Source organism: candidate division WOR-3 bacterium (genome assembly GCA_026418155.1).
In the GTDB taxonomy this organism is placed as follows: Bacteria; Hydrothermota; Tepidihabitantia; order Tepidihabitantales; family CAIPLT01; genus JAOABV01.
The window spans coordinates 1-57,671 of record JAOABV010000004.1; the positions used below are offsets into that span (position 1 = coordinate 1).

At 34.7% G+C, this 57,671-nt stretch carries 45 protein-coding genes (1 of these 45 running past the window's edge); 18 read left to right on the plus strand and 27 right to left on the minus strand.

The window, feature by feature from the left end:
• Positions 1–228: 228 nt before the first annotated feature.
• The 7 genes from leuS to N2201_00940 all read right to left on the minus strand — a co-directional run bounded on the left by leuS (position 229) and on the right by N2201_00940 (position 10,107).
• The gene (gene leuS / locus N2201_00910) at positions 229–2,691 is read right to left on the minus strand and encodes a leucine--tRNA ligase (protein ID MCX7784779.1); all 2,463 of its coding nucleotides are present in this window, start codon (positions 2,689–2,691) and stop codon (positions 229–231) included.
• 9 nt (positions 2,692–2,700) lie between these two features.
• Positions 2,701–3,747 carry a DNA polymerase III subunit delta gene (gene holA, locus N2201_00915; protein ID MCX7784780.1) on the minus strand — a complete coding sequence of 349 codons (1,047 nt, stop codon included), beginning with the start codon at positions 3,745–3,747 and terminating at the stop codon, positions 2,701–2,703.
• A gap of 492 nt (positions 3,748–4,239) precedes the next feature.
• Complete coding sequence (mltG, locus tag N2201_00920) at positions 4,240–5,208, minus strand: endolytic transglycosylase MltG (GenBank protein ID MCX7784781.1); 969 nt, start codon at positions 5,206–5,208, stop codon at positions 4,240–4,242.
• Entirely contained in the window at positions 5,205–5,621 is a 417-nt protein-coding gene (gene ruvX, locus N2201_00925; GenBank protein ID MCX7784782.1) for a Holliday junction resolvase RuvX, read from the minus strand. Before ruvX ends, mltG begins: the two co-directional genes overlap by 4 nt.
• Before the next feature lie 67 nt (positions 5,622–5,688).
• The gene (locus tag N2201_00930) at positions 5,689–6,759 is read right to left on the minus strand and encodes a DUF1464 family protein (GenBank protein MCX7784783.1); all 1,071 of its coding nucleotides are present in this window, start codon (positions 6,757–6,759) and stop codon (positions 5,689–5,691) included.
• Positions 6,760–6,993: 234 nt separating this feature from the next.
• Positions 6,994–7,998, minus strand: a complete 1,005-nt coding sequence (locus tag N2201_00935; protein MCX7784784.1) for a radical SAM protein — start codon at positions 7,996–7,998, stop codon at positions 6,994–6,996.
• A gap of 561 nt (positions 7,999–8,559) precedes the next feature.
• A complete protein-coding gene (locus N2201_00940) occupies positions 8,560–10,107 on the minus strand; it encodes a YncE family protein (GenBank protein MCX7784785.1) in 1,548 nt (515 codons plus the stop codon).
• Between the two features lie 147 nt (positions 10,108–10,254).
• Here N2201_00940 and N2201_00945 point away from each other — a divergent pair, with 147 nt between their 5' ends.
• The 7 genes from N2201_00945 (at position 10,255) to N2201_00975 (ending at position 18,514) form a co-directional block, all read left to right on the plus strand.
• Positions 10,255–10,455 (plus strand): hypothetical protein, encoded by a 201-nt coding sequence (locus N2201_00945; GenBank protein MCX7784786.1) that lies wholly within the window; start codon positions 10,255–10,257, stop codon positions 10,453–10,455.
• Between the two features lie 223 nt (positions 10,456–10,678).
• The gene (locus N2201_00950) at positions 10,679–11,107 is read left to right on the plus strand and encodes a transcriptional repressor (protein MCX7784787.1); all 429 of its coding nucleotides are present in this window, start codon (positions 10,679–10,681) and stop codon (positions 11,105–11,107) included.
• Positions 11,092–11,352 (plus strand): ferrous iron transport protein A, encoded by a 261-nt coding sequence (locus tag N2201_00955; protein ID MCX7784788.1) that lies wholly within the window; start codon positions 11,092–11,094, stop codon positions 11,350–11,352. Before N2201_00950 ends, N2201_00955 begins: the two co-directional genes overlap by 16 nt.
• 65 nt (positions 11,353–11,417) lie before the next feature.
• Positions 11,418–11,633 carry a VOC family protein gene (locus N2201_00960; GenBank protein ID MCX7784789.1) on the plus strand — a complete coding sequence of 72 codons (216 nt, stop codon included), beginning with the start codon at positions 11,418–11,420 and terminating at the stop codon, positions 11,631–11,633.
• A gap of 181 nt (positions 11,634–11,814) precedes the next feature.
• Positions 11,815–13,521: a ferrous iron transporter B gene (locus N2201_00965; protein ID MCX7784790.1), complete on the plus strand. Its 1,707-nt coding sequence runs from the start codon at positions 11,815–11,817 to the stop codon at positions 13,519–13,521.
• A gap of 1,392 nt (positions 13,522–14,913) precedes the next feature.
• Entirely contained in the window at positions 14,914–17,193 is a 2,280-nt protein-coding gene (locus tag N2201_00970) for a hypothetical protein (GenBank protein ID MCX7784791.1), read from the plus strand.
• 55 nt (positions 17,194–17,248) lie between these two features.
• The gene (locus N2201_00975; GenBank protein MCX7784792.1) at positions 17,249–18,514 is read left to right on the plus strand and encodes an SLBB domain-containing protein; all 1,266 of its coding nucleotides are present in this window, start codon (positions 17,249–17,251) and stop codon (positions 18,512–18,514) included.
• 75 nt (positions 18,515–18,589) lie between these two features.
• Here N2201_00975 and N2201_00980 read toward each other — a convergent pair whose 3' ends face one another.
• From N2201_00980 to N2201_01020, 9 genes are all read right to left on the minus strand, one after another.
• A complete protein-coding gene (locus N2201_00980; protein ID MCX7784793.1) occupies positions 18,590–19,474 on the minus strand; it encodes a hypothetical protein in 885 nt (294 codons plus the stop codon).
• A gap of 803 nt (positions 19,475–20,277) precedes the next feature.
• Positions 20,278–24,414 carry a T9SS type A sorting domain-containing protein gene (locus tag N2201_00985; protein ID MCX7784794.1) on the minus strand — a complete coding sequence of 1,379 codons (4,137 nt, stop codon included), beginning with the start codon at positions 24,412–24,414 and terminating at the stop codon, positions 20,278–20,280.
• A 323-nt stretch (positions 24,415–24,737) separates the two neighbouring features.
• Positions 24,738–25,763, minus strand: a complete 1,026-nt coding sequence (locus N2201_00990; GenBank protein ID MCX7784795.1) for a T9SS type A sorting domain-containing protein — start codon at positions 25,761–25,763, stop codon at positions 24,738–24,740.
• A 346-nt stretch (positions 25,764–26,109) separates the two neighbouring features.
• On the minus strand, positions 26,110–27,231 hold the full coding sequence (locus N2201_00995; GenBank protein MCX7784796.1) for a protein arginine kinase: 1,122 nt from the start codon (positions 27,229–27,231) through the stop codon (positions 26,110–26,112).
• A gap of 149 nt (positions 27,232–27,380) precedes the next feature.
• Positions 27,381–27,887 carry a UvrB/UvrC motif-containing protein gene (locus N2201_01000; GenBank protein MCX7784797.1) on the minus strand — a complete coding sequence of 169 codons (507 nt, stop codon included), beginning with the start codon at positions 27,885–27,887 and terminating at the stop codon, positions 27,381–27,383.
• Between the two features lie 62 nt (positions 27,888–27,949).
• On the minus strand, positions 27,950–28,636 hold the full coding sequence (locus N2201_01005) for an ABC transporter ATP-binding protein (protein MCX7784798.1): 687 nt from the start codon (positions 28,634–28,636) through the stop codon (positions 27,950–27,952).
• Between the two features lie 163 nt (positions 28,637–28,799).
• Positions 28,800–30,008 carry an ABC transporter permease gene (locus N2201_01010; GenBank protein MCX7784799.1) on the minus strand — a complete coding sequence of 403 codons (1,209 nt, stop codon included), beginning with the start codon at positions 30,006–30,008 and terminating at the stop codon, positions 28,800–28,802.
• Positions 30,009–30,137: 129 nt separating this feature from the next.
• Positions 30,138–31,601: a lysine--tRNA ligase gene (gene lysS / locus N2201_01015; protein MCX7784800.1), complete on the minus strand. Its 1,464-nt coding sequence runs from the start codon at positions 31,599–31,601 to the stop codon at positions 30,138–30,140.
• Positions 31,602–31,871: 270 nt separating this feature from the next.
• Positions 31,872–32,588, minus strand: coding sequence for a polyprenol monophosphomannose synthase (locus N2201_01020; protein MCX7784801.1), 717 nt, complete (start codon positions 32,586–32,588; stop codon positions 31,872–31,874).
• A gap of 727 nt (positions 32,589–33,315) precedes the next feature.
• Between N2201_01020 and N2201_01025 the strand changes: the two genes are divergently transcribed.
• The 5 genes from N2201_01025 (at position 33,316) to N2201_01045 (ending at position 38,623) form a co-directional block, all read left to right on the plus strand.
• On the plus strand, positions 33,316–33,972 hold the full coding sequence (locus N2201_01025; protein ID MCX7784802.1) for a YIP1 family protein: 657 nt from the start codon (positions 33,316–33,318) through the stop codon (positions 33,970–33,972).
• 62 nt (positions 33,973–34,034) lie between these two features.
• Positions 34,035–35,324: a TolC family protein gene (locus tag N2201_01030; protein MCX7784803.1), complete on the plus strand. Its 1,290-nt coding sequence runs from the start codon at positions 34,035–34,037 to the stop codon at positions 35,322–35,324.
• Positions 35,325–35,383: 59 nt separating this feature from the next.
• The gene (locus tag N2201_01035; GenBank protein ID MCX7784804.1) at positions 35,384–36,478 is read left to right on the plus strand and encodes an efflux RND transporter periplasmic adaptor subunit; all 1,095 of its coding nucleotides are present in this window, start codon (positions 35,384–35,386) and stop codon (positions 36,476–36,478) included.
• Positions 36,479–36,662: 184 nt separating this feature from the next.
• Positions 36,663–37,349 carry an ABC transporter ATP-binding protein gene (locus N2201_01040; GenBank protein ID MCX7784805.1) on the plus strand — a complete coding sequence of 229 codons (687 nt, stop codon included), beginning with the start codon at positions 36,663–36,665 and terminating at the stop codon, positions 37,347–37,349.
• Positions 37,350–37,384: 35 nt separating this feature from the next.
• Positions 37,385–38,623: an ABC transporter permease gene (locus tag N2201_01045; protein ID MCX7784806.1), complete on the plus strand. Its 1,239-nt coding sequence runs from the start codon at positions 37,385–37,387 to the stop codon at positions 38,621–38,623.
• Between the two features lie 116 nt (positions 38,624–38,739).
• Here the strand turns inward: N2201_01045 and N2201_01050 are convergent, their stop codons facing one another.
• The 3 genes from N2201_01050 to raiA form a co-directional block, all read right to left on the minus strand.
• Positions 38,740–39,174: a hypothetical protein gene (locus tag N2201_01050; protein ID MCX7784807.1), complete on the minus strand. Its 435-nt coding sequence runs from the start codon at positions 39,172–39,174 to the stop codon at positions 38,740–38,742.
• A gap of 95 nt (positions 39,175–39,269) precedes the next feature.
• Positions 39,270–40,265: an HPr(Ser) kinase/phosphatase gene (gene hprK / locus N2201_01055; protein MCX7784808.1), complete on the minus strand. Its 996-nt coding sequence runs from the start codon at positions 40,263–40,265 to the stop codon at positions 39,270–39,272.
• Positions 40,255–40,572 carry a ribosome-associated translation inhibitor RaiA gene (gene raiA / locus N2201_01060; protein ID MCX7784809.1) on the minus strand — a complete coding sequence of 106 codons (318 nt, stop codon included), beginning with the start codon at positions 40,570–40,572 and terminating at the stop codon, positions 40,255–40,257. The genes hprK and raiA overlap by 11 nt, the downstream gene beginning before the upstream one ends.
• 425 nt (positions 40,573–40,997) lie before the next feature.
• On the opposite strand from raiA, the gene N2201_01065 reads away from it, so the two are divergent.
• The 4 genes from N2201_01065 (at position 40,998) to rpmJ (ending at position 42,938) form a co-directional block, all read left to right on the plus strand.
• A complete protein-coding gene (locus N2201_01065) occupies positions 40,998–41,645 on the plus strand; it encodes an adenylate kinase (GenBank protein ID MCX7784810.1) in 648 nt (215 codons plus the stop codon).
• Between the two features lie 45 nt (positions 41,646–41,690).
• Positions 41,691–42,500, plus strand: coding sequence for a type I methionyl aminopeptidase (map, locus tag N2201_01070; GenBank protein MCX7784811.1), 810 nt, complete (start codon positions 41,691–41,693; stop codon positions 42,498–42,500).
• Between the two features lie 7 nt (positions 42,501–42,507).
• Positions 42,508–42,726: a translation initiation factor IF-1 gene (gene infA / locus N2201_01075; protein ID MCX7784812.1), complete on the plus strand. Its 219-nt coding sequence runs from the start codon at positions 42,508–42,510 to the stop codon at positions 42,724–42,726.
• 95 nt (positions 42,727–42,821) lie between these two features.
• On the plus strand, positions 42,822–42,938 hold the full coding sequence (rpmJ, locus tag N2201_01080) for a 50S ribosomal protein L36 (protein MCX7784813.1): 117 nt from the start codon (positions 42,822–42,824) through the stop codon (positions 42,936–42,938).
• 1,648 nt (positions 42,939–44,586) lie between these two features.
• Here rpmJ and ftsY read toward each other — a convergent pair.
• The 8 genes from ftsY to N2201_01120 all read right to left on the minus strand — a co-directional run bounded on the left by ftsY (position 44,587) and on the right by N2201_01120 (position 53,885).
• Positions 44,587–45,453, minus strand: a complete 867-nt coding sequence (ftsY, locus tag N2201_01085) for a signal recognition particle-docking protein FtsY (protein MCX7784814.1) — start codon at positions 45,451–45,453, stop codon at positions 44,587–44,589.
• Between the two features lie 133 nt (positions 45,454–45,586).
• On the minus strand, positions 45,587–48,727 hold the full coding sequence (locus N2201_01090) for an AAA family ATPase (protein ID MCX7784815.1): 3,141 nt from the start codon (positions 48,725–48,727) through the stop codon (positions 45,587–45,589).
• A 166-nt stretch (positions 48,728–48,893) separates the two neighbouring features.
• A complete protein-coding gene (gene trxB, locus N2201_01095) occupies positions 48,894–49,805 on the minus strand; it encodes a thioredoxin-disulfide reductase (GenBank protein ID MCX7784816.1) in 912 nt (303 codons plus the stop codon).
• A gap of 169 nt (positions 49,806–49,974) precedes the next feature.
• Positions 49,975–50,391 (minus strand): transcription antitermination factor NusB, encoded by a 417-nt coding sequence (nusB, locus tag N2201_01100; GenBank protein MCX7784817.1) that lies wholly within the window; start codon positions 50,389–50,391, stop codon positions 49,975–49,977.
• A 29-nt stretch (positions 50,392–50,420) separates the two neighbouring features.
• Positions 50,421–50,894 carry a 6,7-dimethyl-8-ribityllumazine synthase gene (ribE, locus tag N2201_01105; protein ID MCX7784818.1) on the minus strand — a complete coding sequence of 158 codons (474 nt, stop codon included), beginning with the start codon at positions 50,892–50,894 and terminating at the stop codon, positions 50,421–50,423.
• 87 nt (positions 50,895–50,981) lie between these two features.
• Entirely contained in the window at positions 50,982–52,244 is a 1,263-nt protein-coding gene (locus N2201_01110) for a bifunctional 3,4-dihydroxy-2-butanone-4-phosphate synthase/GTP cyclohydrolase II (GenBank protein MCX7784819.1), read from the minus strand.
• Positions 52,245–52,326: 82 nt separating this feature from the next.
• On the minus strand, positions 52,327–53,358 hold the full coding sequence (gene rfbB / locus N2201_01115) for a dTDP-glucose 4,6-dehydratase (protein ID MCX7784820.1): 1,032 nt from the start codon (positions 53,356–53,358) through the stop codon (positions 52,327–52,329).
• Between the two features lie 71 nt (positions 53,359–53,429).
• Positions 53,430–53,885 (minus strand): dTDP-4-dehydrorhamnose 3,5-epimerase family protein, encoded by a 456-nt coding sequence (locus tag N2201_01120; GenBank protein MCX7784821.1) that lies wholly within the window; start codon positions 53,883–53,885, stop codon positions 53,430–53,432.
• Between the two features lie 1,142 nt (positions 53,886–55,027).
• Here N2201_01120 and N2201_01125 point away from each other — a divergent pair.
• The gene (locus N2201_01125; GenBank protein ID MCX7784822.1) at positions 55,028–55,864 is read left to right on the plus strand and encodes a mechanosensitive ion channel; all 837 of its coding nucleotides are present in this window, start codon (positions 55,028–55,030) and stop codon (positions 55,862–55,864) included.
• Between the two features lie 817 nt (positions 55,865–56,681).
• On the plus strand, positions 56,682–57,671 hold the beginning of the coding sequence (locus N2201_01130) for a C25 family cysteine peptidase (GenBank protein MCX7784823.1). 2,760 nt of this gene lie beyond the right edge of the window; only the first 990 of its 3,750 coding nucleotides appear in the window; the start codon lies at positions 56,682–56,684; its stop codon lies off the right edge, out of view.

Genomic DNA, 57,671 nt, shown 5'->3' on the forward strand with positions numbered 1-57,671 from the left:
CCTTTGTTATTGGTGTCTATATTTTTGTTATAGGCGCTATATCTTTGTTATCGGTGTCTATACCTTTGTTATAGGTGCTATACCTTTGTTATTAGTGGTATATTTTTGTTATTGTTGGTAAGTACATCTTTGTTATTGTTGGTATATTTTATTATTGGTGTCTATATCTTTATTATTGTTGTTATATCTTTATTCTCTAAATATAAAGACCTAAACTTCCTCATCCTATTAAGATGTTACAATATTAATTAATCGGTTAGGCACATAGATTATCTTTTTGATGGTTTTGCCTTCAATATATTTCTTTACTTTTTCATCTGCTAAAGCAAGTCGTTTGATTTCATCTTCTGGTGTGCCCACTGGCACTTCTATTTTAGAACGGAGTTTACCTTGAATTTGAATCGGAATTGTAATTGTTTCAAAACTTAATGCCGTGGGGTCAGGTTCGGGTAAAGTCTCTTCAAAGATGCTATGTTTTTTGCCTGAATGTTTTAACCAAAGATGTTCGGCAATGTGTGGAGCAAATGGTGACAGTAGTCGTAACATTACACCTAAGGCATACTTAAAAAGTTGACTCTGTTTGTTTTCAAAACCGGTTAAATCGTTTAAGAATTCCATTAATGCAGCAATTGCGGTATTGTATTGAATGCGTTCGGAATCGTCAATGACTTTCTTTATTGTCTGATTTAACCGAATATATAGTTTTTTTTCTTCCGGGTTATTGGTAATTAGTTGTGGTATATTGGGTGTATCAAATATTGGCGTATGTTGCTCATATAGGGCTTGGATTCGGCTTAAGAAGCGCTTAACACCTATAACCATTTCATCTGTCCAGTCAATCTCTTTTTCTGGTGGCGCAGAAAATAGAACTGCCAGTTTACACACATCAGCACCATGTTCTTTTAAGAAATCACCGAGCCAAACACCGTGTCGTTTAGAACTGGACATAGTGATGCCGTTCAATTTAACCATGCCGTGAGTATGTAGTACTTTACATGGTTCATCAACTGCCAGCATTCCCATATCATAAAGCACTTTAGTAAAGAACCGGAAATAAATCAAATGGCCGGTGGCGTGTTCAATGCCACCGATATATTCATCAATCGGCATCCATTGGTTAGCTTTTTTCGGGTCAAATGGCATCTTATCATTTTTCGGGTCAGTATAACGCAAGAAATACCAAGAGGAATCAACAAAAGTATCCATTGTATCTGGGTCTCTTTGGGCTTTGCCACCACATTTCGGACAAGTTGTATTAATAAACTCAGGCACGCCGGCTAACACTGATTTGCCTTTGGGTTGATAATCTTTTACAGTTTTGGGCAAAAGCACGGGTAAATCTTTTTCCGGCACAGGCACAATTCCACATTGTTCGCAATGAATCATTGGAATTGGTGTTCCCCAATATCTTTGCCGAGAAATTAACCAGTCTTTTAACCGATAATTGACTGTGCGTTTACCTAATCCTTTTTCTTCTAAATAATCCGTGATTCTTTTAATGCCTTCAAGGTTATTTATGCCATCAAATGGTCCTGAATTAACCATTACACCTTCATCCACATAAGCACAGGTCATTGTCTTCGGGTCTAACTTTTCATTGGGCGGATTAATCACAACTTTAATTGGAATGTTATATTTTTTAGCAAATTCAAAATCTCTTTGGTCATGACCGGGCACAGCCATTATCATACCTGTGCCATAAGATGCTAAAACAAAATCCGCAATATATACCGGTATCCGTTCCTTATTCAAAGGATTTATTGCATATCGGCCAGTAAAGACACCAGTTTTTTCGGTTGTTGTGCCTGTGCGGTCAACTTCAGATTTTTTTAATGCTTCTGTAATGTAATCTCTAACTTGTTTTTCCTGTGAAGTTCCTTGTGCGATGGTCTCGGCCAAAGGTGCATCGGGTGCTAATGCCATAAAAGTCACGCCATATAAAGTGTCCGGACGAGTTGTAAATATCGGAATTTTAGTGCCGTCTTCTAAGGTAAAATTGACTTCAACGCCTTCACTCCGACCAATCCAATTCTCTTGCATTATCTTTACTGGCTCAGGCCAATCTTCTAACTTTTTTAAGCCGTCAAGTAATCGCTGGGCATAATCAGTAATTCGGAAATACCATTGAGTCAGTTTCCGTTTTTCAATGATAGCATTACAAGTTGAACGCCAGCAATGTCCTTCTTTTACTTGCTCATTTGCCAAAACCGTCTGACAATTGGGACACCAGTTGACATAAGATTCTTTGCGGTAAGCCAAACCGCGTTCATAAAACTTAATAAAGAAATATTGATTCCAGCGATAGTAGTCCGGTTCACAGGAAGTGACTTCACTGTCCCAATCATAGCCAATACCTAAATCCATCAAGTGTTTTTTGGAAATTGCGATGTTCTCTTTGGTCCAGACTTCAGGATGAATACCGTGGATAATAGCAGCATTTTCTGCGGGCAAGCCAAAAGCATCCCAACCAAACGGATGTAAAACATCATAACCGCGTAGTTTCTTAAACCGCATTACAGTATCACCGATTGTATAATTTCTTGAATGACCAATGTGCAAATCACCTGAAGGATAAGGAAACATCACTAAGACATAATATTTCTTTTTCGGATTAGGATTGGTCTTAAAAATCCCTCGCTTTTGCCAAAAATTTTGAATTTCTTTTTCAATGCGAATAAAATCATCTAACATTGTCACTCCTTAATTAATCACCGAAACTCGGCTGGACTCAAAATCTTTTCCGGTCTTTACTAATAAATTTTCTAATAGCACAAATGGTTCCGGATAACCAGTCTTAATCTGCTTATCAATTTCGGCTAATTCTGTAATGAATGCACTCAATTCTTCTTTTGTCCATAATCGGCTCTGTTTTTCTAAGTTAACTAATCGTTTCTTGCTGATTCCCATTGTGCTGGTATCCGTTCCCAACAGGACTTGCATAATTTGAAATGCGATATTGGCTAAACTACTGACAATTATTATTGGCATTTTCGGGTCATCCTTAAACTGAAACAGATTACTTAAAGCATCTTGCTTATTTCTTAAAAAGGTTGCATTAATCAAATCATCAAGACTACTTTCTTTGGTATAACCACAAGCCGACAGGACATCGTCGACCGTGATTCGATGCCTTTCGCCAAGAAAAGTCTTGATTTTGACAATTTCTGATTTGAGCAACGCAAAATCTGTGCCAACCAAATCGAGTAGTAATTTACTGGCATCATAATCAATTAGAAGGCCTAATGCTTTTGCTATATCGTGCAGATACTTATGAACTCCGCCGGTATCAAGTTCATAAAAATTTATCAGAGGCAGTTTACACTGATTAAACATCTCTCCGATTTCTCGACTATATTTACTTTCAATCACCACAGTATTTGCGTAGTTCATTGGTAAAGATTTCACTCGGTTCAAAATTTCTTGTTGGTATTTTGGTGAGAGATTCTGAAAATCTCGTATCAGTATCAAAATTCGGTCTCCCCAGAGTGATTGGGTAGTTATTTTGGCAATAATTTCCGAAAGCAAGTCGGTCTTATTAGCGTCTTCCCGATTTATCTGAATAGTTTCAAGGGTAAATTTTCCGGCTGATTTTAGAATTGAAACGAACTCATCTTTGCCTGGATGCTCGGCACCAAATAGAATATAAACTGGCGCAATCTTCTGTGCCCGAATCTGTCGCAAAAAGAATTCTACTGGTAGATTCAGCGGATTTTTGTGCGCAACCGACGATTTAACTTCTCGCTTCATAAATCTTTTTTATATTTTACTATATTTATTGATATATATTTTTATGTTATAAACATTGATATATATTTTTATATTATAAAGATATATATTTTTATATTATAAACCATATATTCTTTATGTTATAAGTTCTGTATAATTAAATTCTATATTATTAAATATTTTATTGTCTTTTATATTATAAATATTTTATTGTCTTTTATATTACAAATTCTTTAGAAGTAAATATTTTATTAAATATTCATATTAAAACAAAACTCTAATATTGTCAACCCGTAAAGTATTAAGACTGCTTAAAAATGACTTCTGAATCGAAACACTCACCCATTAAATCTGCAAAGAAGATTCCGTGCTTTTGGTGATAAAAATAATACTCCAATAAATTTACCTGTTACTCTCTACATAATCCGTAGTTAAGACGTCGGTTCTTTCAGCGATGCATCGTGGTCTAATCATTTATTAAATTGAAGTAAGTTCAGACTAATCGGACCGAACTTATTTTTTCCGGCTGCGTAGAAATTTCTGGTGTTCGGAAAAAGTCTTGGAGAAGAAATGTTTGCCATTAGAGTTTACGGCAAAATATAAATACTTTGTGTTTGCCGGTCTAATTGCCGCAATCAATGATGCTTTGCCCGGATTACAGATTGGTGTTGGTGGTAATCCTTGATGAAGATAAGTATTATATGGCGAATTAATTTTGGTATCCTCAACACTCAATTGCTCTTTATGGACCGGCAAAACATACTGAACTGTGGCACATGATTGTAACGGCATTTTGTTCTTCAACCGATTATAAAAAACTGAAGCAATTAATGGTCGTTCACTATCTAATTTAGCCTCTTTCTCTACTAATGAGGCAATGATTAAAACTGTGTCCAAAGGTTTATGGTCATGAATCTCTTGATAGACCTGCCAAAATCGATTGACCATTGTGCGAATAATATCTTTTGGGTCAGATGGAATTATAAAGTCATAGGAATCCGGAAATAGATAACCTTCAGCCGAACCTGCCTTTATATTTAAGGTTAAAAGAAATGTTTTATTGTGGCATTCTTTAATAAAATCATTTTCCGAACAGATTCCTTCGTTATGTAATATTCGGGCAATATCTTTTATTGTATAACCTTCAGGAATTACGACCAGCGTTTTATTTTCACCACCAGTTGTTAGAGTCCTTAATACCTTAAGTGCTCTTGTGTTAGCATTAAAGTAATAACGACCTGATTTTATCTTTTTATCACATCCTAAAATCTTTGCCCAAAATAAGAAAGTTTCTTGGTCTCGGATAATGCCATTTTCCAACAATTTAGTCGCAACTGACTTAGCCGATTCACCCGGATAGATTATAATCTTTTTTTTATTTTCGTTTAATTGTTTTTTAGTCCTTGCGTCACATAACACCACGGTAGCAGATATGATAATGAAGGCAAAAACTAAAAGATACTGTCTTCTTGAAAAAATCACTTTTTTATCGAAGTAAGATAATCTTGAAGTATGACCACTGCGGATAGTTTATCGATTAATCTTTTGGAAGAAAAAGACTTCTTCCCTCTTTCTTGGATAATCCGTTTTGATATTTCGGTAGTGAATCTTTCATCAAATAAGATTATCGGCAAATTAAATTTTTGTTCCAAAACTTTTTTGAACTCTAAGACCAATTGACTCATTTGGGTATCTTTTCCCGACATTGCTAAAGGATAACCCAAGATAATCTTTTCGATATTTTTTTCTTTAATGATGATTTGTAATTTTTCAATTGCCGTTTCTTCATTCTTATAATGAATGCCGTCAATGCCATAAGCAATCGTCTTTGTTTCATCGGAGATTGCCAGTCCAATATTTCTCTTGCCATAATCAATGGCTAAAATCCGGCCCATAATTCAATATCTTAGTTTAGATTTTTCAACTTATAGTTTAGAGTAATAAATAAGAAGTGAATTTTGCTCATTTCTCAGCCTCAATTTTTAGTCTGATATAATCATACATCGTGCCTTTACTTTTAGCAATTGCCATAACCTTAAAAATATCTGTATATTTTACACCTAAAATACCCGCACCTAAAATCACTGCGCCTTCAGCGGCCTCTTTAGCAACTTTTGCTTTGCGCTGAAGTCTATGTTTAGCAATCTTGGGAAACCGGCGATACAATTGTCGCATCAGATGCTCATAGATTGCTGGCACTCGAGATAATCTTCCTGAAATGATTATTTCATAAGGATTCAAATTCGTAACTAAAAGACAGGCAATATCTTTTAATGCGCTTTCAATTAATAGTGATAGTATTTGTTTATGTTTTGCGATTTCGTTAATATCCTTTATTGGATTTTTTGTCAAACTTTGAACTCCCCCTGTAAAGAGAACTCCTTGTCTTTGTCTACCTATTCTAATTGCCAATTCGCCATCTAAATGACCTGTGCCCAGAAATCCGGGAAACCCTGATGTTCCGCCTAAACCGTCAACAATTTGACCTCTTATGACCGAAATTGCCGCAGTAAAACCAAAACCCATCTCGAGTAAAATAAAGGAAGTCAACCCCGCACGAAGTTGCAAGCGCTCCATCTGGTCCTTCATTGCTAAGGCAACAACACACACTTTATCCGCAGTTCCCATATCCAGCCGATTTAACTTCCGGTATTCTGGCACTGTTGGTAAATGAATCACACCAGGAGTAAAATAGACCGGTAATTTCATTGCTTTCATCTTAAAGAATAATCTTTTAATGCCTTCATTCACCGAAACACCACCGGTATCTTCACCTTCCAGGGGTAACATCTGCTCAAGCATCTTTTCTGTGCAATCAGCAAGTTTCGTCAAAGGTAAACCATATCCTGAAGGACCAACAATCGCATCAACTGGGAAATAATTTTTAATTTCATCTAATAAAATTTCTGGATTTTTTGCAACAAATTCTGAAGGGATGGTCTTGTCCAAAAAAATCTTTTCTTTGTTGTTATCAAATGCGACACCAAATAAATCAAAACTTTTAGTACCCGGGTCAATACCGATAATTTTCATAATTTTGCTCTGAATTTAACGCCAAGCATTTATAATTGAGAACTTGAAAAACAATATTGCCACTGAAATCACTGAAGATTTCTCTATGTTTTTGGCAAATTCGGTAGCACTTTATCAGAGGTCTCATATTCCATAAATTTGTGCGTAAAATATTTTTAACACCAAATCGTAAAATTTCGCAAGTTTTTTCTGTAACTTCGTGTTTTCCATGGCATTTTTCCGAGTTCTCAATTTTTATAAAGGACAGAATGGGTCCGATTCGAACCAGTTTTTAGTCAACGCGTAGGTCCTTGTCCGACAACCACCACATTCCAATTGATATTCGCATTTGGCACATTTGCCTTTGCGATTTCTTTTATCTTGAATTTTACGAAGTAAATCTTTATCCAGTTCTTGATAACTCATTGCGGAAAAACTGCAAGGTTTAATAGTTCCATCTGGCTCAATAAACACATATTCGCCAAAGATACATCCTGACTTTTCTTCAACGACAATTGGACCATTATTTTTGTCTTGGTTATTAGACATTAAGCATTGATATTTCTTTAGCCAAGGATTAAAAAATGGTTCATCGACTGTTACTTTGATGCTGTATTTTTCTTTAATCTCGACAATTTCTGCAAATACAGAAGATAAATTAGGAATCGGGGATACCTGCTGAAGTATATTAGGCTTAAAACCAAGAAAGTTTATTGAGTTTATATTAAGTTCATTTGCCAACCTGCCAATTGCCATGATTTCTTCAGGAGTGGTATTAATTTCTTGTAGGGTAAAATTGATGGAATCTAAAATTTTATATGATAAACAGATTTCAATTGCTCTCATCACTTTTTCATAACTTGCTCCTTGCCGAATCTTTTCATAAGTAGCCTTTTTCGCACTGTCAAGACTAAGCAAAATTTTAACATCTAATTTTTGGCATGTTTCCGCATACGGAGGCTCAAAACCATTTCCTGAACTAATAATGTAGATTGGTCGTTTATCTGACCTTAATATTTCGATAATCTTAAATATGTCCTTTCGTAAAAATGGTTCACCACCTTCAATTAAAACCCAGTTGGGACTAATCGCATCAATCTCAGTTGCCAATTCTATTGTTTCGTTTGTTGCCAGTTCTTTATTAAAAGAACGTAGTCCTTGATAACGACAATGGGTACAAGAAAGATAACATTGACTCGTTATCGCCCAATCAATAAAAATCGGGTTAGAGGGAAAATAATCTTTTTTAAGGTAGTTCATAAGATAAAAAATTCGTCATACTACTAATTACTTTTTTCATTCAACCAAAATCAGATTAGGATTCTAACAATCTATCCTAAAGTAATTTATAAAAAGACTTATGCCACAAGATATTATTACTAAGCCTATCAATTAAAATCAACTCTTTCTTATTTTAAGTATATCAAAATTGCTTACAATTAAATTCAAGTCGCTCACCACAAGATTATATTTTAATATTTTCAAAAATCAAGATAAACAAAAATAAAATCTATCTGTTCTGACCAATGCTCTGAACCAATGTAATTATATGATTAATTACCCCTGTGAATTAAGTATTAGCGACCAATTCAAATTTTAATCTTATTTTTTACTGAATACTAATTTGTAAAATAATATTTAGAGATATATGTTTGTAAGATAATATTTAAAGATATATGTTTGTAAAATTTGTAAAATAATATTTAAAGATATATGAGACCTCTGAAAAAAATCAAATCGTATCGAGGTTTAGAAAATCTAAATTTAAGCATAATAATAGATGACCTCTTATCTGTATTTTCATTCTTATCCTTGAGGGTTTTAGCGACTAATAACTGAAACAGTATTATCAATTGAATTGGTTACATAAACAGATGTACCATTGCTTAACACTGCAATTTTACTTGGCGAAATACCAACAGGAATCAATGCTACTAACTTATTATTCAATGTTCTAATTACTGAAACTGTATTTTCGCTTTGATTTACCACGTAAACATATTCTCCATTATCTAACACCTTAACATCAGTCGGATTGTCTCCTACTCTTATTGTTGCAATAACAGTATTATCTAATGTTGAAATTACTGAAACGCTATTTCGGTCATCAGTAACATAAAGATATTGGCAATTAGGATGAGTAACAATCGCACGTGGGCTTCTCGCAAAAGGTATGACATCGATTACCGTGTTAGTGCTGACTTGAATCTTACTAATATTATTGCTTCCTGCATTAGTTACATAAACATACTCACCATTTGCCGAGGGGGTAACATCCCAGGGCATATCGCCAACAGGTATTGAAGTGATAACCGAATTGGTTGCAGTCTGAATAACTGCAACACTATCTGCATCAATTCTGGTAACATAAATATACTCACCATTTGGTAAAATACTAATATTTCTGGGCGACTGGCTAATAGGAATTTGTCCGACAATAAGATTGTCTAAGGTTCTGATTACGGTAACATCATCTTTTGTTGTGACATAAAGGTATTGACCATTAGGATGCACACAAAGACCATAAGGATTTTCACCAACATAAAATTTTCCAATCACAGAATTATTTGATGTTTGAATCACACTAATACTGTCATTACCATAATTAGCAACATATACATAATTATTATTAGGTAAAGCGGCGATGCCTTCTGGATTACTATTATTTCCCAAGGAAATAGTCCCTACAACATAATTAGGAAAATTACAACCAGTTAAATTAATACGGACCTGATATTCATAAGACCAATCACTCATTTCTCCCTTAGTGTCCTTAGCCCGACTTTTGATATAATATACGCCTGGAGTAACCCAAACTTTTCTCATTGTTACTGGTATGCTACAGGGCATAAAATTACTCCATTCGGATAAAGTTCCGTCACCCCAATCAAATTGATAAGCAATACTATCACCATCTGCATCTAATGTTAAGGTCGTATAATCATTAAAGACATTTACAAAACTTGACGACGGACCAGTTAAAATAAAAGGTGTTCGCGGTATACGATTTGATGAAATATAAATTACTGCTTTGTCTGACCATACCGATTTATTCTCTTTTAAGTCTTTGGCTTGAGCTCTGACTTCAAAAGTATCTGAAGTCTTCCAGGCATGACTCATTGAAACTGTCTCTCCTAAAGGCACAAATTTACTCCAATCCGAAGTATCGCCATCTCCCCAATCGAATCGAATTGCTATCCGTTCATCTTCCATATCTAAGGCTGACGAGACAAATTGATATGTAATATTTATTCTTCCGAACTTGGGACCGCTTGGTGTATCAGGAATCCCCGGCGGTCGATTCTTTTGGCAATTAATATAGACTAACCAAATGATTAAAAGAACGATTTTCAATAAGATTCGCTTCATAATTTTGCCTCCGTTAATTATCTTTAATCTACCTGCCACAGCACTAATTTATCTTATCTTTTAACCAATGTCAAGTCTTTAATCAAGAAAACACGGGAAAAGTTAATTCTTACTATTGAATAAATTGAACTTGTTGGATATTTTTCTGTGGTTTCTTTGATCGGGATGTGCGCCGTAAGCGTTTTCACTGGCATTGCTTCAGAATGCTCAATCGACATCGTCATCACTTTATCACAACCACGCGATAAATATGTGCTTCAAAAATTTTTGCCCGCTACAATCCGCAAAAGCAAAAAAGATATCTATGGCACCATTTTTTCTGCACTAACAAAAAAAGACTTTTCCTAAATCGGCAAATTGGTATAATTTTTGAATCCCTGTAATTTCTCCCATCTTAAATAAGATGATAAAAAACTTAACCAAAATTTTCGTTAATATTTCAATACAAAATCACTTACAATTAAAGACTCGAATCTCTACTAAATATTTACAAATCTGCTGCAATTTTAATAATACTTCCGTTAAGAAAAATTGAACTTGACTTTCATTTTCATTTTAGTATAATTTATCTATGAAAGCATTACTCAAATACTTTAATGATTTTTGCAGTAAAAAAGGACTAAATAAATCAAAACCACGAGACAGTGTCGTAAATACTTTTCTTCAAACTGAAAATCACATTAGTTCTTATGAACTTTATAATCGATTATTAAAACAAGGTAATAAAATTGGCTACAGCACAGTATATCGAACCTTAAAGTTATTAACTGAAGCCGGTATCGCACGCACGATAGAATTAGGCTACGAAACATATTTTGAACATAATTATAAACACAAACATCACGACCATTTTGTCTGTAATCAATGTGGCACGATTATTGAATTTGCCAGCCCAACCATTGAACGCATTCAGAGTCAACTCGCTAAAAAATTTAATTTCGTTTCGGAACATCACAGTCTAATTATTTATGGAGTTTGCCAACAATGCCAAAAGAAGTAGAATTAGTTCCTTTAACCCAATTAGAATCTGGTGAAACCGGTATTGTAACCGACATTCTCGGTAGCCAGGAAACAGTCAAACGTCTACAAGCAATGGGGATATCGCCAGGGGTGAATATATGTAAAATTAGTGCTATGATTTTACATGGACCAGTTGTCATCCGAATTAAAAACACTGAATTGGCATTAGGTTTTAGAATGGCAAGTAAAATATTAGTTAGGAAAGATGGACGCTTTGAAAATTAATAACATTAATGAGACTGTTGTGACAATAAAAAATAGTCAGGAGGCAGTTATTTTTTTGAAAAATTATGGGAATAAAATTTAATCTCAAATGGTCTATGCCCAATAAAAAAATGGATGTTAAGTCTGCTTCGATTGGCATTACTCAATTTCAAGTTGTTACATTTACTGTGGATAATTGCTTGATTGCAAAATTTATCGATCGTCGAGAACAAGGTCTGCATCACATTGCTTTAGAAGTAGATAATTTAGACGAATGGGTAGAACGGTTAAAAGAACAATGAATCCAACTCATTCTCAATATTTTGTGTCATATTCTAAGAGAAAATTCATCTTTATCCATCACAAATCTGCTTTTGGTATGTTAATCGAATTAATCGGATATAATAATTGACACGACAATATAAAAACCACAAATATAATATTTAAAGTTAAATTGATAAAATATTTCCCAAAATTGATTAGATGACAATTCTTTTAGTCGGTAATCCTAATGTTGGCAAAAGTGTTATTTTTTCTCGATTGACTGGCGTTAAGGTTATTGCTTCTAATTACCCCGGGACAACCGTAAGTTTTACTAAAGGCTATATGAAACTCGATGGTGAAAGCGTTGAAGTAATTGATGTCCCAGGTTCATATTCTTTAGAACCAACCTGTAAAGCCGAAGAAGTCGCTTGTGAAATGTTAAACCTTGGAGATATCATTATTAATGTTATTGATGCAACAAATCTTGAACGACACCTAAATCTAACGTTACAACTACTGGAGCAAAGAAAACCTATGGTAATTGCCCTAAACTTTTGGGATGAAACTAAGCACCGAGGTGTAAAAATTGACATTAAAAAATTAGAAGAAATCTTAGGTGTTCCTGTTGTTGCTACATCAGCGATAAGAGGTGAAGGACTCAGTGAGTTAAAGCAGAAAATAAAGAATGCCAAGATACCTGACCGGGTTTTCGTCTCATCTGCTACGCGTTGGAAAGAAATCGGCGAAATCGTCAATTCAGTTCAGACTGTTAGCCACCGACATCATACACTTGCCGAGCATATCGGCGAAATAATGATTCATCCATTTTGGGGGCTTATCATAGGGGCTGGAATAATCTATTCCGCATTTCGAACTGTTCAGTTTATTGGCGAAAGTTTGATTAAGTATCTTTTTGACCCAATGTTTAATAATTTATATGCGCCATTACTTATGAAATTATCCGCAATTTTACAGCCAACCAATCTTCTCCATAAACTTTTGATTGGCGAACTGGTTAATAATACAATCGATTTTAAGCAATCTATGGGGCTACTATCTACTGGTATTTATGTTGAGATTGCAATGATTTTACCGTATATTATCTCATTTTATTTTATTCTCAGTATATTAGAGGATGTTGGATATTTACCTCGGTTAGCAATTATTGCGGATGCAGTTATGCATCGATTAGGATTACATGGTTATGCGATAATACCAATGTTTTTAGGACTCGGTTGTAATGTGCCTGGCATTTTAGCAACTCGTATCTTAGAAAGTAAACGCGAACGTTTCATTGCCGCAACACTTATTTCCATTGCAGTTCCTTGTGCCGCATTACAGGCAATGATTGTTGGTTTGGTCGGTGCTCAGGGAATTAAATATGTTACTATAATTTATTTTACACTCTTTTGTATCTGGCTGACAACCGGATTTATCTTAAACAGAATCGTTAAAGGTTTTAGTCCAGATTTAGTAATCGAAATTCCTCCGTATCGACTACCTTTATTTTCACAGCTACTAAAAAAACTCTGGTATCGTGTTTCTTCATTCTTAATTGAAGCCGTGCCTTTTGTATTTTTAGGTATCCTAATAATAAATCTACTTTACACTTTCAAAATATTCGAATATATTGCTCCGCTATCAAAATTTGTTGTAAATAAAATTTGGGGATTACCACCAACTGTGATCGTTCCAATATTGATTGGCTTCTTAAGAAAAGATGTTGCGGTGGCAATGTTAGGTCCGTTAAATCTTTCTGCCAAACAATTAGTAATCGGAAGCACTGTTTTGGCAATCTTCTTCCCTTGCATTGCAACCTTTGTAATGTTATTAAAAGAACTTGGTTTCAAAGATATGATGAAAGCAACTTTAATAATGCTTATAACTTCTTTGATTGTTGGCAGTATATTAAATATAGTTCTATAGAAAGTTTAAAAATTCTCCTTAAACTACTGTAAGATTATTTTAGAATTAAAGACAAATTAATCTAATATATTATTGGATTATTTGTTTTCTGTGCTTATATCTCCGTAATATTTCAAAGTAATATATAAGTATTTTGGATAAATTTAGACTTATTAAGTTAAAAACAAAGGTGCTTAGTTGCCAACACATAGCACTCCGGGAATTTAATTCTATACCGCTATTTTATCTAACATTATAGGCACAACCTTACGAATCTCATCATTAATATCCGGCATCTGCACTTTAAGACTTGTTACAATCGAACACGAGAATGCTTCTGAAATAATAATAATAAATTTATTTCAAGCCTGTTGATATTAAACCTGCCAGCGACTTTATGTTAAATTTTCTGGAATATAGAATTACTCATCTGTTAGTCCGATGCGACCGCTCTAAATGGACATTATCTTTTGGAAACTCTTTATGGCTCTGTACTAATTCACAATCAAACCAAGTAGTTTTTGCAGACTAATTAATCACAAATGTCAGCCAAATTCTTCACCTTATCAAAGGTAAAAACAATTTTATATCTCACTCTCGCAAGCGTAACAACCTTAATATCACCTGAAGATAAAAATCTAAGCCGTTAGCCCAATTCTTTTCTTTTGAATAAGCGATCAAATTAAATCGTAAGTCACATTCAACACACAATACAGATAATTAGGTATCTTAAAGGTATCCGGATAACTAATCTACACAAGGATTAATACTTATTGCTTAGAGTTATGTCTAACACCAATTTGAACAATCTCGAAAAATTTGTCCAAATTCAGGTCAATAAACTCTCTTTATTAATTTTTTTCTTTTCTTCGGACATATAAAATATTTAATATGCTCTGGAAGTCTTCATAAGATATGACGCTTTGTGCCGACTAATGCATTAATCGATTCATCTGCATAAACACCTAAAGTCTTTTGGGTCCGAATCGTTTTTAATTTTCATCTCAAATATTTTGGCATCTATTCTGTTGAGATGGTATATATATTTTGGATACGATGTATTGTTTCGGTCTTTTCGGTTATTTTGTTAAAATTTAGCAAAACTTATTGTGAACTACTAAAGTTGCAAAAGTTAAAAGACTACTCCGGCACGAGAGATGTTACTTCTAAGATATTCTATAACGGATTGTTTAATAACTTCAGAACCCGATTTTTCTTAATTATGTATAATTGATTCAAAAAAATTTTGCATATTATCTCATAATCTTGAATGAACATCTAAAATTAATTTTTATTATCTTAAAAATCTGTTCCATACATTTAATATAATTAAAACTCATAAACTATATAATATCTCTTGGACATATTGTAAAAAATTGTTGACAAGTTAATCATTGCACATACTCTTAAAGTATGCCTCTGGTGATTATTATTATTGGTGCTTCTGGAATTATTGCGCAAATTACTTTGATTCGTGAATTGTTAGTAAGTTTTCAAGGTAATGAATTATCAATTGGGTTTGTTTTAGGAAATTGGCTACTTGCAGAAGCAATGGGAAGTTTTCTTGCCAGAAAAATAAAAAGTTCAATTGATTCTTACCGTCTGATAATCATATGTTTTGCAATATTGTTTCCAATATTAGTGATTTGTGCAATGATGTTAAAAGTATTTATTGGCATTGTTCCAGGAGAGATTATAACTTTTCCTATAATGTTTATCACCTCATTTATTATTTTGTTTCCGATAAGTTTTATTCATGGTGCACTTTTTACTTTAAGCGTTTCTGTATTGGCCATAACCTCAAATACCACGCATAAAGTTTTTGGTTATGTTTATATCTTTGAAAATCTTGGCACGATTATTGGTGGCATTCTGATATCGTTTATTATAATTCATATTTTCCATTCATTACAAATTGCATTTATTGTTGCGATTGTAAAGATAATTGCAATCGTCNTCTTAACAAAAGATAAATCCTATTGGCATCGGTTTCTCCATTATATCTTAATCTCTATATTTAGCCTACTTTTATTTTTTTCTTCTTCAGTTGAGGATTGGATAAACAAGCAAAATTATCGTAATTACGAAGTACTCCTATCAACTAATACTATCTATAGTAACATCAAAGTTATTAGAAGAGAGGAACAGTATACTTTTTTAATTGATGGAGTTCCAACACTTTTAACACCATATCCAGATATTAATTTTGTTGAGGATTATGTTCATTTTGCGTTATTGTCTCATCCTTCACCTAAAAAGATATTACTTATTAGTGGAGGCATCGGCGGAGTTTTAAGTGAGATTTTGAAGCATCCGGTGGAGAGAGTCGATTATCTGGAATTAGACCCACATTTGATTGAAATTGCTAAAAAATTTCCTACAACATTAACCACTCAAGAATTGTCTGACCCAAGAGTTAAAACAATAAATATTGATGCTAGAGCATTTTTGCAAAACTGCCAAGAAAGATATGATGTGATTTTTATCAACTTTCTTTCGGCTTTAACCCTACAAATCAACCGATTTTTTACTAAAGAGTTTTATGCGGTCTGTAAAGAAAAATTAAATCCTAATGGCATCTTAACAACTGTCTCACTTGGTTCTTTAAGTTATATTAATCCTCAGTTACGCAATGTAATAAATTTGCATATTACAACTGGCAAAAGTATTTTTCCGAAATTGATAGTCATACCAGGTGATTTTAATCTCTATTTAAGTTTTAATGCAGTTGATTCGATAAATAGGAATCATTCGCTAATATCTGAAACATTATTTCAAAGATTGCAAACACGACAGGTCCAGACACATTTGTTTAATTTGAATTATATCCGATATCGAACTAATGACTATTGGCAGGATTGGCTAAGAGAATCGCTTCAATCAAAAGACCAAAATCAAACTCTATTAAATCAAGACGGACATCCTGTTGGGTTGTTCTACAACTTAGTTTATTACAACACAATTGCAAATCCATCTTTACAGACGATTTTATCAATTATAACTAAAATTAATTTGAAAATAGTCTTAATTTTGTTAATAGTAGTATTTATTGTGCTGTTATTTTTTACCAGACATTATCGTCATAAAGTTTTTTTGCCGATGACAATCTTTACGACAGGCATTTCAGCAATGATTTTTACGCTAATTTTTTCACTGGGATTTCAAGTTCGCTATGGTTATCTCTATTATCAAATAAGTATTCTTTTAACAATATTTATTTTAGGTGGTGTATTGGGTAGTTTAATTGGCTCTCGCATCAACAACATAAAAGTTAAGTATCTACTTTATGCCGAACTATTGCTAATTGGTTTTATCATATTAATTATATTACTCCTCTATAATAGAACCTATCCTGTTTTTTTAAATTCGCAAATAGATTTTTATATTTCGCTTTTGATTGCTGGACTCTTTACTGGTATAGAATATCCCTTAGCGACTCGGATTTATCATCAGTTCAAATTGGCTATAATTAATTCTCAAGATGAATTTCTAAAGAAACGAGAGCGTATGGTATCAGAAACCGCGGGAAGTTTATATGCAGCAGATTTATTGGGTGGATTTATTGGTGCAATTTTAATATCGGCGATCTTTATACCCATTCTTGGTATTTACCAAACTTTAGTTTTGTGTTTGGGGTTAAAAATTTTCAGTCTGCTGATAGTATTGACAGGTAAACCTTTTTCTATAAAATAAACAATATAATAGAAAAAGTTGTGATAACACTTAATATAAGATTTAAGTTTTGATAATGCTTAAAATATTATTAACAATTTTTTATCTCGGACAGATTGCCGGGTCTACTCCGAGTACAACAACTCCATCCGAAGTAATTGGATTAGAATCACCAATTATTTCTGAAGAATATAAATTATTTCCCGGTGATGGTCTTTTAGTAACGATTACGGGTAAAAGCAATTATTCGTATCACGCAACAGTAACTTATGAGGGAAAAATAACAATCAATCTTCCCGTTGGCTCCACTATTAGTGAACAGGGTTTAGTTATACCACGCTACGATGTAGTCAATACGGTTAAAGTCTCAGGTTTAACATTGAAATCAGCGCAAGAAACATTATCTAATGTGTTTAATAATTATTTAAAATCAGTATCGGTAAAACTAACCCTGCTTTCAATGCGGCAAGGTGCGGTCTTTGTTAGCGGTGAAGTTCAAAGTCCTGGCGTCTATTATGTATCACCGGTTGAAAGAGTATCTCAGGTCATTAATAAAGCCGGTGGCATAACTCCTATTGGTTCAAAGGCGAATATCAAATTGGTTCGTCAAGGAAGTGAAAATCAAACAGTCGATTTGGATAGATTTGAACGAACCGGCGACTTAGCGAACAACCCTTTTATCGAAACCGGCGACATTATAATCGTTCCTAAAGTTCAAGGAATAGTTACTGTTAAAGGTGCAGTATTTGGCCGAGGTGAAACGAAACTTAGACATTCAGTTTTAACCACTGAGAAAGAGCGAATTTCTGAAGGTGTCTATGAGTTAAAACCAAATGACAGAATTTCTGATATGATAATTAAAGCCGGTGGGATTACTCCTTGGGCTGACCTGACCGCAGGTTATATTGAAAGATTGGACACGAATGGTAAACATCGGATGAAGATTCCGATTGATCTCTACAAAATAATTTTTGAGCAGGACTCAACAAAAGACTTGATTATGCGCAATGGCGATATTTTAGTGATACCGCCCTTAAATACATTAGTTTATGTTCAAGGTGAAGTTAACCGACCTGGTTCCTTTCTATTTTCACCTAATCTTAAAAGCAGTGATTATATTGGACAGGCAGCTGGTCCAACCAATTATGCTAATATCCGAGGTGCGTATTTGCGTCGAGGTCAGAAGAAAATTTCTCTAAAAAAAGACCCTTTAGTTGAACCTGGTGATATAATATTTGTTCCCAGAACTACCTTCAAATGGTGGCAGGATTATGTTACTATTATCAGCGCCATCGCAATTCCGATTGCTACCGCATTACTTTATTTACGGGTTTCTCCATAAATTGTCATTTGTTAGTTATATAAAGTTCTCTTCTATTATATAAAGTTTTCTTCTGCTATATAATGTTCTCTTCGGTTATATAAAGTTCTCTTCGGTTATATAAAGTTCTCTTCTTCGGGCCTCTAATAATTCTGTCTTTTTCCCTAAAAATTCTGCCGCCGTTATTAATTTGATTTCTCGGTTAACATTAGTCCGTCGTAGTAAATCCCGTACTTCCTTATAATAAATTTGGTAATTTAAATCTCGGGTCAAATGATGGTCAATAATAAAAATTTTTGCCTCGGTCTCTTTTATTATTCTTGCCATATTCGCTACCGATTTTTGCCAAGTGCTATCAGAATAACGATAACCTTTAAGATATAGAGAAGGACCGTCACAGATAATAATGTCAGGATTATTTTGGATAATAAAAGACAAATGGCTCTCATCAGGAATACCACATACATCTGAGGTAAAAAGTAATTTCTCAATTGTATCATCAATTAAAACCTCAATCACATAACCTAAATGATGTGATGTTCCATGATATACTGCTTTAGAGCAGAAAATTTTAGTCTTATTAAAATAAAAACTTCCCTCTTCTGCAATCTCAATTTTTTTAGTCTTAGAACTGACTCGTTTTAGGAATACTTGAGCACGCTCTTTTTGACTGAAATTAATATTTTCTGTAGGGTGTTTTACAATAAGAAATTTATCTTGAAATAATTCGGGAAAATCTGGATTGTGATGGTCATAATGATAATGAGTAACAATAATAACATCGCAGTTTTGAGCAAAATTAATAATCTGCTGCCAATGTTCATCTCTTCTTTTTATTTCGACAGGATGAGGGGCTAAATTGTAACGAAGCGGGGCTAAACGAACTGAAGGGTCGATAAATATTTTTACATCATCTGTTTCAATATAAGTTGCCATTGCTCTTGTGCCTAAACTATCAAAGGCAACAGGTATAATCTTCATAATGATGCTGTGCTGAAAAATATTTGAAGAAATGTCATTAGCATATTACTGATGGTTCTTCGAGTCTAAGAAATGTACGCGTTTTCTTCAACACAACTTATATTGATAATTAAGAAAGAATACATTTAATATTGGATAATAAAAATGCCACTGATACACAATTTTATTATTAAGTGTTGAAGAACATTTTCCGTCAAGTGTCAAAAGGACGAATCAGAATTAAAATTGCTGAAAGCATTTTCTATTTGCATTGTATTTAAACATTATTATGTGATATATCCACAAAATTTTTACTTTTTATTATATGGAAAAATATAATGATGTCTACAATTTTAATCAATATGATAATCTCAATCAAGAATTCTTTTATATTGCACCGCTATGAAAAAGTAATTTTTACTGATTACCCGCGGCAAACATTCAAACAAAATTTCTGTCTAATTTAACATCAGATTTTCTGACAGTCTTTCTTTTAATTTATTTCATAGACTACTTATTAAATAAGAAAAGATATCTTTTAGCAGAGAAGGTAAGAGTAGAAGGTTTTTGTTCAAAAGAGAATAGATTATAAGAGATACAGATAGACGATTTGGGCTAACCGAAAAGCGACTCTCTCTGCGGTATACCAGATAGGATAGATTTTGCCGTATGTTATGATTTGGCTAAGATAGGGTCAGGCCTACCCTAGCCCCCCTACTGCTCCCCTACGCCAAGTTATGAAGTTTACTAAAAAGGCAAGGGGGCGAAACTTCGCCCCCTTAGTTTTAGGTCTGGCATCTTTTTGATGCCAGACAAATTCTATTTTATTGGACGATGAGTTTAACTTCACAGGAGTTTGTTGCATCTTTATACTTCAAAAAGTAGATACCATTAGCAAGATTCTTAGCATTCAGTGTAGTTGTGTATGAACCAGCCTTGTGATGTTCGTCAGTTATGGTTTCAACCAGACGACCTGATGCATTGTAGAGTTTGATTGAGACTTTGCTCGAATTTGGCACATTGTATTTAATCGTGGTCAGTTTGTTAAATGGATTTGGTGTTGCATCAAATTTGAAGTTGAGAGCGCCTGTAATATCTGAAGTCATAACTGCAGTTTGGGTTGTAGCAACTGACGCTGTTGCTAATTCAGCATAGATTGGTCCGTATCTCATCACTTCTAAGGTATTATTGCCTTTTAAGAGATAGACATAGTTATTGCCATAGGCCAAAGCAGCACCAGTCTTAGGAGTTCCTTTTTTACCAAGCACGCCTTTGGGAATAGTTTCCAGACCAATCCAAGTGCCTTTGCCAGGTTCATATTTCCAAAAGTCCTGAGCACCACCGCCTTTAATCGCATAGATTGTTGAACCGTTCGTTGCCATTGCACCACCATCTTTGACTATCGCTTTCTTTGTTAATCTCGGATGGAAGAGAGGTATCGTCTCTTTTTCAAACCAATTTGTGCCATCAAATGCATGGAAATAGTTATGTTTGCCACCACCTTTTAAGACATAAACTCTATCACCAAGCGCTATAATGCAACTACCATCTTTATAAGGTTTGCCATCAGGTGCTGTGGGTGCTTTAAGTAGTGTGGTCCAAGTCTTATTTGTTGTATTATAGGCAAAGAAGTTATCAAATTCTGGCTTTAATCCGCCGACTAAGACATAGAGCAGACCATCTTTATAGGTTAGTGCGGTTCCGCCTTTGGCACCTTTGAGTGAAGGTAGCCAGTTTTCAAAATACCAGTGTCCGTCATTCAGATTATATCTCCAAAGTTCAAATGTGCCATTACCTTTAGTCGCATAGATTGTGCTTGCGCCATCCCAACAGAGTGCTGCACCTTTGCCGGGAACCTTTTTGTTATATTTGGAACTATCAGTCACAGGATATTTTAAGCCAAAGCCAATGGTCTCAACCTCAGTCCAGGAAGGTTCAACATATTTTACGAACTTTTTAGACTTATTACCAGGGAAAGCATAAAGAACAGCAGATTTGGTTTCCACTGCAGTCATTGCGCCACCGGCTTTGACGCCTTTACCAGGTGCTGGTTCAATGATATTTGCAATCCAAGACCAAGTTGCTGCTGGTGCTTCAATAACATTGAAACTACCTGCAGGTGCGGAATTATTATTAGGATTAGCATCTCCCGGTAATGCAGTCCAAGCATTAGTTGTGAATTCGCCTAAAGTAGTTGCATTATATAAATCAAATTCCACAGTATCAATTTGGCCAACATCTAAAGTGACCCAGGCAGTATCTACATATTCGCCGTCTTTAGCACTTCCAATTTCAAATACAACAGGGAATGAACCAGTTGCGACACCATAGTTTTGAACGACAACTTTGGGTCTAACCGAACTACCTCGATAGACATTACCAATTGGAGCAAGAATTGCAGTTGCGCCAACATCAAATACCGGCTTATAGAAATCGTTCCAAACTCTCGGTAATAATTGGAAAGTATCTTTATAAGCCGAGAGATTGCCGATAATTGATATTGTATCAATGGGAATAGTTTGGCCGATAATTTCAGTTGCGCTGGCATCAATTCTTATGCGCACAGAATCAGTTTCATCGTTATTATAAGCCCAATAATTAGTTGAGCCGGCAAATGTGCCAGTAGTTTTGAAGTGTAAATCATTAATTCTGATTAAACATCCTTCGTAATCTTCAATTACACCAGAAATTGTTCTCAGAGTTGTACAAGGCAAAGGTCGATTGTTGGCATAAACTCGAACATCGCCATTAAGGTTATAACCAGCGTCGATTTCAGTTAGGGTAAACCATTCTTTAATAATACCGATGACGCTAACACTATCACCAATATTTAGTTTTGGTAAGGAATCTTGAAACCGGCGGTAAACATAAAGTTCATTGCGAGCACCACCGGGTCTTTGGGCAATAAAGAACCGCGAGCCAAAAGTACCAGTCACAATACCTTTGGTGTGGACGTATTTCAGTGTCTCGGGTGAAGATGCACCGGTGCCTTGAATTTGGTCAATAGTTAGTTCAAATGGAATTGTGTAGCGAGAAATTCCTGAAATAGTTGTGTATCCGTCTCCATCAGTTGCGTGAATTTTATAAAAGATGGTATCGCCTTGGGATTTGAATGCTGGAATGGTATAAGTAAAGATTGAATCGCTGGGATTATAACCAGTCTTTAGCACATAGTTCCAGGTAGTTTGAGTATTGACTGCATAGAATAGAGTATCAGCAATATTGGCTAAAGGAGTCTGCGGGTCATATATTTTTGCCGTGACAGTTACGATTTCACCTGATAAAGGAATTCTCGGAGTTCGAGTAATCTGAGTAATAATAGGTTCATTTGGAATATCTAAACAGGTGCTATCACCAGCATTAACTGTCCACGGACCAGGAATTTCAGTATAAAATGGCAGAATTGCATTAGTTGTTCTATTTCTAACTTGTAAAGAATCAATAATGCCAGATTTCACTGCCATTCTAATATAGCCAGCATTACTGGAATTATAGCCTTCGTCAATATTATTATTTTCTGTAGCATAGGCACCGACAACCTCATTACCTTGGTAAGCCAAAACAACGACATTTTCCCGAGCCGGACCACCATTATATTCGTAAATATGTCCATAGAGCCAACCACCATCACCTGAAGTCGTCATATTTAAAATCTTAATTGGCAAGGTATCCGAATCATAATTTTGTTCAGCAACAATGTGTCGCACTCTTAAACATAAGAAGGTATCAACAGGAATGGTTGGTCGTGCTTTCATAAAGACCCAGAATTTAGTTGTATCATCGACCCCACTACAGAATATTTTAGATAGACTTGTCCAAGCAGCACCATCATCTGCCCAATTATTACCATTAATGTTCCAGGTTAAACCTCTTCCGCCAATTCTTCCTTTATAATAAAATGAGTCATTAGCCGCTCCAGGCTTTATTCCAGCATAAAATGCAAAAGGTGTGCCGGTACCTGGTGTTCCTGTAGTTGCACCACCTTGAACATATCTTGGTCTTGTTATTATTCTCACACGTGGTGGAACAATTACATTATAAGAATATGCTAGAGTTCGAGTCGAAGCCCCTGAATCGTCTTTTGCCCAAACATAATAATAGACTTTGCTTCCGTTAGGGACTCCGGGAATTGTGTAATAGAATGTAGAATCAGTTTTTGTGCTATCATGATAAACTCTAATCCATGTTGAACTGTCGTTGATTGCATAATATAAACTATCCACGATATTCGCTAAGGGGCAATAGTCATCATAAATTTTTGCCTTAACTACAACCGCTTGATTTGGTGCTGGTGTTGTTGGTATCCTTGTCACACTAAAGATAGTCGGCGGTTGATTTGGTTGTAATATTTCTTGGTTAAAAACATAAATTGAGTCAATATTGAAATAACGGTTTGTCCCTCCAGATGGTTCAGCATAATTATCGTAATAAATCCAACGAATATTGACACTGTTCTGCCCATTAAAAGGAGTTAAATCACAAGTTAATTTATATCCGGTATCTCTTACCGCAGTCTGCCGTAAATTATAAATATAATTGCTGTCCAATACCAGAACAGGTGTCCAATTTAAGCCGTTGGTTGAGACTTCAATTTTGATAGTATCAAGTCTTGTATAAAGTCCATATGCACTACCAGAACCAGGACAACGGAAATAAAAACTTAAAGATTCAACACTTGGAGATGAAAAATTAAGTGTTGGAGAGACAAGATAACTTGTTCCTTGAGTATTACCGCCTGATTGTCCATAAAAAATAGCAACTCCAGCGGATGCACCACTACGAAATACCTGGCCTGAAGTTCTTCTAACCCAGTTCTGAGCCGTTCCAGTTTGACCATTTGTCCAATCTGTCGGCGGAAATGTTGAAGATTCGAAATCTTGATAAAGTAATGTTGCGCCCAAAGCGATTTGAAGACTAATTAATAGCAATGCGATACTTATGGTTTTTATTTTTTTACTCATTTTTAGATACCTCCAGATACTACTTTTGCATTCTGCGAAATGCATTTGCTCAGATGGTTTAAACTGTTTTACGAGGTTTTCGGCTACCATCTTTAACCGAAAACACAGATTAATATGATGGTTGTTTAGATTATAATTAAAACTTTTTTTATATTTATACATCGAGTTAATTTTATTTACCCGATGTTAATTTTATATAAACGAATTGTTAAATTTCTGTTAAGTTTTAGTTATTCTTTCAATTACAAATGCTAATTCCTTATTTCAGACCAGAAATTAGCATTTTTAATATCGATTAAAAATTAGGGTATTGTTGTTGGTAATTATCTCAGTAGTGTTATCTTACTAATTTTTCTTTCGCTGTTTGTTTCTAATTGGATAAAGTAAATTCCTGCGGAAAGTAAATTATTCGCTTCATCTCTGCCGTCCCAAATACTGTTTGTTTCAGTTAAAGTTTTTACAAGATTGCCCGTCGCATCATAGATTTTAATGTTCTTGAAATTTTGGAGATTGCCATTATAACTGATATGAGTATAACTGGTAAACGGATTGGGCGAAATTCTTAGAGAAGGATTTGTCGAAAATTGGGCGTAATTCTCTTCAATGCAAGTTGGAATTGTTGCCGACCAACTTGTGCCAATTCGGATACCATCGATAATCACGGTTGGCCCGTTTGCAGCCTGACCTTGACGAAGTGCCACTGAACCAATATTGGCAGGGTCAGCACTGTTAGCAGGAGAAATTGGTCCGACAGTTGGGGTTGCAGGTTCTGTTGCCGGAGCGGATGTGTTAAAGACAAATAAACTCAGTTGGTCATTGTTATCTCCAGAGACAATAGCATATTTTACGACTAATAGATAAGTCGTGTTTACTGCGTAAGTAAAGCCAGTAAAGGTTGTGTCAGTGTGTCTTTTACCTAAACCAAATGCTAAATTATTCGATGCATCGCTTTTGATATGAATTCGGGCAAAATATTCGGCCGAACTTAAAGGATTAGTTGATAAATGGAAAAAGTAATCGCCAAGCGGTTTTGCTTTTTCTACTCTGAGCATAAATGCGGTATAAATTGTTCCGCTGGTTTGCGCAGTAAAGGTTCGATTAACATCTTCGCCAGTTGAATCAACTCTTGCCGAAAGCCCGATACCTGATGATGCATAAGATGGAAATGTTAATCCCACTGTATGCACTTTAATCGGATTTGTGCCACTGGCGCTGTGCGCAGTCCAGCCATTAGCAGTTAGATTAGTTCCGGCGGTATAACTGAAGTTTTCTTGGAATAAGAGTTGAGCATCAGCGCTTATTACTAAGAGCGCAATTGCTGATAATATTACTGTGATTATTTTGTTCATTGTGCCTCCTAAAAAAACATAATGTTTTGTGTTATTTTTGCTAATTTTTTATATATGTATATGTTATATAATAATGCCACAAGTAATAATTTATATAATATTTTACTATCTAAAATATAATATGTCAAGTCAAAAATAGGATTCATTTTCCGATAAAGTGCTTTCGTTAAATTCATTACTATCTTAATACATATGTTATAAGATAATCTTTAACATAGGATTTTCCTTATTCTATCACCATAGTTTCGACCTTGCTAAAAATTAAATAAAAGAAAATAATAATAAATAAATAGACGTTAAATTAGATGTAATATTTTAATCTTCAAATGTAAAAGCACCTAATATGCTAATTAGATTGGTCTTGGGTTTGGTTCAATAGTTGTTTAATTAAGATTGCCCGTTTTTCATCTCTTTCCGCTGGCGACATCTCTTGATTATAAAATATCTGTAAATTTGCTGGTCTCAGCAAGAGCATTATTTTATTGAGCGTAGCAAATGAAATGTCTTTGATAAGATTCAAAGCAACACCTAATCTCACCGTGGCAAGTAAATTCAAGGTTTCTTCACTGGTTATAATTCTTGCCGATTTTAAAATCGCGTAGGCACGATAGATCTTATCTTCAAGTTCAATTTTAGTATGTTTTAAGAGGTATTCGCGGGCTTTTTGTTCATACGCAACGAGTTGTTCAGTAACCTTTTCAATGCCCTCAATGATTTCTTGTTCGGATTGTCCGAGCGTAATAGTATTAGAGATTTGAAAGAAGTAGCCACGAGTTTCTGTGCCTTCACCGAACAAACCCCGTACCGCATAATTTATTTGCCAAATACTGCGTAAGGTTTTTTCAATCTCTTTAGTTAAAACTAAACCCGGTAAATGGATTAAGACCGATGCTCGTAAACCAGTTCCAACATTACTCGGACAAGCAGTCAAAAAACCATACCGTGAAGAAAAAGCATAATGTAAAACAGACTCTATGTGGTCATCAATTTCATTCAGTTTTGCAAAGCCGGTCTTAAAGTCAAATCCCGAGGTTAAGACTTGGAGTCTTATATGGTCTTCTTCATTAACCATTAAAGTAGTGGTTTCGTCTGGACTAATAAAGACACCGCGACCTGTGCCATTGGTAGTTTTTGAAGGTTCTAATTTGGTTATCTGCTGAATAAAATCCGGTGAGATTAAATGCCTTTCCATAAGAAATTCGGCTTTAAGCGGAGTAATTTTATTAAGCGTAATAAAACCAGATTTAGGAAAGACTTCTTGTAAAAAGGGTTCTTTGGTAATGGCCATTGTGACCATATCTAATATTTCAGTAGATTCTTTAGGTGTTAACCGGTTAACAAAATGATAACCCGCAAGATTGCGCGCAAAACGGACCCGACTGGATAAAACAATAGCCGAACGGGCATCTTGGTCATCAAGCCAAGAAGGTATTGCGCGGTCAATGGCGTCAAAAACTTCGTTTTTCATAAAATAACCACAGACTCACAAAGATATAGAAATAAATAACTCTAAGTCCTGATTTCCTTTTTTAAGAGTTATCAAACCGCAAAGATAAAATGCAGACATTAGTAATAGCTCGTATTCTTTGTGATTTAATATGTTAGATATATTAAGATTCATTTCGTTTCGCGCATTCTTTTAATAGTATCGCGAATTCTGGCGGCAGTTTCATAATCTTCATTTTGAATTGCTGTTTTAAGACCATTTCGTAGCCTTTTCAGTTCAAAATAATCAGCAATGCGTTTTCGGGTATTAGTAATAGTTTTACCTGTGTGATGAGTTGCTCCATGAATACGTTTAATCAATAACTCCAGTTTCGGACCAAAAGATTCGTAGCAGTGTTCACAACCTAAACGAGTTTGTTTTCGAAATTGGGCGTAAGTCAAACCGCAGCTATTACAAATTAGATTATGGTCTTCTTCAGAAATTTTCTCTTGCAATTCGGATAAAATTTCTTGAACGGTTAGTTTCATCTTTTTAATTTCAGTAACACCTTTCTTCTCAGCACATTCTTTACATAAGGCTAAATCTAAAACCTTGCCGTCTTTATCGATTGTGCTGATAATAATTACTACTTCTGGTTTATGGCAGAGACTACAGCACTTTATATCTTTATCTTGCATCTGCGATAACCAAGATTAAATGTCGATAATTTCTAATTCCAGTAATTGTTGCATAAGTTTTATTAATTAACCGGCCAGAGTTTACCGTCTTTTAACCATAACCGTCGGTTAGCAAATTCAGCAACTTTAGGGTTATGAGTTACAGTAAGTATGGTAATTTTTTTTTCTTGATTTAATTTCTGGAATAATTCTAAAAGCATATTAGTACTGATTGCATCTAAATTTCCGGTTGGTTCGTCAGCTAAAATTATTAAGGGATTAGTTACTAAAGCCCGGGCTAAAGCGACCTTCTGTTTTTCACCACCAGAAAGCTCAGTCGCTCGGGCTTTGATTCGTTCTAAAAAGTTTATTTCCGCAAGAACTTTTTGAGCACAATCAAAAGCAGTATTTTTATCAACACCACCAATTAATAAAGGCAGGGCGACATTCTCTAAGACATTAAATTCCGGTAAAAGATGATGAAATTGGAAAATAAATCCGATTGTACGATTACGAACTTCAAAGACTTTGTCTTGGTCAATCTCCATTAAATTAGTATTATCTAATTTTACATAACCAGTGTCTGATGTATCTAAACCACCTAAAATATGCAAAAGAGTGCTTTTGCCTGACCCTGACGGTCCGAGAATACATATCCATTCGCCGGAATTGACTTCTAAATCAATTCCTTTTAATACTTCTAATCGCTCATTTCCAGAAATAAAGGTTTTTGAAATATTTTCGGCTTTAAGCACTATTGAATTTTTCATATTATTATTTCACCATTGAGATATTAAGTTCAAACCAAAGTATTTATTACTTAAGCTCAACATTAATTTTATCTTCATTATAATTTATTATATTATCCATATCAGATTTAGTCAAGACAGCAGAAAAGACCTTAACATAAGGATAAACGATGGGCGGAAAAATCTATTCGTTTCTTATGGCTTCAATCGGTGTTAAACTCGCTGCTTTGTATGCCGGATAGATTGTTGCCAATAATGAAACAATAAGGGTTACGCTAACAACAAGAATAATATCATTTAGTTCAATTTGCACTGGTAAATTCTTAATAAAATAGACATCGCCCGGTAAATTGACAAATCGATATTTATCCAATAGTACGCAGGCACTACAACCAAAAATAGTTCCCAGAATTGTACCGATAACTCCAATCATAAAGCCAGTAAGCACAAAAATCTTAATTATGCTCTTATGCTTTGTTCCCATTGCGGTGAGAATACCAATTTCTTTAGTCTTGCGCATCACCATCATAACCAAAATACCGATGATACCAAATGCGGCAACTAAAACAATTAACACTAAAACGATAAAGGTAACAATTTTTTCTAATCTCAGTGCAGCAAAGATGTTGCGATTCATACTCATCCAATCAGAAGCACGAAACGGAAAACCGAGTCTAAGGCGAAGACCTTTTGCGATATTGTCTGCTTTATGAATGTCTTTAACTTTGATTTCAAAACCAGAGACTGCATCTTTCATTCCCAAAAAATCTTGTAAGTTTTTCAATCCAACATAAGCAAAACTTGAATTGTAATCATACATTCCGGCATCAAAAATGCCTTTGACCGTATATTTTGTTAGTTTCGGTAAAACACCCAGTGGTGTTGGTTCACCGCCAAAAGGCGCAACGATGTTAATTTCGTCACCAACTTGAGCGCCAACACTTCGGGCTAAATCCAATCCGAGAATGATGCTATTATCAGTTAAATCAAAACTGCCCTGAACAATAATCTTTTTTAAGTCAGTAATTTCTGTGCCGGAGTTCTCCATAATACCCCGAACAACTATACCATCCGAAATATGTTCTTTTCTAATGATGGTTTTTGTATAAATAAATGGTGCTACTGAAACTATACCAGGATAACTTTTAATTATGGGAATCAACGAGTCATAATTATCAATTTCTTCATATGAGTATTTGGTAACAATGATATGAGGAGTAAGACCTAATATGCGCTCTTTTAGTTCTTGATGGAAACCGTTCATTACCGAAAGGACAATGATGATTGCTGCAACCCCGACAAAGATACCAGCAATCGCCGTAGTAGCACTTGCTGAGAAAAACTTTCCACTTTTGGCTCGTAAGTAACGACGAGCAATAAAAAATTCAAACATAATATGTGTTCAATTTACCGATTCAAAGATTATAGATGAACTTCCTAAAGATTGAATATAGCGATGCGCGAAAAAATCAAACATTATGCAATTTCAGATTCCAGATAATAATATTGCAGATAATTACTTTCAATCGGCTATTCGTTTGAGTTGGGGAAATGGAATTACCTCACGAATAGAATCTGAGTTAGTAAGGAGCATCACGATTCTATCAACCCCTAATCCTAAACCGGCAGTAGGCGGCATACCATATTCCAATGCCCGAAGAAAATCTTCATCCAGAGTTGCATATTCTTCTTGCCGTGCTAATTGCTCTTCAAAACGGGCACGTTGTTCGATCGGGTCATTGAGTTCAGAAAATGCATTACCGATTTCAATGCCACAAATAATTGGTTCAAATCGTTCAACCAATAATGGATTATTACGATGACGGCGGGCTAAAGGTGTCGTAATTTTGGGATAATCAATAACAAAAGTTGGTTCAATCAACTCTTTTTGGATTAATGTAGAAAACAGTTTATCCAAAAGTTTTGGCAAGGTAATTATTGGTGCAACATCTTTGTCAATCACTCCGAACTCAATAGCAATTTCTCTCAGTTTTTTAGTTTCGGCTGATAAAACATCAATACCAATTTTTGCCTTCAAACTTGAACAAAATTCAACCCGCTGCCAAGGTCTGCTAAAATCTAAGGTTTTATCTTGATAAGTTATCGTAGTCGATTGAAATAAATTGGTACATAAAAATCGGAACAGTTCTTCAACCAATAGCATCATATCATTGTAATCCTTATAAGCCTCGTATGCCTCCAATTGGGTAAACTCAGGATTATGAAAACGGTCAAGACCTTCATTACGAAAGTCTTTACCAATTTCATACACTTTTTCTAGTCCGCCAATAATGAGTCTTTTCAAATATAACTCGTCAGAAATCCGCATAAACATCTTTTCATCTAAGGCATTGTAATAAGTTTCAAATGGTCGAGCCGAAGCACCACCATATATCGGTTGTAGTATTGGCGTTTCAACTTCGACAAATCCTTTTGAGTCAAAAAATTTTCTTAATAGACTAATTATCTGAATTCTCAAAAGCAGAATTTTTTTAGATTCAGGATTAGCAATTAGATCGAGATATCTTTGCCGGTATCTAACTTCAACATCTTTTAATCCATGCCACTTCTCAGGCATTGGATGTAAAGATTTATTTAATATTTGATAAGATTTAACTAAGACGGTTATTTCTTGGGTTTTGGTCTTAAAAACTTCGCCTTCGATACCAAGAATATCGCCAATATCGACCAAATCAAGATTATCGAAACTATCTCCAAGAAAGTCTTTTCTTAAATAGATTTGGATTTTTCCTGACTGGTCTTGCAAATGAGCAAATTTTGTCTTACCGTGTTCGCGAATAGCGACAATCCGCCCGGCAACCCTTACAGCCATTTTTGTCTCAGAAAGTTGTGTAAAACTCTTGATAATTTCTTCAGCGGTATGTGTGCGGTCAAAACGGTAAGAAAGGGCATTTTGGGAAATAAGTTTTTGCAGTTTATCTTTTCGTAAGATAAACTCATCATGAATATGTGTTTTCTCGACCATATTAAACTACACTATAATTTGAGTTAAAGGAAAAGTCAAGGTTTTGAATGCAATGTGTCCAAGAGATACTATACAGTTTATGAGATTTAATTATAATGGAAATGGGTCTGTGGCTAATATCTTCGATTATTCTCTGTTTTTCTCTTTGTTGAGGTAAAATTCTCGTAATCAATAACCAAATAACCATTATAAGTAGAATTATCATTAAAATCGCAATTATAATATTAATCCGTTCTCGCATTGTTTTGGGAATTAAAAATCAATAATGGGTCAGATTAATCCCAGTAATCGCTCGAATCTTAAACGAAGCACTAACAGAAATGCTTCCCAAATAATATGTTTAGACATTTTAGAGATACCAACTCTTCGTTCTTCAAAAACAATCGGAATTTCTTTAATCTTAAAACCCTTACGCCAAATCATAAAATCAATCTCAATTTGAAAACCATAGCCATCGGATTTTATTCGGTCTAAGTTAATTCCTTCTAATGCCCTTCGTTTATAACACTTAAATCCTGAAGTTAAGTCTCTAATAGGACAGCCGGTAACAATTCGGGCATACATACAAGCAAAATAACTCAAAAGTAACCTTTTCATTGGCCATCTTATTACCGAGATTCCGTCTGAATAGCGTGACCCAATAATTAAATCGTATTCATCCAACAATTCAATAAATCGGGGTAAGTCTTCAGGTTTATGCGAAAAATCCGCATCCATTTCAAAGCAAAAGTCATAATCGTGTTGTAACATATACTTAAAACCAGTAATATACGCAGTTCCTAAACCCAATTTCGCTCGTCGTTTAATTAGATGAACCCGAGAATTAGTCTTCATTATTTGTTCAACTACTTCTGCGGTTCGGTCAGGTGAATTGTCATCGATGACTAAGACCGACAAATCTTCTGATTGTTTTAATACCGCATTAATTATACGCTCGATGTTTTCGGCTTCTCTATAAGTTGGAATTATTACAAGACCTTTTGCCATTTTATTTATTAAACCTCAAAAAATGAAAATGTCAAGAATGAATTGAAATAGGCATCGTCAAGTCCTTGGTGTAAATACTTTTTTCTTTTATAATGGTCTTGCTTTTCATTGTTTGTTATATTTGTCAAAAAGACTGCATACTCTATCAGAACACAATTTGCATAATTATCAAAACTGCCATTAGTTTTATTGATAGCGTAAATTATGAAAATATTCGCCCGAGCACATTCTCGTCTGTAATCACTTCTGTAAACCCATTTATTTCCGAAAGAAATTCAAAAGTTCCTTCTATATCATGCTCTAAACATTTTTTCTACTCCAGACACTCGCTTTCGCCATACCAGATGTAACAATATATTGTAATTTATAGTTGTATATATCTCGGAAACTGCTCTTTGATTCTTCCCTCATATCATTAGAATGACAAGTTTGCGTTCTTCCATCACTTCTTTTTTTGAATGACACGAATGAATCTCTGGTGTTCAATCTGGTATTTCTGAATACCATACATTTTCAGACTCTCAGTTCATTGAATCTTGACATAATCTCATCTTGAAGTATGATTATGTGATTTACATTTCTTAAATTATGTTATTTCGCAAGAAAGCAAATTTTTTAACAATTACAACTAAAATGTTAGTTCTGATAGCAAATGATTTGAAAAGTAAGAAGGTTAAATTTTATCAATTTTGATAATGTTTATATTATTGTATTGATAGGAGGCAAAATGAATTTTTTTGATATTTATTTAGCACCCAAGAGATTCTTTATACAATTAAAGACAAAGCCTCAATGGGTGATTCCGTTAATTCTGGTTGTTATATCGTCGATAATAGTTGCAATGGTTGCGCTTGCGACGTATAGTCCGGAAGAACGGTTAGCACAACTTCGCGAACGAAATCTAACACCAGAACAATTAGAACGCGCCGAAAAAGTAATCAGCGGACCGATGGTCTGGATTTCAGCGATTGTTGCAGCAGTAATCTTTACACCAATATTACTCCTAATAACTTCAGTTATTATAAATTTCTTAATACCATTGTTAGGAAGTAATAGTAATTTTCTTATTACCTTTGGTTGCATAACCTCAGCTGCTTTAGTAAGAATTCCCAGCATGTTTGTTAAAGTTATTTTAATGCTTATTAAAGGAACTCCGTTTGTTCATACCAGTTTTGTGCTTTTTTTCCCGATGCTTTCAAAAGAGTCTTTTCTCTTTAGACTTCTTTCAAGAATAGATTTCTTTACAATTTGGGAAATTGTGCTTATTGCTCTCGGTTTACAAACAGTTTATGAACTTAAAGACAAAAGAAGTTATTATCTAATATTCGGCATTTGGCTTTTGTATATAATTATAATCTCATTGTTTCCTGGTCGGGCACAATAAATTGCGCCGTAAAATCAATCCTGAAAATTTTTTTATAAAACTCCATAATGTTGGACAATAAAATGTTCTTTACGGTTTTATTTTTACTTTCTTCCATTTCTTTAAGCATTAACCCAAATGATACTCTTTATCTTTCTCTATCCGAAGCAATTATTATGGGACAGAAGTATAGTCCAATTCAACTTGAAGCAAAGGTTGATAAAAGTAGTAGTTGGTTAAACTTAGCAAGTAGTATCTCAAGAGTTTTACCAACGCCTTCGGTCTCAGTAACTTATACTGAATCTCAAAGCAATAATTTCGCACCAATCACAACATATAAATATAAAACTTATACAGGTTCAGTCGGATTAAATCAAGTCTTATTCGATGCTGATGTTTTGGCTGGTGTATATAAAGGCAAACTCTATTATGATTATTATCAATTATTAGCAAAAGATAAAATTGCTAATTTATCTTATAATATCAAAGTAAGTTATTTTACATTAGGTAAAGCGCATAATTTATATGAGAACGCCGTGATTGCTTTGAAACGTGCTGAGGATAATTATAAACTAGCTCAAGAAAAATATCGGCTGGGACAGTTGAATGAATTTGAACTTCTCCGGAGTGAAATTTATAAAACGCAAGCAGAACTTGACCTTTTGAATGCAGAAAAAAATCTTAAAGTTTGTATGGAAGACTTACGACGACAAATAGGTATTAAGGAAGGAGTTACAATTAAACCGACATCGACCCCAAGTGTACCTGAGTTGAAAATTGATTGGGAAACAGTTTTTGTTAACATCTTAAAAGAAAATATTCTTTTGAAATCAAGCAAAAAATATAAGTCAATTAATCAGATGAATTTTGTCCAGTCAATTGCTAATTTATTACCATCAATTTATCTTTTTGGGAAAAGCACTTATTCTGATTCTTTAAGACCAAGCACAGCCGCTGATTGGAAAGATAAGGATGTTATAAGTTATGGAATTCAGTTAAACTTTCCATTTTTAGAAATTAAATCCTATTTGTTGACTATTGCTAATGCACATAATGAAATGAGAAGAAGCCGTATTCAATTAAAGAAATCTGAACTGCTTTTATGCAATAACGCTATTCATGCAATTTTTAGTTATCAAGAAGCAAAAAAACGTTTGGAGTATGCAGAAAAAAATCTGACATTGAATCAACAATTATTGCAGATGGCGCAAAAACAGTATCGATTAGGTGGAATTAGTCAATTGGATTTATTTAATGCAGAAATCAATTTTAACACTGCCCAGAGTAGTTATATTAATGCCCTTTATGATGCTTATACAAGTTATGCTCAGATTGAATATCTTTTGGGTATCTCAGAGCCAGAAATTAGATGATATTTTATCAGATTGTTACAAAAAAATATAAAACTTATGGTTAAGGAGTGGATTATCATATGAAGAAAAAGGCCCGACTTATTATTATAATTGGAATAGTCGCAATATTGATATTGATTGTAATACTTAATCTCTCATTCAAAGACCAAGGAATCAAAGTGGAAACAACAGTTGTTGATTACGGTTCAATTATATCAAAAGTTAGTGGTGATGGTCAACTCAAAGCCAAAGCGCAAATTAATATTCAATCTCAAATTATGGGAACAGTCGAAAAATTATATGTTAAGGAGGGCGATATTGTTCAAAAGGGGCAGTTAATTTGTTTACTGGAACAGACAAGCGCTAAGGCAGATTTAATATCGGCTCAGGCTCAATTTGAGCAGAGTCAACAGGTCTTTATCAGAAGTGAAAGTTTATATGCGGTTGGATTAATTGCCACACAAGAATATGAACAATTCAAAGCTCAATATCAAATTGCCCAAGCTCGGTTAGCTCAAGCCCAAGATCGGTTTAATAAGACAATGATTACTGCCCCCATATCCGGAACCGTGACGCAACTTAATATTGAAGAGGGCGAAACAGTAATTGTTGGAACGATGAATAATCTTGGGACTGTGATGATGGTGATTGCGGATTTGACTAAGATGCTGGGCGTTATTACTATTGATGAGACGGAAGTTCCTTTTGTTAAGCCAAATGCAAAATCACTGATAAGAATTTCAGCGTTTCCTGATACGACATTTGATGGTGTTGTGCGTAAAATCGGCTATATGCCCAAACAAACCGTTGCTTCCAATATCTCTGAACAGAGTACTGATTTCGAAGTTGAAATTGAACTTGCTCAGACATCACCCCATTTAAGACCGGGAATGTCAATTAATGCGGAAATAATTACTAATGCAAAAGATAGTGTTTTGGTTGTTCCAATACAAGCGGTCGGACGCAGAAAAATTAAAGATGAAGAGATACAAACTGTTTTTGTGCCTGATAAGGGAGTTGCAAAATTAATACCTGTAAAAACTGGCATTAATAATGAATCCCAAATTGAAATTATTGACGGTTTGAAACCAGGTATGCAAGTAATTACTGGTCCCTATAAAGTATTGGCTAAGTTAAAAGATGGTGACCGAGTAACGATTGATAGAAGGTCATAGTTAATGGATTTGCTAAATGCTAATTAAGAAATAAAAACCCAGAATGAATAAAGAAACCAAGAGCGAAACTTTGAAGTTTTGATATCAAGCATGCCGATAATTGTTAATACCTATAAGTATAGGCTAAATTAAAAGATAATGAATTAATTAAATAGATAAAAATCATATTTCGTAGGATTGTTAAATGCTAATTAAGACTGAAAATCTTGCTAAAGTTTACAAATTAGGTAAAGCAATTGTCTCAGCCTTAAGAGGGATTAGCGTTGAAATTGATAAAGGTGAATATGTTGCTATTACAGGTCCGTCAGGGTCAGGAAAATCTACTTTTATGCATTTATTAGGTTGTCTTGATACGCCTAGTTCCGGCAAATATTTTTTTCAAGGAAAAGATGTAACTCGCCTTTCTGATATTGAACTTTCTCGCTTGAGAAATAAAGCAATTGGATTTGTTTTTCAAACTTTTAATCTTCTACCCAGATTAACTGTGCTAAAAAATGTTGAGTTACCATTGATTTACGCGAAAGTTGATTCTAAAATCAGAATAAAAAAAACAGAAGCAATGTTGGAGAAAATTGGACTCGAGCATCGCAAATCGCATCGGCCAAATGAACTTTCTGGTGGCGAAATGCAAAGGGTTGCGATTGCTCGAGCGTTAATAAATAATCCTGAAGTTATTTTTGCAGATGAACCAACCGGTAATTTAGATTCCCAAACTGGTAAGGAAATTATGACACTCTTTAATGAACTTGCTAAAGAAGGTAACACAATAATTTTAGTTACTCATGACCCGAATGTCGCCGGTTATGCTCGAAGGCAACTAAAAATGTTAGATGGGAAAATTACTGAAGATAAAATTATCAGTAAAATATAAGGTGTCGAAATCGTAATCATAAGAATCGATGTAAAATGAAAACTAAAGATTTAATTAGTTCATCCTTTAGTATCTTAAAAACACACACCTTACGCTCTTTTTTAACAATTTTAGGAATTGTTATTGGTGTAATGACAATTATTTCGATTCTGTCTTTGATTGAAGGAATGAATAGTTCAGTAGAACGACAGATTCAATCTTTAGGCTCGAATACGATTTTTGTTCAGAAATATCAATGGGGACAGGGCAGAATGGATATTCAAGAACTGACGCGTCGCCGAGATATTACCATTGAAGATGCCTGGGCGATTGCCAAATTACCAACAGTAGCAAAAGTTGCTGCCCAAAAGAGTAATGAACTGACCTCGCTAAATTATCAAGGCAAAACTGTTAAGAATATCGAAGTCATCGGGTCTACCCCTGATTTACAAGATATTGCTAATTATACAGTTGAAACCGGCCGATTTATTAACCAAGAAGATTATCTTCGGCGGCAGGCAGTTTGTGCCATCGGAGGTTATGTAGTCGATAATCTCTTTCCTAATGAAGAACCAATTGGTAAATATCTTAATATTCGCGGTAAGCGATTTTTAGTCATTGGAGTCTTAGGTCGAAAAGGAACTTTTTTAGGGCAAACCCAAGACAACATTATTATTATCCCATTAACGACATTTGAAAAAACATTTCCCAAACCCACTGGTTATGGAGCGGTTTTTCGGAGTCTCAGTATTCAAGTTTTGCCGAAAAGTGGTAAAGTCTTAGAACAAGCGATTGACCAGATAAGAGAATTGATGCGACGTAGGCGTGGTTTAGGATATGATAAACCTGATGACTTTGGCATCAATACGCAAGAAAGTCTTCGGCAAATATATAAAAATATTACAAATATTGCTTATATTGTAATGATTGGGGTTGCGGCGATTTCATTGATTGTCGGTGGCATCGGGATTATGAATATTATGCTGGTTGCAGTTAGCGAACGCACAAAAGAAATTGGCTTGCGTAAAGCAGTTGGTGCTAATAATCGTGATATTCTATATCAATTTCTTTTTGAAGCGGTAGTGTTATCAATTATAGGTGGTTTGATTGGCGTGATTTTAGGGCTAAGTATTGCTAAAATCGTCTCAGCAGTTTCACCTTTGCCAGCAGCAGCCCCGTTGTGGACAGTTTTGCTCGGTATCAGTTTTTCGGCTGCAGTAGGAATATTTTTTGGTATCTATCCAGCGAATCGAGCTGCACAATTAAATCCTATCGAAGCATTAAGATATGAATAACATTCTTTCTCAAAAAGTGGTCGGAGGCAAAATTAAGAATTTAATATTACGTCAGCGTTTTTTTGTAATTAAAATGAGATATAAACTCTAAAAATTAAAAAGAGAAGTTTCTGCGATTAAAAATTGTTGGCTGTTTTTAATACTTTTATTTCCTTTTTGCCCGTCTCTTCCAACAAATGTAACATCTTTGGAAAATCATATTCATTCCGATATTGGCAAAATTTAATTAACATTGGTAAATTGACCGGACAGACCAGACCGATTTGTTTGGGTGGTAATTTTTCTTGTTTATCATTAGTTTCAGTTTTCTGATTTCTTAAGATTTTGCTACTAACAATACCGCAACTTCCGCCGAATAAATCAGCAAAGATTATTATCTCAGATGCCGGTAATTTCTCAATTGCTAATTCGATTCGTTTTTTTAGGTCATCCCCAGAACAATCTTGATTGGAAATGACTTCAAAATTAGGGACCTCTCCAAAAATAGATTTAATAATCTCATATAAGGCATAGGGAAATTGACCATGTCCAATCAAAATACCTGCAATCATATTGGCGAAAATAATACTTTACTTGTCAATTATAATTCTTGGGACATAGGATACACTGATATTAATCTCATCTTTTATTTAAGGCAATCACTATACTACTCCATATCATCCGTTATCCAAGGGTCAATTTTCGGTTTGCCCATCAGTTTCATTAGTTCGTCATTAAATGCTTTAGCAGGATGGTATCCGAAAATCTTTAGGATGTGATTTTTTGCAATCACTTCACAAACTAAAGCTAAATTTTTACCGGCAATAACGGGTATTCTTACCAATGGAATCTTGACGCCAAGGATTTCCGTATAATTCTCTTCTAAGCCAATTCGCTCGTAATCTAATTCTTTGGTCCATCGGACTAATTCCACTTGAACTTCAATTCGTTTTTGGGTACGAACTGCCCGAATACCATACAATGCATAGATGTCCACAATACCAACGCCTCGAATTTCAATATGATGTTGAAGATGAGGGCTTTTGGCTGCGCTATAGCCCATAATTATACCTTCGCCGCGTCGAAGAATTCTTATTAAGTCATCGGCAATTAGCCGATGTCCGCGCTCAACCAAATCCAAAGCGCATTCGCTTTTACCAATACCAGACTCACCAACAATAAGTAATCCGACACCGTAAACATCGACTAAATCACCATGAACATAAGTTTCTGGCGCTAAGCGAAAATCCAAATAGGCAGTAAGCATATGAATAAATGGAGTTGTGTCTAAAGTAGTTCTTAAGACCGGTACACCATAACGCTCTGCGAGGTCATTAAAAATTTTAGGCACTTCCAACGCTTTGGCAATAATAAAGCAAGGTGGTTCAAAAGCCATCACTCTTTCAATTGCTTGTTGTTTAGTTTCAGCAGTAAGTGTCTCTAAATATGACAGTTCCGTCCGACCAATTATTTGAACGCGCTCTTTAAGAAAATTTTCTGTATAGCCAGCTAAGGCTAAACCGGGCCGATAAAAATCCGGAGAGACAATCGTCCGAGAATCTAAATATGAACTACCGGCTAAAATTTCTAATTGAAAATCGTCTTTTTTTTCCTCATAAAGGGTTTTTACCGAAATTGATTTTAATGAGAAATTAGACGACACTTTTGCTCCGCGAGAACTTTTTTTTGCTTTTCAATTTTTCGTAATGGTGTTTAACTTGCTTGATTAATTTATCTGCCAGCAATCCGATGGCAAGATAGATGTCGTTAGCTGAGGCTTTCGCCAAAACATAATTTCCTTTGAGATTTACTTTACCTTCAGCAAACATTTGTTTGGAATCTTTGGCTAAAACGATGTCAATATTAGTTAATAAATTTTCGAAGTGATTTAGTTTATCTAATTTTTTATGCGTATAGTCTTTTATTTCTTCGGTTAGTTCAAAATGACGAGCGGTAATATTTATCTGCATTTTGCCTCCTAACGGGTAGTTTATTCATACTTCATAATATTAAATCAGAAAAATTAAAATGTCAAGATAATTATAGGATGATACACCTTTATTTTTAACATATCAAGTCTAAATTTACAACAAAATATTATACATTACCTAAGCGGCAACTTCTGAAAATGAGCCGCTGCGCTACTTGCGTAACACTTTTTCAGAACTCTCTCTATACTTCCAATGACACAATTAATTTTCGCAGGATTCTCTTGTTATGAAATAAAAAAACCAAAGTTAATCTAAAACTTATAGTTAAGATTTGAAATGAAATCGATTATCTTATGTTTCGATTTCTCTTGTTTTTAATTTTTGCTATACTCTATTTACTGATATATTTTTGACCACAATTCTTCGGGATTGACTTTTATCAATAATCAAGTAAAATTACCTTTATGAAAATTATTTTATCCGGACCACCAGGTAGTGGCAAAGGCACGCAAGCCGAGATTTTGGCAAAAGAATTTGACTACGCGCATTTTTCCACCGGTGATGTTTTTCGAGACCATATTGCGCGAAAAACACCTATTGGAATTAATGCGATGCAATATATTAGTAAAGGGCAACTTGTGCCAGACGAGATTGTTTTAGAATTAGCAAAAGACTTTATTAAAACCAATCAGAAAAAAGGTATTATTTTTGACGGTTTTCCTCGAACGATTGGTCAAGCGCAAGGTTTGGATAGAATTTTAAGCGAATCTAATGAGCGAATCGACCTCATAATATTTATTGAACTGACCGAGGTAGAAATCATAAAGCGCCTTACGGCTCGACGCACTTGTCGAAAATGTAATGCAATTTACAATCTTGATTTTAAACCGCCCAAAGTTGCCGGGATTTGTGATATTTGTGGCGGTGAACTGTATCAACGACCAGACGATACCGAAGAAGTTATTAAAGACCGTTTAGCGGTTTATCAGAATCAAACTGCTGAACTTAAAAATTATTACAAAAAAAATTATCCCATTTATGAAATTGATGGTAATTTAGGAAAAGATAAGGTATACCAAGAGATTATTAAATTAATTCAGCAAAAATTGTGAACTTTAATCATAACAAAAATTAGGAGATTTAGATTCCACCAATTAATGGGCATCTATATTAAATCGCAAAAAGAGATTGAAAAAATAAGAATTGCTGGTAAAATTGTTGCGCAGACAATTGATTATATTAACCAGCGTCTAAAACCCCAAATGACACTGGTCGAAATTGAGAAACTTTGTGACGATTTTATTCGCAAACAAAATGCGGTTCCGGCTTTTAAGGGCTATCGGGGATTTCCTGCATCGGTCTGCATAAGTTTAAATGAAGAAGTTGTCCATGGCATTCCGGATAATCGGCAAATAAAATCTGGTGATTTAGTTAAGATTGATATTGGCGTCTATAAAGATGGTTATTATGCGGATGCTGCGACAACTATTCCCCTTGGCAAAATCAATTCCCAGGTCCAAAAATTGGTAAGCGTTACAGAACAATCCTTATATATAGGAATCAGCCAAGCATATGCAGGTAATCATATCGGCGACATCTCAGCTGCAATCCAAAAGTTTGTCGAATCCAACGGCTTTTCTGTAGTACGTGAACTTACTGGACACGGTGTCGGAATTGAGTTGCACGAAGAACCGATGATTCCCAATTTTGGTAATACCGGAAAAGGCGTTGAACTAAAACCAGGAATGACATTAGCAATTGAACCAATGGTAAATATGGGCACTTATGAAGTAATAACCCTTGAAAATAATTGGACCGTAGTTACGAAAGATGGATTGCCTTCAGCCCATTTTGAACATACAATTTTAATTACTGAAGAGGCACCAGAAATTCTAACTGCCCAAAATTTTCGGTTGACGAAAAACAATTCTTGTTGTATAACTAATTGGCAAAAAATAAGAATTTAATTTTAATATGGCAAAAAAAGATTTAATCCAATTAGAAGGCACAGTGATTGAAGCATTACCCAATGCGATGTTTCGAGTTGAATTAGATAACGGACATCGTGTTCTGGCTCACATTTCTGGCAAAATGCGAATGTATCACATCCGAATATTACCCGGCGACCGAGTAACGGTTGAATTCTCGCCGTATGATTTAAACCGTGGAAGAATAATTTACCGATTTAAATAGATAGTATAGATGTCCTGTTCGCTAATTGTAGAACTGATTATTGTTTATTTAGAGTGTATGTATTTATCTGTTAAATGTAATTTTAAGGAGATAAAATGAAAGTTAAACCTTCAGTAAAAAAGCGTTGTGCCCACTGTAAAATCATTAAACGACATGGTGTGACTCGGGTTATTTGTAAACGGGACCCGACGCACAAACAAAGACAAGGATAAAATCAAGAGGCATCTGATAGAGTGTTATTGAACTTATCAAAGACCAAGAGAAATTAGCAAAATAATTAGTGATTTGTGACAAATTGTTTTGTCAGAATCTCAATAAGGGTTATAAATAAATTTAGTATTCTGTAAAAAAGCACAAAACAAAATATTTAGAAAGTTTTTAATATAAGATATATCGATACTGTCATTTTGCTAATAAGGTGTTTTTTTCAGATTAGGTCTTATTGATAACTGTTGACTCAATTTCAGACACAGATTTTGCAAACCCGACAAAATACCGATTTCACTTTAATGTTCTAATCTTAGCCCAATTTTAATCTTTTTCCTTTAATTAATCTGATAGTTTCGCAACAATCTGTAAGTCCTTTTGATATACCAATATTAGTTGCTTATAACTTATGCTGGAAGTAAATGCTAAAAGTTATCACTATAATTATACTATGTAGTGTTTAATATCTTGTGTAAATTTAGGATTGATTATGTTAGCGCAAATGGGTTTCAATAAAGAAATTGGTTTTTAAACGATTGTAAACTAATTGGTGTAAAATTGATTAACGGATAGATGAGATAATATTTAACACCGTATTAATTGGCTAATACATCCTATAAATTAATAATTAATAGAAATTCAATTGTTTTTTTAGTTTTCAGATACAGGCATAATGTTTAAAATATTTTAGTCTAAAAATGAATTTTGACCGGCAAAAGAGGGACTTTGAGCTTCACAGTATGATTGCTCAGGCATAATGTTTAAAGTATTTAGTCTAAAAATGAATATTCCCATAAGAAAAAAGCAAAGATTGTATCAAAGCAAATCCAATCTGCTATAAATTTTTATCTGCCGGCCTGTTTGATATAGTAGGCAGAAGATTAGGCAACTTATTCTGTTATCCTATTGATAATCCAGAAGTTAAATCAATCAGCCGTTTAAAGGATAATCTAAATGTTTATGGATTTGGTAGTCAGGTGGGTATGCCGGCGGGTTGCCGAGGGGTAAGCCTCCCGGCTTGCCCTCCGGCTTGCCGACCGGCTTACCCTGAGGACAACCGAGAATGTCGAGCCGGTCACTCAAAACGATGATATGATTTTTTAGTACTTTTCAATATTAGTAAAATCTCGGTCTTTTGGTTTGTATAAGATAAGTATTTTTATTATATTCGTAATTGGTGCCGGCGTTTTTTTTATACCCATCAAATACCATAATTTCAATTTTCTACAAAATGTAATTATATCTCAAACAAGCATAACTTTATTTTTCCCACATAATGGTATTATAACTCGCTCTTACAAATTTTAGTCTTTGGGAGATATAAGAATAAAAGTAATTCAATTTTCATCTTATTCGGGAAAAATCTTCTTTTCGTTTTCACCAGAACCATTAAAAAATCGTAAATTATGCTTGTTTGGTATTTGGTTTGTTGACAAAAGATATTTTTCTTTGAGATGTTATTATTTCTTATAATTTGTGAACAAAGGTAAGGTTTCTAATTTTGATATCTTTAAGTGTTAAGACATATTGTTTGGTCTGGTGTATCAATCAATAAGTATTGTATTAACAAGTTAGAGTAACGGATGTGAGGTAAATAGTTCTTATAAAATGTAATAGTGGGATATTCTAATATATGAGTCTTAACTCATTAATTTAATCCGTAGAGAGTAATGCCTGGACGAATGCTTCAGTGTCAAATTCGTTGATGGCATCTTCGGTTTCTCCAATTCCGATATATCTGATTGGTAAACCGAGTTCTAATGCCACAGGTATCACGACACCACCTTTGGCTGTGCCATCTAATTTGGTAATAATCACACCGGTCAAATTTAATTCTTGATGAAAGGTCCGGGCTTGGACAATACCATTTTGGCCAACAGTAGCATCTAAAATCAGCCAAATTTCATCCGGCGCATCGGCACGGAATTTTTGACACACTCTTTTTATTTTCTTACATTCTTCCATAAGGTCTTTACGGGTATGTAGGCGACCTGCGGTATCAATTAAGACGATGTCAAATTTAGCAGATTGGGCCTTCTGAATTGTATCAAAAGCGACTGCGCCAGCGTCTTGTCCTTTTTCCGAAAAAACAATGTTAACACCAACCCGTTCGGCCCAGATTTTCAATTGCTGTGCTGCCGCATCGCGATAGGTATCAGATGCTGAGATAATGACTTTCTTGCCTTGTTTTTGCCAAAGGTTGGCTAATTTAGCAATGGTCGTTGTCTTTCCTGAACCCGGAACACCAACAATCATTATTATTTCTAAAGGGTAAGCCAAGGGTTTGCTTGGCGAATGTGGTTTTTGGAGAATTTCTTTGATAGTTTTTATTAAGGCTTGGTAATAATTTGACGGCGCCTGGTCTTTAATTTTATTAATAATGTATTGGGTGCTGGCGACACCGATGTCGGCGCTCAGCAAAATTGCCTCTAATTCTTCAAGGCTCTGGGCATTGATTACACCTTGAAAAATCTGACGGGTCTTTTTAAGAGTATTTTTTAATAATTGAAAAAGTGACATTTTGCTGTTTGTGAGATTATTTTAGCATGAGCGTTATCTTCTAAAGAGCAAAAATAGATTTAAAGTATCACAAGATTATTCATAAGACTATATTTATTATTCAGAGTAAGACTATTTATTATTCAAAGTAAGACTATTTATTATTCAGATTGGGTATATCTTTGAAACGCACTGAGACAATTTTAGATACACCAACTTCTTCTGTCGTAACACCGATAACTGCGGCGGCTGCTTCAATAGTTAGGCGGTTATGGGTAATAATTATTACTTGAGTAGTTTCTGAGACGCGTTTTAGGAATTGAGTAAATCGTTTGACATTAGCATCATCCAAGGGCGCATCAACCTCATCCATAAAACAGAATGGTGCTGGTTTAATATCATAAAAGGCAAATAATAACGAAAGGGCTAAAAGGGCTTTTTCGCCATCCGATAACTGGTCCAGTCGTTTCGGAGTTTTTCCGCGGGGTTGAGCAATAATTTTTATCTCGGACTCTAAAGGATTAGTTTGCGATTCTAAAATCAAATCGGCTTCACCTTCAAGAAATATCTCCTTAAAAATTCTTTGAAAACTTATCCGGACCGCATTATAAGTATCTAAAAACATCTGCTGGGCTCGTTGGGTTAATGTCTGTAATGCTTGTGTAAGATTGTCCTGAGCATTAACAACATCAGCACGTTGATTAATCAATTTGTCGAGTTCGGTCTTTTCTTTTTCATATTCTTCTTTGGCTAAAGGGTTAACCTTGCCGATTAATTCGATTTTTTTCTGGACTGACCGCAAACGATTTTGAATGGTTTCAATCGTTTCGGACTCGGTTAGTGGTGATTTCAAAATTTCAATTCCATTCGGCAATAAGGAACGGGCTTGTTGTTCAATTTCCTGACGCTTTCGTTCAATTTCATATTTCTTAAAAAACTGTTCATTGATTTTCTGTTTTTGATTATCTGCTGTCAATCGAAGTTCCCTAATTTTGGTTTCTAAAGCATCGTATTCTTGGGTTAAGGTATCTTGAGATAATTCATCCCATTGCTTTTTTAGGTCAGTTAATTTTTCATTGAGTTCAATTATTTGTTGCCGTAATTCATTCTCTTCATTACAAAGAGTAGATAGCGTATGGGCTAATTTTTCATTTTCGGCTGACATCGAATCTTTGCGTAACTCTTGGCGATTAATTTCATCTTTGAGAAAATCTAATTCGGCACGAATTTGAATTAATTCCTCCCGTTGTTTAGCAAGGTCGAATACCATATTACCAGCAATTTCTAAATTCTGTTTGACGGTCTTTTTTTTATCGGCAATGATTTGAGATTTTCGGTTGATTTCAGATTGAAGTTGGATGCGATGTGCTTCTTGAGTTTGTTTCTCTTCTCTAAGCAACTGTAATTTTTGTTCGAACTCTATTTTTTTGCTGTGGATAATTTCTTTTTCTTTTTGTAGTCCCTGAAGTTTTTCCTGTAATTCGGCGCTTAGTTTTTGTGTCGAAAATTTCCCTGGAAGGACTAAAAGCCCGGTATAAAATAGAGCGATACCAGATTTAGTTACAAAAGAGCAGTGTGCGTATTTAGGATAGTACATCATAATTTGTGACCAGTCGTCGACGATAAAAAATGTGTCGAGCATTGACTTTATCAAATTGGGCAATTCAGTTTTATATTCTAATAATTCAGTTAATTGGGGCAATTGGGGAACATCAGATTGATAATTAATTTTTTGCCAGGGCCAAGTTTGAAGAATCATTAATAGGTCTTTTTCTTGGGACAGTTCTCCAATAGGCAAATCATCTATCGCATTGATAATAATTGCTTCTCCAATACCAAAAAGGACAGAATCCAGCATTGGTTTATATTCTGGTTGAATTTTAATGAGGTCTTTTACTGTGCCGATAAAGTTTGGTCCTAATTTTTCTTTCAGCTGCATTTTATCTTGGATAGTTAATGGTGTAAGCAACTTAGCATCACAGCTCTGAGCAAGAGAAAGTGCGACCAATGAATCTTGAAGGGTTTCCTGATAGCGTAATAAACTTTCTAATTTCGTCTCGGTTGCCGTTATCTCAGCATTTATTGTTGAGAGCTGGGTAATAATCTGCTTTTCTTGTTCTTGCAATTGTTCTAAAGCCAATGATTCGGTAAATATTTCTTGTTCTAAAAATTTAGTTTGTTTACGCAGTTCGTTCAATTCCTGTTCTTTAGCGGTTAATAATTCCTGAGTTTTAGCAAGATATTGATGCTTCGTCTCGTATTTTTTTTGATTGACAGCCAGGTCTTCAACAATGAGGGTATCGGATTGAATTCGTCGTTGTTGTTCTTTGAGATAATTTTGTTTATCCTGATTGGCTTTTATGCGCTCTTCACATTTAATCAAGTCTTCGCGCGTAATCTCAATTTCTTTTTGCAGATTTTGGCGTTGTAATTCTTTTTCGGCCAATGCGGTTTTAAGAACCGTTCGGCGTGATTCTAATTCGTTTATTTTAGCCATGAGGTTTTTTTCTGCTTGTTGGAGCACTTTAATCTCTTCCGAAACAATCTGTTCGTCAGCGCAAATTTTTTCGTATTCAAATTTCATAAGTTGACATAGGAGTTCTCTTTCTTGTTGCTTAGTGCGTTCAAAAGCCATTAAGCGGTATGCCTGTCGTTTCAGACTTCGGGTGATGCGATCGCGTTCCTGGATAATATCATTAATGCGAAGTAAATCGTCGGTTGTCAGTTTTAGTTTTCGTTCGATCTCATTCTTGCGTTCTTCATAGAATGCCAGTCCTGCAGCTTCAATGAATAAGTCTTTCAAATTAGAACTAATGATTTGTCGCATTTTAGGCAAATCGAAAATCGAATAAGCATGTCCGGACCCTCCGCCACTGGTAAGCAAATCTTGAATGTCTTTTAATTTACAAGGTTTACGGTTAATAAAGAATTCTGACTCACCAGAACGAAAGAACCGGCGCTTTATTTCTATTTCGGATGAGATATAAAGGGAAGATGTTGGAATTGAGTTAGTATTGGGAATTGAAATAGGTTTATCGTTTTGTAAGACTAGAACAACTTCAGCATAATTTATCGGCGCGTATTTAGTATTACCAGAAAAAATTAAATCTTCGGTTTTAGCACACCGCATCTGGGAATAACTGGTTTCACCCATTACCCAGCGAAGACCGTCTAAAATATTGGTTTTACCACATCCGTTAGGTCCGATAATCGCATTAATTGTCGGCTCAAAAGTAATGGTGGTTTTCTCAGGGAAGGACTTGAAGCCGTTAAGTATTAATTGTTTAATTCGCATAAATTAATTTCGTGACATTAATCCTATGAAAATTAAAAACCGATAAAGGAATATCACAAAATTATTTGTTATCTTGACTCGGTTAATTTCCATTTTTTTTAATTCTATATTATATTATTGTAATATACTTGTCAATAAGTAAGTTGTTGCATTTAGTAGTTTAACATTATTTATTTAGAAATTTATAAACCTCGTAAGCAGCTAAGGCTCCATCTCCGACCGCGGTTGCGATCTGTCGAAGAGATTTTCGGCGGACATCACCGATTGCCCAGATGCCATGAATATTAGTGCTTAAATTCTCATCAGTTATAATATAGCCATTATCATCTAAAGTGATGAGTGATTTGACGAAATCACTATTCGGCACAAATCCGATATAAACAAAGATGCCATCAACTTTTAATTCTTCAATGCGCTCAGTAGTAGTATTCTTAATTTTTATCGCCTCAACTCTATTCTCGCCAACTATTTGGTCAATAACACTATTAAGGACGAGTATGATATTCGGGATGTTCTTTATTTGGTCTTGTAGAATCTTGCTTGCGCGAAACTCGTTACGGCGATGAACTATATAAACCCTAGAAGCAAGACTTGCGAGATAAATACTTTCGGCTAAAGCCGAATCACCGCCGCCAATTACGGCAACAATCTTATCTTTGAAAAAAGGCCCATCACAGATTGCACAGTAGGACAAGCCTTTTCCGACATAAAAATCTGCGTTTGCAACCGGTAATTTTTGTGGTGTATTACCAGTGGCAATAATGATTGCTCTTGACCAATATTTTTGATAGGCGCTAATGATTATTTTACGGTCAGCCTGAAGTTCGATTGCTTGGGCTTCAGCCGTAGCGATTTCGGCGCCAAATTTTTTGGCTTGTTGCTCCATTGCTTTTATCAAATCGATACCTGAAATTTCTTCAGCAAAACCTGGATAATTTTCAATACGGTAAGTTCTAATTGCTTGTCCGCCTGGAAGCAGTTTTTCTAAGATGAGAGTTTTTAATCCAAAACGCGCACAATATATTCCAGCAGTTAAACCTGCCGGACCAGCACCAATAATAATGACATCTTTTATCATAGTTGGTGATAAATATGATTTCGTTTGCGATTCATAAATATTATTTCTGGTTTTTAATATTTCTACCGGTTTTTGAGAAGTTTATATCAAATCTTCGTTTCTTAGTTATAATTTCTAATAGGTATTATTTATATATTTATATCTATATATCTAAATTAATCATTATCTTTTATGATTTCTTATTAAGGTTCTGCTTACAGATTGCGTCGAGTATGCCATTGATGAAACGGGCTGAGTCATCACTACCATATTTTTTAGCAATTTCGATTGCTTCATTAATAACAACCTTGTAAGGAATTTCCGGAAAATATATTAATTCACTGCTGGCAACTCGTAAAATGGCTCGGTCAATTAGTGCTAATCGGGAAAATGACCAATGTTTCAGATGTCTTTTAATGGTTTCGTCAATCGTTGGTAAATTCTGAATAGTAGTTTTCACTAAGTTTTGGAAATATCCGTATCCTTGGGGTGTGAATTGTTTCCGATTTTTTATCTCTTCGGTTGTTTTTTCAATAGGTTCACTAACAATGTCGTATCGGTATAAAACTTCAATCGCACCTTCTCGTGCCCGTCGGCGTTGGGTCATATTTAATACTACTGAAAAAGTAATTAACTTTACTTCTTAGTGGGAATTTTCTCCATTAGGTCGGCCATTTCAATGGCAGAAAGAGCCGCATTGTATCCTTTATTACCGGCTTTAGTTCCAGACCGCTCTATTGCTTGTTCAATGGTATCAGCAGTAATAATACCAAAAGTTACTGGTATCATCGTCTCGTAATTGATTTTAGCAATCCCTTTCGATACTTCGGATGCGATGTATTCCGCGTGAGGGGTATCTCCGCGGATAATCGCACCTAACGCAATAATTGCCGAATATCGATTAGTATGTGCCAGTGAACGAGCAATGCCGGGAATCTCAAAACAACCTGGTGTCCAGAAAATCTCGACATTTTCAGCTTGATGTCTTTCTAAGCAATCGAGCGCACCGGACAATAACTCTTTAGTGAGAAATTCATTAAATCGTGAGATAACAATAGCGAAAGATTTTCCCTTTGCAGTTAAAAATCCCTTAAATTCTTTTTGGGTCATTATTCACCTCCGACTTTTTTTATTAAATTTTGGTTTGAGGGCATAATTCTCTTCAAATTTTTTAAGTAATAAGTAAAATAAATTTAGTTATTTCAATGCTTTTTCAATTGGACCTAACAGATGTCCTAATCGATCCCTTTTAGTTGTGAGATATTTAATGTTCTTTTTAGTTGGTTTAACGATAATTGGAATTCTTTCAACGACTTTCAGTCCAAATCCTTCTAAGCCAATAATTTTTCTCGGGTTATTGGTTAGAAGCCGAATTCGTGAAAGTCCTAAATCGGCTAAAATTTGTGCGCCAATGCCATAATCTCTCAAATCTGGTTGGTATCCCAAAGCGATTGCGGAATCGACTGTATCTAAACCTTTATCTTGGAGCGCATAAGACTTTAACTTGCCAAGCAGTCCAATACCTCGCCCCTCTTGTCTCATATATACTAAAACTCCTTCTTTTTCTTGGCAGATTTTTTGTAAAGCAGTTTTTAGCTGAGTGCCACAATCACAGCGTAAAGAATGGAACACATCACCGGTTAAACATTGCGAATGGACCCGGACTAAAACATTATCCTTTCCTCGAACTTCACCTTTTACTAATGCTAAATGGAGATAACCTTCTGTCTTATCCTCGTAAACATATAAATTAAATTCTCCGAATGGAGTTGGTAGTTTAGTTTCAACAATTTTATTTACTAACTTTTCTGTCTTTCTTCGATATTCGATAAGGTCTCGAATCGTAACGATTTTCATTTTGAACTTTTGAGCCATTTTGATTAAAGCAGGGATTTTTGCCATTTTACCGTTTACATCCATAATTTCACATAAGACACCTGCAGGAAAGAGATTTGCCAGTCGTGCCAAATCAACTGCGGCTTCAGTATGTCCAGCTCTTTGCAACACACCGCCAGGAGCTGCTCTTAAGGTAAAGATATGGCCTGGTCGGGCTAAATCACTGGGTTTAGTTTTGGGGTCAATGAGCACTTTAATGGTTAAGGCGCGGTCATATGCGGAACTCCCAGTTGTTGTGCCTTTAATTGCATCAACAGGAATGGCAAACGGTGTGCCCAATTTTGCAGTGTTTTCTGTGACAATCGGTGGCAGTTTTAGTCGGTCAAAAAGGTCGGGCGTTCCCGCAAAACATATCAAACCACGGCCATATTGTGCCATAAAATTTATCTTTTGCGGAGTTATATATTGAGCCGCACAAACGAAATCACCTTCGTTTTCCCGGTCTTTATCATCTACCACAATAATCATTTTACCTCGTCTTATCAATTTTATTGCTTCAGGAACTGTGGCAAAAACTTGTTTAAATTCTGAAGTTATAGTTTTACGCTTAGAGATGTTTTTCATGTAATGGCTTTAGGCTGTTTTTAGTTTTAGTTTCGGGCACTGAATTGTTTCTCATATAATAGTTTTTGGCTGTTCTGTAGTTTTAATGTTGTGTTTTGAGTTGTTGTTCATACCACTGCTGATAAAATCTTTGGTATTCTTTGCGTTTTTTTATTTTCTGCCACCACCATATATTCTTTTCATACCACTTAATTGTCTTCAGAATACCAGCAGTAAATTCAGTTTTTGGTTCCCACTTGAGTATTTCTTTAGATTTTTTTGTGCTGGAAATTAGGCGTTCGACATGCCCGGGACGGTCCGCAATCATTTTAATAAAGGATTTCGGTTTATTAAAATAATTCAGAATAATATCAGCAATTTGTAACACATTATATTCTTTACCTGAACCAATATTAAAGACCTCGCCTTTAATTTTATTGACATCAATTTCTAAAATTCTTTTTAGTGCCTGAGCACAGTCTTTAACATAAATCCAATCGCGGGTATTTTTTCCGGTACCATAAACAAAAAGTGGTTTATTTTCGATGGCGTTGGTAATAAAAAACGGCAATAATTTTTCGGGGTATTGGTTTGGTCCGTAATTGTTGAATGGTCGGACAATAACGATGGGCAATTTATATGTTTGGAAAAAAGCATAAGCCATACGGTCGGCACTGGCTTTAGTTGCTGCATAAGGACTTTGCGGCGCGATAGGATGGTTCTCAGTCATTGGTATACTTTGGGCACTTCCGTAAACTTCGCTGGTTGAAATTTGGATAAAGCGCTCGCGAGGATTTTTGCGAAATTCATCTAAAAGGACAAAGGCACCAATAAAATCAGTTTTAACAAAAGGTGTAATATCGACAATTGAACGGTCAATATGAGTTTCTGCCGCAAAGTTTATTATTACATCAACACGCTTAATCAATTTTGAGACCAGAGTTCTATTGACAATGTCACCTTTAATAAATTCAAAGCGCGGACTATTCATTATTTCTTCTGAGAAATTATCGAGATTTCCGGCATAAGTGAGTTTATCAAGAACTATAACTTGATAATCTTTATCTTTTAGTAGTTCTTTAGTAAAATTAGAACCAATAAAACCTGCACCACCGGTTACTAAAACTTTTGTCATTGCTGGTATTTTAAGAGACTAAAAATGTGAATTTATTCAAGTTCCAATTAGATAGTTTTATCCAATTGTCGCTATCCATGCTTTAGGTCCCATTTATAAGGTATTTGAGGGTCAAATGGGTCGATTCGATATTCATCCGGTTGTTGGTAATTATAGGTTTCAGTCGGACAATTTATAAGATAGGCTGGTTCGATTCCGATGCCTTTCATACCATGCACAACCAAAGGAGGAATGACAACCAAACAAGGATTATGTTCACCTAAGAAAAATTCATTTATCTCTTTATAGGTTGTCGAATTCGGACGCTGGTCATATAGCACAACTTTTGCCATTCCTTTAATAACCGCAAAATGGTCAGTTTGGATTTTATGGTAATGCCAGGCTTTAATTACATTGGGATACACCATTGAAAGATAAACTTGACCAAATTTCTGAAAGAAACTGTCATCAGCACGAAGAATTTCCATAACTAAACCTCGTTCGTCAGGAATAACTCGGAGTTTTTTAATTTCTACGCCTTGAATCATTAATATGTAGTTTAATAATTAATCTTAAAAAGTCAACAATAATTATAAAAGAACTCGGGAAAAATCACAAAGATACAAAAACATCCCCAAAACATCTAATTTTAAGTTATGCTATTTCGTTCCTACATATTTTTAGTAGGTTTTTTATCTATTTCATACCTTCGTTTACATCCATTGTATTCTTAGAAACTTGATATAGGATAGACTTGTTTATGCTTCGCTTTGCATTTCGTGATTAAAAGATTTCTTCAGAAAGTCTCATATCGGTAGTTAAAATAATTTTTTGTAAATTTAGGAGTAATAAGTCAAAATCAAAGAGATACCCCTAAATAGTGAATAATTTTAATAATAAGAAAGAGAAAACACACCTATGAAGCAATATAATTCACATCAAGTAAAATATAATGTTCATAGTTAATCATAATTTTTATTTTTAGTTGATAATCAATGATTGTTTAAAGCCAAGAACGAGACAATAAAGCCAAGAACGAGACAATGACGAGTTATGTAATGCAGGGAAGAAACCGATTTTCTGTCACCTTTTAAGTGTCGAGGTTAACTCTAATGAAACAGAATTGGTCTTATTAATAGTAAGGCATTGAAAAGTTGTGTCAAAAAATATCATGAGGTTTAGATAAGAATATAAAAGAAACTTTTGAATTTCTTTAGGGAAGATGCTGATTTACAGAAGAGATTACAGACGACGAATGTGGATTTCGTGATTTACGGATGCACTAAAACTAATGGGCAGTTTGAGGTATAATCGAATTTTGTAAGAAATTGGAGATACGGTACTTTATGAGTATAATAAAATGGTGGCACCGGTCCGACAAGCAGGCTTCAGACGAAAAGGAACATACAATGATGTGTATTATGTACGTTGTAACCAGATAGTGCATGTGATTTGAGAGATTGTCAATATTGCGGGATTCTGATAAACTAAAGATAAGCATATTCTTTACAGGATATGGTCAATGTTTGTGGAATTTCTTGTAAGCCAAAGGTAAGCATACTCTTGGCTTCTGTTTTTAATGATTTAACAAATATCACAAGCATTAGGTGAATAATACTTACCTGCTTACTTGATTATGTGCTTGCTTACTTACCCTTGACAACAGGTCATTTCTTTATATTGTATTGTTATGCTGTGGCAAAAATTTTGGAACGAAATTTATAGCCGGTTTGTGAGTCCGGAACGAATCGCACATTTTTTAGTTAAAATACTCACAATCTTGTTGATAGTTGCATTAGGCATTATTATCTATCGAATAGTGACCTGGATTTTATCTCGGGTATTAAAAAAGCATCAAGAACCAAAAGCATTAACGATAATTCCTTTAACCAATAGTATTCTAAAATATCTTACTTTCTTTATTGTTTTAATTGCAGTTCTGCGTGAATTGGGCGTTAATTATGGTGCAATTTTAGCGGGAGCCGGCGTTGTTGGTTTAGCAGTCGGATTTGGCGCACAAACTTTAATTAGAGATATCATCTCAGGGTTCTTTCTTTTGTTTGAAAACTTAATAAGCGTCGGCGACGTCATTGAAGTTGGACAAGAGAGCGGAGTTGTCGAACGCATCGGCCTTAGAACTACTCAATTTCGCGATTACTCAGGTGTTTTAAGAACAATCCCTAATGGCGAGTTAACTCGTTTTGGTAATTACAATCGAGATTTTATGCGGGTGTTAATAACCGTTGATTTTGATTATGATTCTGATATCAGAAAAGGAATGGCAGTTGCTGATAAAGTAGCAAAAGAGTGGGCAAAGAATAATCCCGAAATTGTTTTAGAAGAACCCGAAGTGCAAGGCATTTTAGGTTTTTCTCCTTCAGGGATGACGATTAGAGTTGTGGCTAAAGTTAAACCACAAACTCAATGGGATGCAGAAAGAGACTTGCGCCGACTTTTGAAATTATCTTTTGATGAGCACGGTATCAAAATACCTGCAGAACGCCGAATGATTTATCTCCAAAAATAAATATAATATGTAACCATAACGAATTTACAAAAAACAAAGGTTTACAAATTAGATTAATCATTTCATCGGTCAGTATTTTAGAAATGTCTATCATTTCAGTCTTATTACAGGTCGGGCCTGTTTGGTAAAAACTCAACAGAGATAAGACCAAGAAATACTAAAAAGAAGTAAGAATGATAAGAGTTGAACGCAGAGTAGGAGATATGACTTGTTCGATATACCTCAAGAATGAGATTGGATGTTTTCTTAGAATTACTTTCTGATTTAATTTCAAATTTTCGGTCATACTTTGTTTTACGCCATTTCATAAACAACCTGTTAAATAAGTAAAGATATTTTTTATGATAGATTGTTAAACTGGTAGTCTTTTGCATATAAAAATGAATAGTTTAAGATATTTTGATAGAGAACCGATGTTAACCCGTATGCAACCTACTATACGGTTTACAGGTTAAATTGATATTTGCAAAATGCTCGTAGACGAATAGGTCCGGGCTAGCCCTACCCTAGCCCCTTATACCGCGCTTTTCAAAAAATAATACTATAATAGCGTCAAGAATTTTGTGTAAAATTCTTTTTTTCTTCCATTAGGTGTATTCTTTTTTCTTCTTACTTATTTATTAAAATTGTCCATCAGAAGAGGATACACCTTTATTTTTAACATCTCAAGTCTAAATTTACACCAAATATTATACACTACATTTCTTTACCTCATCAAAGCAGTATTGACTTTAAATATCAAAGAAGTATAATTTTTAGTAATAATCAAACTTTCTTCTTTTATGATGTTAATAAAATTTTACTGAGAGGAGTTTTTATGAAAAAATCTTTTTATTTTTTATTAGCGGGATTATTTATTTCCAGTACTCAAGCAGGAACCATCACGAAAACATTTAATTTCTATGAATCGGATTTATCTTTTTTTCGTTATGAAAATTATCTTATTCCCAAACTGATTGATAGAAATTATAAATTACCCACAACTTGTGAATATACTAATGAAGTTGGTAATCCTTATTTGCCAATTGGTCTTTATACAGTTTTAGTGCCCGCAAATTCTAAAGTTACTTCAGTTTCCATAGTAAATAGTGAAAGGATTGAGATTGCGGGTGAATTTGATATTTTGCCAACACCTCAACCCCAACCATTCTCTTTAAGTACGGGCAAACCGATTATTATTCCTAATGATGATGTCTATTCTAATTCCCAGCCCTATCCCGCAAAACTAATTGATTTTGGTAATACGGGTGATAAGAGTGGGTTTCGGCTATGCCCAATTGTAATATATCCGCTTCAATATTTTCCGGCCGAAAAACGATTATTGCTCTATAAAAAGATTACGATACAAATTAATTACCAAGAACATTTCACTGAGCCGACTTTTTTAACGCCAAAACAAAAAACTATCTTTGAAAAAGAAATTAAAAGTATCGTAATCAATCCTGAAGATATTAACCGTTTTGCGCCAACCGTAACCCGAAAACTCCGTGAGTGTGAGTATTTAGTTATTACAACTGAGACTTTAAGTTCTTCACTCCAACCATTAGTTAATTGGCGCACCAAACAAGGTTTCAAGGCAGAAATCACAACCGTCAGTCATCTGACCGCAAGTTATCCAGGTCGAGATGTTCCGGAAAAAATTCGGAATGGGATTATTGATTACTATCGTAACCGGGGATTAATCTTTGTCGTATTAGCCGGTGATAGTCAATTAGTACAGCCACGATTAGCACGAGTTGTTGCCAGTTCTTATACAGGTAATATTCCAAGTGACTTATATTTTTCGGATTTGAATGGTTCTTGGGAT

Coding starts and splice junctions, on each gene's coding strand:
- leuS (MCX7784779.1), bottom strand. CDS start 2,691: ATGTTAGATGATTTTATTCGCATTGAAAAAGAAATTCAAAATTTTTGG.
- holA (MCX7784780.1), bottom strand. CDS start 3,747: ATGAAGCGAGAAGTTAAATCGTCGGTTGCGCACAAAAATCCGCTGAAT.
- ruvX (MCX7784782.1), bottom strand. CDS start 5,621: ATGGGCCGGATTTTAGCCATTGATTATGGCAAGAGAAATATTGGACTG.
- N2201_00930 (MCX7784783.1), bottom strand. CDS start 6,759: ATGAAAATTATCGGTATTGACCCGGGTACTAAAAGTTTTGATTTATTT.
- N2201_00935 (MCX7784784.1), bottom strand. CDS start 7,998: ATGAACTACCTTAAAAAAGATTATTTTCCCTCTAACCCGATTTTTATT.
- N2201_00940 (MCX7784785.1), bottom strand. CDS start 10,107: ATGAAGCGAATCTTATTGAAAATCGTTCTTTTAATCATTTGGTTAGTC.
- N2201_00950 (MCX7784787.1), top strand. CDS start 10,679: ATGAAAGCATTACTCAAATACTTTAATGATTTTTGCAGTAAAAAAGGA.
- N2201_00955 (MCX7784788.1), top strand. CDS start 11,092: ATGCCAAAAGAAGTAGAATTAGTTCCTTTAACCCAATTAGAATCTGGT.
- N2201_00960 (MCX7784789.1), top strand. CDS start 11,418: ATGGGAATAAAATTTAATCTCAAATGGTCTATGCCCAATAAAAAAATG.
- N2201_00965 (MCX7784790.1), top strand. CDS start 11,815: ATGACAATTCTTTTAGTCGGTAATCCTAATGTTGGCAAAAGTGTTATT.
- N2201_00975 (MCX7784792.1), top strand. CDS start 17,249: ATGCTTAAAATATTATTAACAATTTTTTATCTCGGACAGATTGCCGGG.
- N2201_00980 (MCX7784793.1), bottom strand. CDS start 19,474: ATGAAGATTATACCTGTTGCCTTTGATAGTTTAGGCACAAGAGCAATG.
- N2201_00985 (MCX7784794.1), bottom strand. CDS start 24,414: ATGAGTAAAAAAATAAAAACCATAAGTATCGCATTGCTATTAATTAGT.
- N2201_00990 (MCX7784795.1), bottom strand. CDS start 25,763: ATGAACAAAATAATCACAGTAATATTATCAGCAATTGCGCTCTTAGTA.
- N2201_00995 (MCX7784796.1), bottom strand. CDS start 27,231: ATGAAAAACGAAGTTTTTGACGCCATTGACCGCGCAATACCTTCTTGG.
- N2201_01000 (MCX7784797.1), bottom strand. CDS start 27,887: ATGCAAGATAAAGATATAAAGTGCTGTAGTCTCTGCCATAAACCAGAA.
- N2201_01005 (MCX7784798.1), bottom strand. CDS start 28,636: ATGAAAAATTCAATAGTGCTTAAAGCCGAAAATATTTCAAAAACCTTT.
- N2201_01010 (MCX7784799.1), bottom strand. CDS start 30,008: ATGTTTGAATTTTTTATTGCTCGTCGTTACTTACGAGCCAAAAGTGGA.
- lysS (MCX7784800.1), bottom strand. CDS start 31,601: ATGGTCGAGAAAACACATATTCATGATGAGTTTATCTTACGAAAAGAT.
- N2201_01020 (MCX7784801.1), bottom strand. CDS start 32,588: ATGGCAAAAGGTCTTGTAATAATTCCAACTTATAGAGAAGCCGAAAAC.
- N2201_01025 (MCX7784802.1), top strand. CDS start 33,316: ATGAATTTTTTTGATATTTATTTAGCACCCAAGAGATTCTTTATACAA.
- N2201_01030 (MCX7784803.1), top strand. CDS start 34,035: ATGTTCTTTACGGTTTTATTTTTACTTTCTTCCATTTCTTTAAGCATT.
- N2201_01035 (MCX7784804.1), top strand. CDS start 35,384: ATGAAGAAAAAGGCCCGACTTATTATTATAATTGGAATAGTCGCAATA.
- N2201_01040 (MCX7784805.1), top strand. CDS start 36,663: ATGCTAATTAAGACTGAAAATCTTGCTAAAGTTTACAAATTAGGTAAA.
- N2201_01045 (MCX7784806.1), top strand. CDS start 37,385: ATGAAAACTAAAGATTTAATTAGTTCATCCTTTAGTATCTTAAAAACA.
- N2201_01050 (MCX7784807.1), bottom strand. CDS start 39,174: ATGATTGCAGGTATTTTGATTGGACATGGTCAATTTCCCTATGCCTTA.
- raiA (MCX7784809.1), bottom strand. CDS start 40,572: ATGCAGATAAATATTACCGCTCGTCATTTTGAACTAACCGAAGAAATA.
- N2201_01065 (MCX7784810.1), top strand. CDS start 40,998: ATGAAAATTATTTTATCCGGACCACCAGGTAGTGGCAAAGGCACGCAA.
- map (MCX7784811.1), top strand. CDS start 41,691: ATGGGCATCTATATTAAATCGCAAAAAGAGATTGAAAAAATAAGAATT.
- infA (MCX7784812.1), top strand. CDS start 42,508: ATGGCAAAAAAAGATTTAATCCAATTAGAAGGCACAGTGATTGAAGCA.
- rpmJ (MCX7784813.1), top strand. CDS start 42,822: ATGAAAGTTAAACCTTCAGTAAAAAAGCGTTGTGCCCACTGTAAAATC.
- ftsY (MCX7784814.1), bottom strand. CDS start 45,453: ATGTCACTTTTTCAATTATTAAAAAATACTCTTAAAAAGACCCGTCAG.
- N2201_01090 (MCX7784815.1), bottom strand. CDS start 48,727: ATGCGAATTAAACAATTAATACTTAACGGCTTCAAGTCCTTCCCTGAG.
- trxB (MCX7784816.1), bottom strand. CDS start 49,805: ATGATAAAAGATGTCATTATTATTGGTGCTGGTCCGGCAGGTTTAACT.
- nusB (MCX7784817.1), bottom strand. CDS start 50,391: ATGACCCAACGCCGACGGGCACGAGAAGGTGCGATTGAAGTTTTATAC.
- ribE (MCX7784818.1), bottom strand. CDS start 50,894: ATGACCCAAAAAGAATTTAAGGGATTTTTAACTGCAAAGGGAAAATCT.
- N2201_01110 (MCX7784819.1), bottom strand. CDS start 52,244: ATGAAAAACATCTCTAAGCGTAAAACTATAACTTCAGAATTTAAACAA.
- rfbB (MCX7784820.1), bottom strand. CDS start 53,358: ATGACAAAAGTTTTAGTAACCGGTGGTGCAGGTTTTATTGGTTCTAAT.
- N2201_01120 (MCX7784821.1), bottom strand. CDS start 53,885: ATGATTCAAGGCGTAGAAATTAAAAAACTCCGAGTTATTCCTGACGAA.
- N2201_01125 (MCX7784822.1), top strand. CDS start 55,028: ATGCTGTGGCAAAAATTTTGGAACGAAATTTATAGCCGGTTTGTGAGT.